Source organism: Variovorax sp. Soil_C_33, assembly GCF_057656935.1.
Genome location: NZ_JBDGJK010000010.1, coordinates 1 through 55,751, shown reverse-complemented (window position 1 = coordinate 55,751; position 55,751 = coordinate 1). Strand labels below are relative to the sequence as shown.

Below are 55,751 nucleotides of genomic sequence, written 5' to 3'. Positions count from 1 at the left end.
GTGCTCAAGCCGCAGGGCAATGCCTATGCCGTCAGCGTGCGCGCGCCGCTGGCCTCGCCGGCGGGCGCCCACGCGCTGTGCAGCCGCTTCGGCGGCGGCGGGCGGGCGCGGGCGGCCGGCATCGACGGGCTCGCGCACGACGAACTGGAGCGCTTCGTCAGCGCCTTCGCGTGCGCTCGCTGGGGTGTGGCACCCGGCGCCTGATGCGCATCGAGCGGCTCGGACAAGCGCGTGCGTCGCGTCTGACGCAAGATGCAGGACGCAATCAGGAGCGAACCATGGAACCTCAGGCCTCGACCCGTTCGATCAGCGCGCCCGCGCTGCCGCTGCAGGCGATCAGCGAGGAAGTGCTGCTCGAGAAGTACGCCAAGGGCAGTGAACGCAGCATCGACGACGTTCGCCGCCGCGTCGCGCGTGCGCTGGCGCAGGCCGAGCCGCCAGAGGCGCGCGCGCAGTGGGAAGCGCGCTTCCTGCAGGCCTTGCAGGACGGCTTCGTGCCCGCGGGGCGCATCAACTCGGCGGCAGGCACGGCGCTGTCTGCCACGCTGATCAACTGCTTCGTGCAGCCGGTCGGCGACTCGATCGCGCGGGAAGAGGAAGGCTATCCGGGCATCTACACCGCGCTCACTGAGGCCGCCGAGACCATGCGCCGCGGCGGCGGCGTCGGCTACGACTTCTCGCGCATCCGGCCGCGCGGCGCCTGGGTCGGCAGCACGCAGTCGAGCGCCTCGGGGCCGGTGTCGTACATGCGGGTGTTCGACCGCTCCTGCGAGACGGTGGAGTCGGCCGGCGCGCGCCGCGGCGCGCAGATGGGCGTGCTGCGCTGCGACCATCCGGACATCGACGAGTTCGTGCATGCCAAGGACCAGGGCGACCTGGCGAACTTCAACATCTCGGTGGGACTGACCGATGCCTTCATGCAGGCCGTGCAGGACGACCGGCCGGTCGATCTGGTGCACCGCGCGGCGCCCGGCCCGCGGCAGAAGGCCGGCGGCGCCTACCAGCGCGATGACGGCCTGTGGGTCTACCGCACGCTGCCGGCGCGCGAACTGTGGGAACAGATCATGCGGTCGACCTACGACCATGCCGAGCCCGGCGTGCTGTTCCTCGACCGCATCAACGCCGACAACAACCTCTCGTACTGCGAAACCATCGCCGCCACCAACCCCTGCGGCGAGCAGCCCTTGCCGCCCTACGGCTGCTGCTGCCTCGGCTCGATCGACCTGACGCGCTTCGTGCATGACCCCTTCGAGCCGGCCGCGCGTTTCGACGAAGAGGCCTTCGCGCGCCTGGCGCGCATGGCGGTGCGCATGCTCGACAACGTGCTCGACATCAGCGTCTGGCCGCTCGAGCGCCAGCGCGAGGAGGCATTCAGCAAGCGCCGCATCGGCCTCGGCTTCACCGGCCTGGGCGATGCGCTGGTGATGCTGAACCTGCGCTACGACAGCGCCGCCGCGCGCGCCGCGGCGCGCCGCATCGCCGAAGTGCTGCGCGATGCGGCCTACGAAGCGTCTGCAGACCTGGCGGCCGAGCGCGGCGCCTTCCCGCTCTTCAACGCCGACCTCTACCTGCGCCGCGGCACCTTCGCCTCGCGCCTGCCGGCGCCGCTGAAGGAGCGCGTCCGCGCGGCAGGCCTGCGCAACTCGCACCTACTGTCCATCGCGCCGACCGGCACCATCAGCCTGGCCTTTGCCGACAACGCGAGCAACGGCGTCGAGCCGGCGTTCTCGTGGACCTACACGCGCCGCAAGCGCAGCGCCGAAGGCACCTTCGAAGAACACGTGGTTGAAGACCATGCCTGGCGGCTGTACCGGCATCTGAAGGGCGAGCAGGCGCCGCTCACCGAGGCCTTCGTCACCGCGCTGCAGATGAGCGCGCAGGCGCACGAGGAGATGGTCGCGGCGGTGGCGCCTTACGTCGATACCGGCATCTCGAAGACCGTCAATGTGCCGGCCGACTATCCGTACGCGGATTTCCAGGACCTGTACCTGCGGGCCTGGAAGTCCGGCCTGAAGGGCCTGGCGACCTACCGGCCCAACGCGGTGCTCGGTGCGGTGCTCAGCGTCGATGCCGTCGCCGCCGCGAAGATGCAGGAAGGGCCGGCAGCGCTCGAGGCCCCGCACCTGAACCAGCGCCTCGCGCTCGAACGCATGCCGCGGCCGGTGCTGGCCTCGCTGCGCTGGCCCGGGCGCCCGGAGCTGCCCGGCGGCAATGCGGCCTGGACCTACATGGTCCGGCTTCCCTTCGGCGAGTTCGCGCTCTTCATCGGCGAGCTGCCCGAGGAGGGCAAGCCCGCGCCCTTCGAGGTGTGGATCAACGGCGCCGAACAGCCGCGCGGGCTCGGCGCGCTGGCCAAGACCGTGTCGATGGACCTGCGCGCCAAGGACGCGGCCTGGGTGCGCCTGAAGCTCGATGCGATGGCCACGGTGCAGGAAGAGCACGCGTTCGAGATGCCCTTTCCGCCGCATGGCGAGATGCGCCGCTTTCCCGGCGTGGTGGCGGCCACCGCCGCGGTGATCCGCTGGCGCTGCGAGCAATTGGGCCTATGGGATCAGGGCGAATCCGCACCGACGCCCGTGATCGACGCGATGTTCAGCCGCGAGGAGCCGCAGACCGGCCCGAACGGCACGCTCGCCTGGTCGGTCGACGTGCACAACCCGGCCAGCGACGAAGCCTTCGCGCTGACGCTCAAGGAGGTGCTGGTGCCGGACGGGCAGGGCGGCACGGTCACCCGGCCCTGCGCGCTGGGGCTTTCGGGCAACTGCCCGCGCGCGATGGACGGGCTCGCGCGCGTGCTCTCGCTCGACATGCGCGTGCTCGACCCGGCATGGATCGGCATGAAGCTGCGCAAGCTCCTGAACTACGCCGAACCGCTGGGCCACTTCATGGCTTTCGTGCCGGGCCTGCCGCACGGCCAGCAGCGGCAGCAGATCTGGCCCTCGACGGTGGCCTACCTGGCGCGGCTGATCATCCACCGCTACGCGATGCTCGGCGTGCTGGACGAAGCGGGCTATCCGCTTCAGGAGATGGGCATCCTGCAGCTGCCGGCGTTCACGCTCACGCAGGCCGAGCCGATGGCCGGCGCGCGCTGCCCGGAGTGCGGCAACGCGACGATGATCCAGAAGGACGGCTGCGACTTCTGTACCGCCTGCGGCCACATCGGCAGCTGCGGTTAGTCCCGCTTGGGAATGCCCAGGCCCCGCGCGACGGCCGGACGCGCCAGGAACATCTCCAGCGCCCGCGTGACCTGCGGGAAGTTCCGGATCTCAACCAGGTCCGCCGCCTCGTAGAAACCGATCAGGTTGCGCACCCAGGGGAAGGTGGCGATGTCGGCGATGGTGTAGGCATCGCCCATGATCCAGCTGCGGCCTGCGAGCCGCCCCTCGAGCACGCCCAGCAGGCGCTTGGCCTCCTCGACGTAGCGGTCGCGCGGGCGCTTGTCTTCGTAGTCCTTGCCGGCGAACTTGTTGAAGAAGCCGAGCTGGCCGAACATCGGGCCGATGCCGCCCATCTGGAACATCAGCCACTGGATGGTTTCCCAGCGGCCGGCCGCGTCCTTCGGCATCAGCTGGCCGGTCTTGTCCGCGAGGTAGAGCAGGATCGCGCCCGATTCGAACAGGGGCAGCGGCTTGCCGCCGGGGCCGTCGGGATCGAGGATGGCCGGGATCTTGTTGTTGGGACTCAGTGAGAGGAACTCGCTCGACATCTGGTCGTTCGCCGAGAAGTTGACCAGATGCGGCTCGTAGGGCAGGCCCGTCTCTTCGAGCATGATCGAGACCTTGACGCCGTTGGGCGTCGGCAGCGAATAGAGCTGCAGTCGGTCGGGATGCCGGGCGGGCCATTTCTTGGTGATCGGAAAAGCCGACAGATCGTTCATGGTGTTGTGTGTCCTCGATGCCGTGGGTGGCTGAAGGCGGGATTCTGCCTTCGGCCGGCGGTTCAGGAGAAGGTCGATGCCCAGCGCTCGGCCATCGCCGGGGAGTTGAAGCAGGTGGTGTCGCGCGTCGTACTGCACACCGCCCGTTCGAGCAGCTGGATGTCGGCCTCGTGCTGGCGCGCGACGTGCGGGTCCTCGAAGAAGATGGCCATCTGGCAGCGGCGGTCGAGCACCAGCTCGGCGATCTGTGCATCGCCGCCCAGCGGGCCGCTGAGATAGCGCTGGACCCAGGGCTGGTCCCGGGGCCAGCCGCGCGACCAGGCCATGTCGTTGAGCCGGCCGCCCGTGGTGCCGGTGCCGACGCGCGCCTTGAACCTGGACAACAGGTCGAAGTGCGCCGCGGCGAATTCGACCATGCGGTCCTTCAAGGCATCGTGCGCAATCAGGGCGACCGTCTGCGCGTCGATCGCCGAGAGCCGTTGTTCTCGATCCGAAGCCAGGCCTGCTTGCGCGAGCTCCACTGCCACCCATTCGGCCGCGCCTGCGACCGTGGAAACGAAGGGCTTGCCGTGGACGACACACTGGCGCTTGAGCGCCAGCGCCTCCGGGTACAGCGATGACGGATCGACGGGATCGATCAGGTAGATCACGCCGTCGAGCTCGCTGGCGGTGGCGAGACCGCCCGCGATGTGCGATACCAGCCGCATCACGCCGCCGTCCCGGCCGTCGGGATAGCGCACCAGGCGCTCGTATCCGGCCAGCAGGCCCTGGCGCATCAGCGCATCGTAGGTGCCGCCGACCGCGTGCAGCTCGAGCTGCAGCGTGCGTATGCCCTCGTCGCTGGCAGCGGCCCAGTGGGCCAGCCCGGCGCTCGCGTCGCGGCGATGCAGTCTGCTGGCGATCAACCCGAAGCGCATGGCGGTCTCTCCTGTATGTTCGACATGGCGCTTCCATGCCCAAGTCATTATCGTGAGCTCTCCTCACCCGCACACCATGCTCTTCTCGACCGACCGCCATGAACCGCTGAGCCTGATCGCCTGGGACGAAGCGCTGGTGCGCGAAACGATCGCGCAGATCGTGAGCGAGACGGAAGCCCGCTTCACTCCCCAACTGCTGTGGCCGACCCATCCCAACGACAGCGCCCGGGCTGCCCCTTCCTACATGCTCTATTGGGGCGCCTGCGGCGTGTTCTGGGCCCTTCGCTACCTGGAGGCGCGCGGCGCATGCCGGCTGCAGGGCGACTACGCGCCCTTCGTTCATCCGCTGTTGGAGCCGAACCGGAAGGCGATGGGGCACCGCGACTCGTCGGCCTTCGGCAGCTACCTGATGGGCGACACGGGCATTCAGCTGCTGCGCTACTGGAACGAGCCGTCCGGTGAGACGGCCGACGAGCTGGCCAGGCTCATCGAGCAGACGATGGACCATCCCGCGCGCGAACTCATGTGGGGTGCGCCGGGCACGCTGCTCGCCGCGCTTTTTCTCCACCAGCGCACTGGCGATGCGCGATGGGCCGGGCTCTACCAGGCAACGGCGCGCAAGCTCTGGTCGCAACTCGAAGGCTCGCCGGCCTTCGGGTGCCGCTACTGGACCCAGGACCTGTACGGCGGAAGACACACCTTCCTCGACGCGGTGCACGGCTTCGTCGCGACCGCGGCGGTGCTCGTCCAGGGGCGGCATCTGCTGGAGGGGGACGAATGGGCCGCGTGGCAGCAGTGCATCGCCGACACCGTGCGGCAGACCGCGGAACGAGACGGCCCGCATGCCAACTGGCGGCCGAAGCTGGACTCCGCGCCGCTCAGGGAGTCGGCCACGAAGCTCGTCCAGTTCTGCCACGGCGCGCCCGGTTTCGCCATCTGTCTCGCGGACTTTCCCGACGCCTCGCTGGACGACCTGCTCCTGGCCGCCGGTGAAACGACCTGGGCCGCCAGTCCGCTGCGCAAGGGCTCCAACCTGTGCCACGGAACGGGCGGCAACGGCTACGCCTTTCTCAAGCTCTACCGCCGCTTCGGCGACGCGCGATGGCTGGAGCGCGCACGTGCATTCGCCATGCACGGCATCCGGCAGACCGACGCCGATCTCGCGAAGTTCGGCCATCTGCGCTACTCGCTCTGGACCGGCGACCTGGGCTTCGCGATCTACCTGTGGGATTGCATCGAAGGCACCGAGCGCTTTCCCACGCTCGACGTGTTCTTCGCGGGCGCGTGAGCGGCCTTGTGGCATCCTGTCATTGCATGAATCCCTCCGTCAAAGCCGGCCGGCGCCCGGCACGCACCGAGCGGGAAGTCCGCGTCGACCTTGCCGCCGCCTATCGCATGGCCGCGCAGAACGGCTGGGACGACACCGTCTACACCCACCTGTCGGCCAGCGTGCCCGGCGAGCCGGGCCACTACCTGCTGAACCCCTTCGGTGCGACCTTCGACGAGATCAGCGCATCGAGCCTGGTCAAGGTGAACGTGCGCGGCGAGGTGGTCGACGGTTCGGGAGCCCGCGTCAACCCGAGCGGCTTCGCGATCCACGGCGCGGTGCACGCGGCGCGGCCCGAGGTCGAATGCGTGATTCACCTGCACACGCCATGGGGCGTGGCCTTGTCGATGCTGCCGAACGGATTGCAGCCGACCTCGCAGTACGCGATGCGGCTGCACCGGCGGCTCGGCCGTCATGCCTATGAAGGGCTGGCGCTGGGCGTCCATGAACAGCGGCGCCTCGTCGCGGATCTTGGTGCGCTCGACGGCCTGATCCTCGACAACCACGGCACGCTGGTCGTGGGCCGCACCGTCGCCGAGGCCTGGATGCTCATGCATCTGCTGGAGCGCGCCGCGCAAGCGCAACTGCGCGCGATGGCGGCCGCGGGCGGCGCCGTGCGCGTGGTCAGCGATGAACTCGCCGCACGCACCCATGGTGAATGGGTCGGCGACGGCAGCGAGTGGGACGGCGACGTGGAGTGGCCGGCCCTGCTGCGACGGCTCGACCGCGCCTCGCCCGGTTATCGTGATTGACTGACTGAACGATTCACTCTGGAGAACAAGCATGCCAACCATTCGCGTCGAACTGTTCGAGGGCCGTACCGTTGAGCAGAAGCGTGCGCTCGCGCAGGCCCTGACCGAAGCCACCGTGCGCACCCTGGGCGGCTCTCCCGACGCCGTCGACATCCTGTTCTATGACATCGCGAAGCACGACTGGGCCACCGGCGGCAGGCTCTGGAGCGAGCCCGCGCCGCCGCCGGCCTAGGGCCGCGCCTGCAGCGGCCGCTCGTCCAGGTGCAGATCGGCCACTTCGCCGCCGCGCCCGATCAGCCACGCGCACAGTGCCGACACCGCACCCGCGAACAGCACGTACATGCAGATCTGCCAGGGCGCGCCGCCGCCCGACTTGAGCAGCGCGGTGGCGACGATCGGCGTGATGCCCGATGCGAAGATGCCGGAGAACTGGTAGACGAAGGAGATGCCGGTGTAGCGCACCTTGGCGTCGAAGAGGTCGCAGAAGAGCGCAGCCTCCGGCCCGTACACCGACGCGTAGAGGATGCCGAAGGGGACGATGATCGCGAGCCAGACCAGGAACACGTTGCCGCCGCTGTGCGTCATGAGCCAGAAGCCCGGGAAGGCGGCGACGGCCGTGATCAGCGAGCCCCACATGTAGACCCTGGGCCGCCCGAGGCGGTCGGACAGGCGGCCGAAGAAGGGGATGGTGAAGATCATCACCACCGCCGCGGCCATCACGCCCACCAGCGCCTCGGTGCGGCTGATCTTGATCGTGCTCGTCAGGTAGTTGATCGAGAACACGCCGAAGATGTTGAAGAACACGCCGTCGATGTAGCGCGCGCCCATGCCCTTCAACACATTGCCCGGATAGCGCCGGATCATGTCCATGAAGGGAATGCGCAGCTCGGCATTGCGCGCCTTCACGGCCGCGAACTCCGGCGTCTCCTGCACGTGCAGGCGGATGTACATGCCCACCGCCACCATCACGCCCGAGATCAGGAAGGCGATGCGCCAGCCCCAGGCAAGGAACTGCTCGTCCGTCAGCAGAAAGGACAGCAGCGCCACCACGCCCGAGGCCATGCACAGCCCGATGGCCAGCCCGATCTGCGGCAGCGAGGCATAGAAGCCGCGCTTGCTCTTCGGCGCGTACTCGTAGGCCATCAGCACCGCGCCGCCCCATTCGCCGCCGAGGCCGATGCCCTGCGCGATGCGCAGCAGCAGCAGCAGGATGGGCGCGGCGATGCCGATCTGCGCATAGGTCGGCACCAGCCCGATCAGGAAGGTGGCCACGCCCATGATCATCAGCGTGATGATCAGCATGCTCTTGCGCCCGATCTTGTCGCCGAAGTGGCCGAAGATCACGCCGCCCAGCGGCCTTGTCACGAAGCCCACCGCGAAGGTGGTGTAGGCCAGCAGGGTCGACACCACCGGATCGCTGCCCGGAAAGTAGAGCTTGTTGAAGACGATGCCGGCCACCACGCCGTAGAGGAAGAAGTCGTACCACTCGATGCTCGCGCCCACCAGCGCCGAAACCACCACCTTTCGAATCGCCTTTTCGTCATTCGTCGCACTCATGTGTTTGTCTCCAATGAGGTGTCGTTGTGGATGCTGCGGAAGAAACTCAGCGGGCGTTGCGGGCGTCCTCGCGTATCAGGTCGACGGCCTTCTCGGCCATCATCACGGCCGGTGCGTTGGTGTTGCCCGAGACCAGCGTGGGCATGGCCGAGCAGTCGACGACGCGCAGGCCGCCGACGCCATGCACGCGCAACCGCGCATCGACCACCGCCAGCGCATCGCTGCCCATGCGGCAGGTGCCGGTGGGGTGGAAGATGGTGGCGCCGTTGTTGCGGCAGAACTCGAGCAGCTCGGCATCGCTCGCCGCATCGGGCCCGGGCTTGACCTCGCGCTTCACGTAGGGCCGCATCGCGGGCGAAGCGGCGATGGCGCGCGCCGACTTCACGCCTGCCACCGCGGTCGCGCGGTCGAGCTCGGTCGCGAGGTAGTTGGGCTGCATCTCGGGCGGCTCGGCCGGGTCGAGCGAGCGGATGCGGATATGGCCGCGCGACTCCGGCCGCAGCTGGCAGATCGAGAGCGTGAAGCCCGAGTACGGATGCACCTTGCCGCCGGCCATGTCGGCCGACAGCGTGGCCACGTGGAACTGGATGTCGGGCGTGCTCGCCACCGGCCGGCCTTGCCGATCGGTGAGCGCGCGCATGAAGCAGCCACCCTGGTTGATGCCGATCGCCAGCGCGCCGGTGCGGTGCAGCAGCCATTCGATGCCGAGCTTGGCTTGGCCGACCCAGGAGTTGAGCTGGTCGTTGGTGGTGATCGGTTTCGTGCATTCGTAGCCGAGGCGGATCTGCAGATGGTCCTGCAGGTTCTCGCCCACGCCCGGCAGCGCCTGCACGACCGGGACGCCGCGCTGTTCGAGCAGCGCGCGCGGGCCGATGCCCGAGAGCTGCAGCAGCTGCGGCGACTGGATGGCGCCGGCGGACAACAGCACCTCGGCGCGGCAGCGCGCGGTCTTCGTCGCGCCGCCTTGAAGGTAGCGCACGCCGGCGGCGCGCCGGCCTTCGAACACCAGGCCCGTGGCCAGCGCGTCGGTTTCGATGCGCAGGTTCGATCTGTTCTTCGCTGGCGCGAGATAGGCCTTGGCCGTGCTGCAGCGCCAGCCCTTGTGCGTGGTGAGCTGGTAGTAGCCGGCGCCTACCTGTTCGGCGCCGTTGAAGTCTTCGGTGCGCTTCACGCTGATCGGGCCGATCTGCTGTGCGCCGTCGATGAAGGCCTCGATCAGCTCATGCTTGGCGCCGATGTCCGACACCTTGAGCGGACCGTCGGCGCCGTGGAAGGCATCGGCGCCGCGCTGGTTGCCTTCGGACTTGATGAAGTAGGGCAGCACGTCCTCGTAGCCCCAGCCTGGGTTGCCGAGCGCGGCCCAGTGGTCGTAGTCCTCGCGCTGGCCGCGGATGTAGATCAGGCCGTTGATCGCGCTCGAACCGCCCAGCGTCTTGCCGCGCGGCCAGTAGATGCGCCGTCCGTTCATGTTCGGATCGGGGTCGGTCTCGAAGCGCCAGTTGTAGGTGGGGCTCCACATCGTCTTGCCATAGCCGATGGGCAGGTGGATCCACAGCGACCTGTCGGGCGGCCCGGCCTCCAGCAGCAGCACGCGCGCCGCCGGGTCTTCGCTCAGCCGCCCGGCCAGCACGCAGCCGGCCGAGCCGGCGCCCACGACGATGTAATCGAACTCTTCTTCAACGGGCATTCGGGCATCCGGGCAGTGGAACAATCGCTTCGGCCGCCCGATGCTAGGCGATCGATTTTCGGAACGCAACGTTCCACTTTAGAGGTTTACCCGTATGACGCGTCCTGCGCGCACTGCTGCTGCCAAGGTTTCGAAGGCTCCCGTGCCTGCTGTGGAAGAGACCGCTTCAGGCTCTTCGGCCGAGCGGAGCCTTCGCCTCTTGGCTTTGTTGGCCAACGAAGGCCGGGCCTTGTCGCTGGCCGATCTGGCCGCGCAGCTGTCGCTGCCCAAGGGCACCGCGCATCGCATCTGCACGCAACTGCTGGCCACCGGTTTTCTGGCGCGCGACGTCGACGAGCGCTCGTTCAGCGTCGGGCCGGCGCTGCGGCAACTGGCCTTCGACACGCTGAACCATGGCGTGGTGCGCGGCCTCAGGCACGAGGTGTTGTCGGAACTGGTGCGGCAAGTGGGCGAGACCTGCAACTTCACGACCCTCGACGGCGCGCAGGTGCTTTATCTCGACCGCGTCGAAGCGCAATGGCCGCTGCGGCTGACGCTCGATGTGGGCTCGCATGTGCCGCTGCATTGCACGGCGAGCGGCAAGTTGTTTCTTGCGCAAATGCCGAAGAAGGAACGCGACGCGCTGATCGACCAGATCACGCTGACGCGCATGACGGCCAACAGCATCACCGACCCCGGCAAGCTTCGCGCCGAGTGCGATGCGATCGCCAAGCGCGGCTATTCGAGCGACCGCGAGGAGTTCATTGCAGGGCTGGTGGCGGTGGCGGTGCCGGTGCTGGATGCAGCAGGCCAGGTGCGCGCGGCGATCGCGGTGCATGCGCCTACGGCGCGGATGACGATGGAGGATGCGGTGAAGAGGATCGGGGCGTTGAAGGAGGCGGCTGCGCGGATGACGGGGTTGCTTTGAGGCACTGGGGCAGGGCACAGCGGCGCGGCACGGCCTCTCGCTAAGATCGCGCCGTACCACGCCGCCACGCCCGACAAGGAACCTCAGTGACCATCAACCTGCAAACGCTCAAGTGCGGCGAATGCGGCAGCGGGGTGCTCGAGCGCTCCGGGCTCAACCAGTACACCTGCGCGCATTGCGGCTCGGTGTCGATCGTCGAAGACAAGGTGTCCGAGCGGCTGGAGCGGGTGCTCGAACAGGTCAAGGACGAGGCCGGGCGCCGGTTGGCGGAGGAACACTCGGCGCGCCAGCGGCACGTGGGCAAGGCGATGGCCGTCGCCGCGGCGTCGATCGCGGCGCTGGTCACGGGCGTGTTCGTGGTCACGGCCTTCATCGTCGACCGCAAGGAGCCGTCCGCAACCGGCAGGCCGGCGGTCGCCTCGACGGCGCCGCGCACGATCCCGATCGACGGGCTCAAGCTCGATGCGCCGCGCCAGGTGCTGGTGGGCGCCGGCAGCTCGGCCCGGCCCAGGCTGCTGGTGACGGTAGGCAACGAAAGCGGTACGGCGCTCGAGCGGCCGAGCGTCAAGGCGGTCTTTTACGACGGCGAAAACCGCATCGGCGAGCACAGCGAATCGGTGCCGATCGGCACGCTGGCGCCGGGCGAAACGGCGCCGCTCCTGATCGACCTGCCGAGCGACAGGAACGTCACGCGCCAGGAGCTCCAGGTGGCCTCGCTGTCCGCGCCGTACCGCAGCGTCGAAGGGCCGCGGCTCGAGTTCGCGCGCGTGCGCCTGGTGCAGCAGGAAGCCGAGGTGCGGCTGGTCGGCCGCATCTTCAATGCGCGCAAGGACACGGCGGCGCTGACCGGCGTCGAAGTGCTGGTCACGCTCTACGACGACGCCGGCGCCGTCATCGGTTTCGGCCGCGGCTTCTCGCAGGCCAGCGAGATCAAGCCGGGCGAGCGCAGCGCGGCGGAGGTGCGCATCGAGCGCTTCGGCAACCGCCAGGCGCCGATCGCGGCATGGGACTACCGCATCGACTACAACCTGAGCGAAGGGGAGCAGCAGGGCCGCAAGCGGGTGCTGAGCAGCAACCGCGTGATCCGCACGGCCGGCGCGCCGGAGGCCTTCCATCCGTCGCTGCGCCTCGGCAGCGAAGACCTGCTGGCCGACGAAGCCGAGCGCTTCGACCTGGCGCAGATCGAGCTGCTGCCGCTGGTGCCCGCGCGCAACATCACGCAGCGGCCGGTGTACCTGGCCGAGGTGGTCAACCACAGCAGCGAGGCCATCGCCCTGGCGCCAGGCGCGGTGATCTCGCGCTACGACGGCAACCGGCTCGACGGCACCACGGCCGTGGCCGGCCCGGCCTACCTCTATCCCGGCGAGCGCTTTCCCGTGCTGCTGGAGCCGCGCGACACCGACCGCATCTCGGCCACGCGCGTGGAATGGAAGCCGATGCGCCGCGCCGCCATGCCGGGGCCTCGCATGCCGCTGCAGGTGCGCGTCGAAGATACCCGCGCGGCGACGAGCAGCGTGCTGGTCAACTTCCGCCGGCGCTACAGCTACAAGTACGTCGACGTCAGCGGCACGGTGACCAACCCGGGCCAGGCCATCGTTCGCAAGGCGCGGCTGTGGGTGAGCCTGCGCGACGCCGAAGGCAGGCTCGCCGGCTTCACGCTGCTCGACAACCTGCCGGCCATCGCGCCCGGCGAGAGCGTGCCCTTCCAGGCCAAGGTCAATCAGTTCGGCCGCGATTTCGCGCGCGTGGACACGCTCTACCAGAGCGAGTAGCCCTCACTGCTCAAACAGCGGCAGCAGCTTGAGCCGCTGCACCTTGCCGGAGGGCCCCCGCGGCAGCTCGTCGACGAAGCGGTAGTGGCCCGGGGTCTTGTAGCGGCCGAGCGTGCGCGCGCAGTACTCGCGCAGCTCGTCCTCGGTGCAGGCGCTGCCTTCGCGCAGCATCACGGCAACGCCGATCTCCTGGCCGTAGTGGCGGTCGGGCACGCCCACGGCGGCGGCGTCGCGCACGGCCGGGTGCTGCAGCAGCGCCTCGTCGATCTCGCGCGGCGCGATGTTCTCGCCGCCCTTGATGATCAGTTCCTTGATGCGGCCGGTGACGAAGAAGAAGCCGTCGGCATCGCGATGCCCCAGGTCGCCGGTGCGCAGCCACCCGTCGGGCGTGAAGCTCGCGCGCGTCGCCTCTTCGTTCTTGTAGTAGCCGAGCATCACGTTGGGGCCGCGGATCACCAGCTCGCCCGTGCTGCCGTCGGGCACTTCGGCCAGCGCCGCATCGAGCACGCGCGCCTCGCAGCCGGAGGCGCGGCCCACCGAGCCCAGCTTGCGCGCGGCCGGGTCCATGGGATTCGAGAACGAGGGCGCCGCGGTTTCGGTGAGCCCCATTGTCTCGACGATGCCGATGCCGAACATCTGCTCGAAGGCGCGATGGTGCTCGGGCGGCAGCGCGGCCGAGGCCGAGCGGCAGAAGCGGATGCGCGCGGTCTGCGCCGCCGGCGGCTTCGCGCCTTCGAGCAGGTAGGAGATCATGGTCGGCACCACGTTGATCCACGTGCACTGCGTCTGCGCCGCCTGTTCCCAGAAGCGGCCCGCGGAGAACCTCGGCGGAAGCGCCAGGCTGCCGCCATGCGCGAGCGGCGCAAGCATGGTCACCGCGAAGGCGTTGATGTGATAGAGCGGCAGCACCGCCAGCACGCGGTCTTCGGGGTCGAGTTCGTGCTCGGCGCTGATGGCCTGGGCGTTGGCCGCGAGGTTGCGCTGGCTCAGCATCACGCCCTTGGGCAGGCCGGTGGTGCCGGAGGTGTACATCAGCAGGGCCACGCTGTCGGGCGCGGGTGCCGGGGCTTCCGCAGTGGCTGTGACATCGGCCTCGCCCGGCAGCGCCGCGGCATCGGGGTCGGCCACCAGCACGCTCACCGGCCGCCCGATGCCATCGAGCATGGCGCGCAGGCGCTCTTCCCATTCGGGCGCGACGCACAGCACGCGGCAGTCCGAATGCGCGAGCACGTAGCGCATCTGATCGGGCTGCGAGAGCAGGTTGACCGGGTTCACGCACAGGCTGCCGTGCATCGCGCCCAAGAGCACGCGCAGCGTCTGCAGGCCGTTGGGCATGACCAGCGACACGGTGTCGCCCGGCCGGGCGCCGTGCTTCCGCAGCACCGCAGCGACCGTGCGGCAGCCGCGCGCCAGGCCGGCATAGGTGAGAGGTGCATTGTCCTGCGTCGAGAGCGCGTACACCGCCTGCGGTTGGCGCGCGGCCTGCTCTTCGATCAGCGCATGGACAGTGGAAGCCTCAGCGCTCACGCCGCACCGTGCCTGGCGAAGAAGTCGCCGAAGATCTCTTGCTCGCTCGGTACCCGTTCGGGAATCGGCCGCGACACGCGCGTGATGTTCAGGTAGTGGCGGTAGTTCATGTTGTCGGAAAAATTGTTCTTGCCCCAGGTGCCGCAACCCATCGAGAGCGAGAAGGGCAGCCCGTTGTCGAAGCTGCCGCCGGTGGCGATGCAGTGCGCCTGGTCGACGATCACCCGCGAGACCGGCAGCGAGAGCCCGAGCTGCAACGCGCGCTCCGGCCTGGCGCTGTGCAGCCCGACCGAGTGGCCCGCGCCTTCGTAGGCGTAGATGCGCTCGACGATGCCCGCGGCTTCATCGAAGTCGCGCGCCGCATAGATCGCGAGCACGGGGCTCAGCTTCTCGCCGGAGTAGGGGTGCTCATGGCCCACGCCGTCCTCGGCCACCATCAGGATGCGAGGATTGCTTTCCGCGATCGCGAGCCAGGCCTTGCGGCCGCCGGCGTCCTGCTCGGCCGCACGCTCGGCGATCTCGCGTGCCGACTTGCCGATCACCGCGGGCGAGAGCTTGCCCTCGGGCCACATCAGCGAGCGCAGTGCCGCCTTCTGGGCCGCGCCGAGCATGACGGCGCCCCGATCCTTGAGCGCCGCGAGCATGGCCGCGCGCATCGCATCGACGATCACCAGGCTGTTCTCTGACGAGCAGCTGGTCGCGTTGTCGAAGGTCTTCGACAGCACGATGCGCTCGGCGGCCAGCGCCGCATCGGCCGTCTCGTCGACGATGCCGGCCACGTTGCCCGCGCCGACGCCGAAGGCCGGCGTGCCGCTGGCATAGGCCGCGCGCACGTTGGCCTGGGAGCCGGTCGCCACCACCAGGTCGCACAGGCGCATCAGCTCGGCCGTGGCCTGCTTGTTGACCGGCGCCGGCAGGAGCTGCACCAGGTCGCGCGGCGCGCCGATGCGATCGAACTGCGCGTGGATGAATTCGACGAGCCGCGCCGCGGTCGACCAGCCCTTGGGCGAGGGCGCCACGATCACCGCGTTGCGACCCTTGAGCGCATTGATGATCTTGTTGGCCGGCGTCGCGCCGGGGTTGGTCGACGGCGTGATCGCGCACACCACGCCCACCGGCCGCGCAATCTCGACGATGCCGCGCGCGGGATCTTCGGCAATCACGCCGACCGAGCGCGCGCCGCGCAGGTCGCGCAGCAGGCCGAAGGTCTTGCGGTAGTTCTTGCGCACCTTGTCCTCGACGTTGCCGACGCCGGTGTCGGCCACGGCCAGCTCGGCGAGCTCGCGGTTGCGTTTCGGTTCGATGATGGCCCAGCCGGCGGCGAGGACCGCCGTGTCCACCTCTTCCTGCGACCAGCTTTCGTAGATGCGCTGCGCCGCGCGGGCGCGCGTCACCAGTTCGGCGATCGGGCTCATGGCCGGCGATGAAGATGCGGAATGTTCCATGTCAATCTACTTTGATGCTGGCTTCCTTCGCCAGCTTGTTCCAGCGCACCAGTTCGGTGGTCACTACCTTGCCCAGCTGCTCCGGCGTGCCGCCGACGCCTTCGCTGCCCTGCGCCAGCAGCTTGTCGCGGATCTCGGGTTCGCGCACCACGGTGTTGATCACGCGGTTGAGCTTGTCGATGACGGGACGCGGCGTCTTGGTCGGCACGAAGGCCGCGTACCAGGAGTCGACCTCGAAGTCGGGAATGCCCGCTTCCTGCATCGTCGGCACGTCGGGGAAAGCGGCGCTGCGCTTCAGCGTCGACACCGCCAGCGCCTTCAGCTTGCCGGCCTTCACGAATTGCGCGGCCGCGGGAATCGATACCCACAGGAGCGGCACCTGCCCGCCCATCACATCGGTCACGGCCGGGCCGCCGCCGCGGTAGGGGATGTGCGTCATCTGCGTGCCGGTGCGCAGCTTGAGCAGCTCGCCCGCCAGGTGCCCCGGCGAGCCGTTGCCCACCGTGGCGAAGGAGAGGCTGCCGGGCTTGGCTTTGGCCAGCGCCACCAGCTCGGCCACCGTGTTGGCCGGGAAGCTGGTGTTCGCCACCAGGATCTGCGGCAGCGAAGCGACCATGCCGACGGGTTCGAAATCCTTCTGCGTGTCGAAGGACAGCTTCGGATAGATGGCCGGGTTGATGGTGTGCGAGGAGAGCGTGAAGAGCACGGTATAGCCGTCGGGCGCCGACTTGGCCGCGATCTCGGTGCCGATCGAGCCGGCCGCGCCGCCGCGGTTGTCGATCAGCACCGGCTGGCCCAGCAGCGCAGAGAAGCGCTCCTGCACGATGCGCGCGATCACGTCCGTGCCGCCGCCGGGCGGGTACGGAACGATCAGCTTGATCGGCTTCGTCGGGTAGTCGGTGCCGTTCTGCGCCTGCGCCGCGAAGGGCGCCGCGAGCGTTGCGGCGGCGAGGAGGGCAGTGCGCAGCCAGGGGGCGAAACTCGTCATTCCAGTCTCCTTCTCTTGGGGGTGAATGCCGGCTCCGGGCTGACCCGGTAGCCCAACGTGGCGCTGGCATCGCGCGCACAGGCCATGACCTGTTCGGCGAGTCCGCGTGCCTGGGTGCGCGCGAAGCGGATCGAGGGCACGCTCATGCCCAGTGCGGCGACCGCTTCGCCCCGCGCGTTGAAGACCGGCGCGCCGAGGCCGCAGACGCCGAGGCGCCACTCCTCGCGGTTCTCGGCATAGCCGCGTGCGCGTGTGCGCTCGAGCTCGGCATGGAGCGCGTCGAAGTCGGTGATGCTGTTCGGCGTGTGGGCCGCCAGGTTGCCGAGGCGCTGCTTCAGCGCAGGCACGTCCAGCCGCGCCGCCGCGAGCAGCGCCTTGCCCGAGGCCACGCAACACGCCGCCGCGCGCCCGCCGACGCGCGAGTAGGCGGCCACCGGCAGCGGGCTGTCGAACTTGTCGAGGTAGACGATTTCGGCTCCGTCGAGCGTGGCGAGGTGGATGGTCTCGCCGGTGGCTTGCGCCAGCGCGGCGAGATGCGGGCGCAGCAGGGCGCCGACATCCGCCACCTCGGCCACCATCGCGCCCAGCTCGAAGAGCCGCAGGCTCGGGCGGTAGGCGCTGGTCGCCGGGTCCTGCACCGCCCAGCCGCAGTCCACCAGCGTCTGCAGCGTGCGGTGCGCATTGCTGCGCGCCATGCCGAAGGCCTGGGCCAGGTCGGTCACGCGGCAGTCGCGCTGCTGGCGCACCATCCATTCGATCGCGGCGAGGCCCTTGGCCAGGGTGGAGTCCATGGGATCCTGGAATGTGTTGTTCTAAATACTGGAACAACGTTCAGATATATGGAACAACTCTAGGTGCCATGCGCCGCACTGTCAACCGGGGACGGCCCAGGCCCGGTGCAGAACCCCAGCGTGCAAAGCTTCTCGAAATGCCCGGCTTTGTAGGTAGAAAGACCCCGGACTTCGACCAAAGTCGTAGTCGCTTCGCCCGAGCACTCGGCACACTCGCGCCCTTGTCTGCGGACAGCCACCCCAAATCGACAGAGGGAACGCGATGGAACCGATGCACTGGCAATACATAGGCGCCCTGGGCGGCGTGATCGGCATCGGCTGGCTGGTGGTGGTGCCGATGTACCGCGGCTGGAAACCGTTGAACAAGAGGATGAGCGACCAGCTCAAGCAAAGCACGACGCTGCTGGCGGCGCTGGAGTGCGATCACGCGGGCCGTTCCGCGCGCCGCTCGCCGCCGTACTCGACGAGCATTCGCTGAGCGGGCGTTCCGCCCGGGCGACGCCCCCCACCCTCTCCGACAAGCTCGCAACTCGCCGACCGCGGCCTCTCTGATCGAACGGCCGCCGGTCGGCGCAGTCACGCCTGGGCGCCTGCTGGCCGTCTCAACAATGAGTACTTTGGTAGGCGTTTTGTCATGCCGAGTGCCCCATCAAAAGAGGCGATCTGTCCCGCCCAAACAAGGGCGCAGCGCTCATGTATACGTTTGTTTGCATCTCTACATTAGATCCAAGCCAAACGTTTGACCGGGTGATTCCGATCAAGTCTTCCAACGATAAAGCAACGCGGAGAAATGCATGCGATTTGCGAGGCATCTGTCGCATACGTTCGCCGATCTATTGAAGGAAGAGGCGGGCGCTTCGCTCCTGGAATATGCACTCGTCGGTTCGCTGATTCTGGTCGTTTGCATGCTCTTGTTGCTCGCCTGGCACAAACAGAACTGAAGGAAATTGAACATGCAGGAATTTCACGCGCTGCTCGAGCTCTTGGCCATGCTGGCGACCGATCCGCGCATTGTGGTGCTGTTTGTGCTGCTCGTCGTCGCCTCCGTCAGCGATTACCGGACCTACAGAATTCCCAATTGGCTGACATTCGGCGGCGCCGCATTTGCGCTGGTTTACAAGACCGTGATTGCCGTGTCGCCGCCATCGGCTTTCCTGCTGGCGTTCGGGGGCCTCTTCCTCGGCTTTCTCATCATGCTGCCGGCCTATGCGCTGGGTGTCATGGGGGCAGGCGACGTGAAGCTGATGGCGATGGTCGGTGCGTTCCTGGGCGTTCACGAAACGCTCCAGGCCGTACTTTTTGCCTTCATCGTCGGCGGAATAGCCGCGCTCGGATTTGCGTTGTTCAAGGGCAAGCTGGGCCGCATGCTGAGCAATGCAAAAAACGCGGCTTACGGCATGGTGGCGTCGTCCCTGGTCGGCGTTCGGCCGGATGCGCGTATAGAAAAAGATCAATCGGTCGGAAAACTCCCATATGGCATCTGCATCAGCATCGGGACGATCGGTTATGTGCTGGGTCGGCAATTGGGTTATGCATAGATAGGCTCGGCGCAAGAATTACTGGCATCAATTATTGGGGCAGAAAATGAGAAACATCAAGGCAATGGGTCTTTTGATTCTGGCGCTGCTGACCGGCTTGGCCGCCGCCGTCTATGCGACGGGCTGGGTTTCCCGGCAAGGGAGTGTTCCCTCGAACAAGGTAGTCGTGGCGGTCGTGGATATCGAACTCGGCAGCAAGATCAATTCGCAGATGCTGTCGACCGTCGATTGGCCGAGCGGCTCCGTGCCGGCCGGCGCTTTCAATGAGATCAAGGACGTGCAGGACCGCGTCGCCAAGGTCGGGCTGCTGCGCGGCGAGGCGATCCTCGAAGGAAAGCTGGCGCCGATGGGAACGCAAGGCGGGCTTTCTGCGGTCATCGCCGCCGGGAAGCGGGCCATGACCGTACGGGTCAACGACGTAGTCGGGGTCGCCGGCTTCGCGCTGCCCGGCAACTACGTCGACGTCATGGTGAACGCTCAGCAAGACAAGGACAGGGGCGGAGAAGGAACGCAGATCAGCAAGACCGTGCTGGAGCATGTGCTGGTGCTGGCCGTCGCCCAGGAAGCGGGCCGTGACGACACCAAGCCCAAGGTGGTGAGCGCCGTGACGCTCGAGCTGTCGCTCGAGGACTCCGAAAAGCTCGATCTCGCCCGCAGTGTCGGAACGCTGTCCCTGGTGCTGCGCAACCAGGTGGACAAGGCGAAGGTCGCCACCGCCGGCATCACCAAGAACCAACTCTTCGGCGCGAAGGAAATCCTGCCCGTGTCGGTGGTCGCGGCCCCGGCTGCGGCCAAGCCGCGGGCGCCGACCGCAAGGCCCGCCCCAGCGCCGTCCCTGGAGTGCGTCGAAGTCATCCAGAACTCGACCCGCGCGCTCACCTGCTTCTAGACCGAGAAACCGAGGAGAACTTCAAGTGCACGCCAAGAACAAACTCGCCCTTTTGCTCGCGGCGCTCGCGTGGGCCGGCCCCTCTTTCGGGGCAGACAACCCGCCGGTCGCCCAGGCGCCCAGCACGGCCTCCGGGACGAAGCGCTGCACCTCGGTCGTCCCCGACGACCGGCCGACCTACGTGACCCTCGGCAAATCCACCGTCATTCCGCTGAAGGTCCGGGTGGCCCGCATCCTGGTGAGCGGCCAGCCCGGCGGCGGCAGGGCGGCTGCGCCCGCGCCGGCAAGCGCGCCGGCCACCGCGCCACCGGTCGCTGCAGCGCCGGCAGCGCCGCCACCCCAGGCCGGCGCGCAGGACGGCGTGGCTGATCTGGAGGTCATGCTGCTCAGCCCCACCGACCTGTTCTTCAGGGGCAAGACCGCCGGATCCATGAACGTGATCCTGCAGAACGCGGAAGGCACCTGCTTCATCAAGGACGTGATCGTCACGGTCGACTCGGGCGCGCTGCAGACGACGCTGGGCGAGCTGATGCCTGAAGAAACCGGCGTCAAGGTGCGCGGCGCGGAGCGCGCCATCGTGCTCACCGGCGAAGTCAGCAATGCCATCAAGCTCGACCAGGTGCTGAGCCTGGCGACCTCCTACGGCGACGGCAAGAGGGTGGTCAACATGCTGCGCGTCGCCTCGCCGCAGCAGGTGATGCTCGAAGTCAAGATCGCCGAAGTCAGCAAGACGCTCCTGGACAACTTCGGGCTGGACTTCGCCAGGCTGAGCACCTCGGCGGATGGGCTCAGCTCGCGCGTGGTCTCCGGCATCCTCGGCGGCGACGCTGCCGCGCTCGGACGCTTCGGCCCGAACGCGGGCGCCGTGCACAACATCATCGCTGATGCCGTGGGTGTGGTGAATGGCGCCACGGCAGGCGCGGCAGGCACTTTCGATCGGGAGCTCTTCAGGACGCGGCGCGCTTCGCTGCTCGGCATCGACGCCCAGAAGAAGGACGGCCTGATCCGCATCCTGGCCGAGCCCAACATCATGGCCATCAGCGGGCAGCAGGCCAGCTTCCTTTCGGGCGGCAAGATCTTCATCCCGGTGTCCCAGACCAACAACAACGGCACACCGACCATCACGCTCGAGGAAAAGGAATTCGGCATCGGCGTGAAGTTCACGCCCACCGTCCTGGACGGCAGCCGGGTGAACCTGAAGATGGTCTCCGAAGTGTCGGACCTGTCGCAGACCGGATCGCCCTTCACCTCGATCAACGGCGTCACCGCGGTGTTGCCTTCACTCACGGTGCGCCGGGCCGACACGACGGTGCAACTGAGCGATGGCCAGAGCTTCGTCGTCGCGGGCCTGATCAAGAACAACCTCACTGAAACGATCAAGCGCTTCCCTGGACTCGGCGAGGTCCCGGTCGTGGGCGCCCTGGCCCGCAGCAATGAATTCCAGACCGACCAGACGGAACTGATCTTCGTGATCACGCCGCGTCTGGTCAGACCGCTGGGCGCCCCACCGCGGCTTCCGACCGACAACCACGTCGTACCCACCCGGGCCGAGATTTTCCTGAACGGCGCACTTGAAAGCGCCACCCCGCCGGCCGACGCGCCCCCGCCTCAACCCAAATAAAGAAAGCTGCACATGAAAAACGTCATCTTTGCCCTTTTGCTTGGCTTGTTGGGCGGTTGCGCCGCCACCACGACGCCGATTTACGACACCCGGTTCGGGGATGCCGTGCGCGAGAGCAAACGGAATATGACCGTCAATCCGGATGCCGGAAGAAATCCGGACCCGGCTGCAGGCATCGACGGCAAGGCGGCACGCGAATCGATGATTCTTTATCAGGACACCTACAAGGCCCCGCCGCCGGTCGTCAATGTCATCAATATCGGCGGAAACATCGGCAACGGCAAATAGCTTTGTCCGAAATCATTTGAAAGAAAGGAGTCGAAACCGAATCGAGCAACTCAATTCCATCAAATCCAATTTTTGAATCAATTTTTAAACTCAATAGGTAGTCAAATGAACAAACTCATGAATGCAATCCGTCAGTTCTCTAATGACGAAGAAGGCGCCCAAGTCGTGGAATACGCGCTGATCATCGCCGTGGTCTCGATCGCCCTGGTGATCGCACTGCAGGCGCTGACGCAGGCAGGCGGCGGCTTCGCCACTTTCATCACCCGCGTCACCACCTGCCTGACCACTGCGGTCTGCGTCTGACAGCCATCGCGTTCGAAGCCGGCAGTGGCCAAGCCATCCAAATTGGATGCGGGCCACTTGCCAGGCTCCAAAACGCATTCAGCCGGCTTTGGAAATCATGAAGGAATGATCATGCTCACCGAATTTCTCAAGGACGAAGAGGGCGCTCAGGTGGTGGAGTACGCATTGATTATTGCGGTGGTATCGATTGCACTGGTCTTGGCGCTCCAGCCGCTGACGCTGGGTGCCAGCTTCGGTGCTTTTATCGCGCGCATCTCGAATTGCCTGACAACTGCAGTTTGCGTTTGAATTGACAGGAGGTTAATCCCATGAGCAGCGTTATCACTCGTCGTCGCCAAGGTGGGGCAGTGATCATCACAGCGGCGCTTCTTTTGCTGTTTCTGCTCGGCTTCATGGGAATTGCCTTGGATTTCGGCCACCTGTTCATCGTGAAAACGGAGCTGCAGACCGCGATGGACAGTTGCGCCTTGGCAGCCGCAGGGGAACTCGACGGCCAAAGCAACGCACGGGCGCGGGCCACCAGTGCCGGCATCACGGCGGGAAACTTGAATCGCGTCAACATGCAATCGGCAAGTTGGAGCGGCCAAGGTCAGATCACCGCGGCGAACATCACATTCAGGGACGCCGCCTACGTTCCGACCGCCTTGGATGCGGCCGCCAAATATGCGCAATGCCAGCACACGCAGCCGAACGTGAACATGCTGCTGATGCAGGCCATGGGCGGCTTCTCCGGTGACACGGCTGGCAATCCCAATACCCGCAGCGTGATGGCCATGGCGGTGGCGGTGCGCGCCAGCGCGCAGACCACTTGCCCCGTTCCGGTGGGACTCAAACCCAAGCCAGGCGGCACCGCACCGAACTACGGTTTTGCTGTGGGCGAATGGGTCACCCTGATCAACGAGCAGGGCGCAGCAGCAGGCGGCGAGATCGGCTGGGCCAATCTGGACGGCTCCAACAATGCAGCCGAAACGGAAGCCGAGCTCAACGGTTTTTGCGGGACGGAGGTCGGCGACACCTTGGGAACTCCCGGTGTGCAGGCTTCCGTTGCCGATGCCTGGAACTATCGCTTTGGGATCTACAAGAACAGCGCCGATCCGGCCGCGACCGTGAGCAATCCTGATTTCACCGGTTACGCCTACACCGCGACCAATTGGCCGGCCCAGCAGAGTGCCTACGACGGTCCAGCGCCTGGCGCCGTCGCGCCGACCGCGGAGAATTTCCTGACCAAGCGCCAGGCATTCGCCTCCTGCGCCGACACCGGGACCAAGGTCAAGGGCGCCAACAGCTGCGAGTCGATCTCGGCCCCCTATTTGTCGTTGAACGGCTTCCAGAAGCTGGCTGCGCCGGGCAACGCGACGGGCGGGCACATGCAATATGGACGCAATAGACGCATCGTCACGGTGCCGGTGATCAATGGCGCCAGCCAAGTCGTCGACTATGCATGCATGCTCATGCTGCAGCCCCTGTCGATCCCGATGACGAACGTGCAACTGGAGTTCAGGGGCAATGCCGCGGCCACCGACAGCCCCTGCACGACCAGCGGACTGCCCGGTGGCTCCGCAGGGCCGCTTGTTCCAACCTTGGTTCGGTAGCAGCGATCATGAAAACCAAACAAGACGGGGTGGCACTGGTGGAATTGACTTTGATCATTCCGTTCCTGCTGCTGCTGACTTTCATCACAACCGAGTTCGGCCGCGCGATGTTCGAATACAACGCCGTCGCCAAGTCGACGCGCGATGCCGTGCGTTATCTGTCCTTCCAGACGCCTGGTACGCACGTCGCAGAAGCGCAGAACCTCATCGTGTACGGCAACCTTGCCGGGACGGGGGCGCCCCTGGCTCGTGGCCTCAGCCTCGCCAATGTGCCGGCGGCGAGCTGCTGCACCTGGCAGACGGCAGGCACCAATCCGGTGATCAATACGGTGACCGTCCGGGTCAGCAACTACGCATTCCGTTCCCTGTTTCCCAGTGTCCTGGGCCTCGCTTTCGGGGACGCCAACGGCGACATCACTTTCGGCGACATCACCGCCACCATGAGAGGCGCGACATGAAGACAAGACAAGCCGGCGCCACGACCGTCGAGTTCGCCTTCGCATTGATCGTCTTTCTCACCTTCCTGCTGGGCATCACGGACTTCAGCCGCATGCTTTTCACCTGGAGCGCGGCCACCGAGGCGACCAGGGCAGGCGCCCGCTATGCGGTCGTGTGCGACGACACCACCAACCAGGCGCTGGTCCTCGCCAAGATGCAGGCGCTGCTGCCGCAGATCAGCACCATCAATCTGGCCTGGATTCCCGCGGGCTGTACGACCGCGACCTGCGAAGGCGTCACGGTGACGATCACCGGTCTCAACTACCAATGGATCTCGCCCATCGCCGGACTCGCGGCGCTGGCGCCCATCCCCATGCCAACCTTTTCCACCTTCCTGCCCAGGGAAATCATGCGGCAGGACCCGAACAGCGCCGCGATTTGCTCGTAGCCACAACACCCACGGATCACCCAATGAAGATCGCCATCATTTCGCCCAACAAGAATCACCTCCAGGAAATGGGCAAGGTGCTCGAGGCCCATTCGCACGCCGTCATCCTGGTCGACGGCGGAAAAAGCAGGATGCGCCAGATCGCCGAGCAGGAGCAGCCGGAGCTCATGCTGGTCGACGGCATGTGCTGCGATCCCAACGAGCTCGCGCTGGTCGAGTACGTCACCACCCACCATCCGAAGATCGCGGTCATCCTGCTCTGCGCCACGCAGACGCCGGAGTTCCTGATCAATTCGATGCGCGCCGGCGTGCGCGAGGTGCTTCCCTCGCCGGTGACGCCGCAGGCGCTGGAGGCCGCGGTGAGCCGCATCGCGGCCAAGCTCGTCGGGCAGCAGGGCCACGCTGCGGGCAAGGTGCTGGCATTCATGTCCTGCAAGGGCGGCAGCGGGGCCACCTTCCTGTCGACCAATCTGGGCTGGCAGCTGGCCGAATCCAGCTCCGTGCTGCTGATCGATCTGGACCTGCAGTTCGGCGATGCGCTGTCGTACGTGAACGATGGCCGCCCGAACTCGACAATCGCGGACGTCGCCCATGACATCAGCAGGCTGGATGCATCGTTCCTGGTCGCCAGCGCCGTCAAGGTCACTCCGAGCTTCAGCATCCTGGCCGCACCGGAAGACCTGTCGAAGGCGATGGAGGTCAAGGCGGAGCACATCGATGCCATCCTCGGCGTGGCGGCGGCGCACTACGACTTCGTCCTGCTCGACGTCGGGCGCCTCATGAACACCCTCGTCATCCGGGCGCTCGATCGCGCGCACCGCATCTATCCGGTGCTGCAGGCCGGGCTGCCCTACATCCGCAATGCAAACAAGCTGATGGCGGTCTTCAAATCGCTCGGCTATCCGGCGAACAAGATCGAACTGATCGTCAATCGATTCGAGAAGAACGGAGAGATCGGCCTCGGCGACATGCGGCGCGCGCTAGGGCCCGTGACCCTGCTCACCGTCCCCGACGCCTACAAGGAAGTCAACACCTCCATCAATCGCGGCATCCCGCTGGTGGAACTCGCGCGCTCGAATCCGGTGAGCCGGAACCTGGCCGATCTCGCGCTGTCGCTGAACCCCAGGCAGGAAGAAAGCCCCAGTCTTCTCGGCCGCCTTTTCAGCCGCAGAGCGTAGCCGGGCATCTTTCGTCAACCAGCAAGGCCAATACCATGTCATTCCGAGAAATACTGGACGCCGCCGCGATAGAGCCGATCTTGCGGCCGCAAGCGCAGCCCGCGCTCGACGTGTACAAGAACCCGACCGCGACCGACTCCTACAAGTCGCTGAAGGGCAGGATGCACCTGAAGCTGCTCGAGAAGTTCGACCTCGCTGCGCTGGAGACCCTCGCGCCCGAGTCGCTGCGGCAGGAGATCTCGTCCATGGTCGCGCGCCTGCTGCAGGAAGAGCAGACGGCCATCAACGACATCGAACGCCGCACGCTGATCCGGGACATCCAGCATGAGATGCTGGGCTTCGGTCCGATCGAGCTGCTGATGGCCGACCCGACGGTGTCCGACATCCTGGTCAACTCCTTCGAGCAAATCTACGTCGAACGCAAGGGCCGGCTGGAGCTCACCAACGTCAGCTTCACCGACGAGAAGCATCTGCTGCGGATCATCGACAAGATCGTGTCGCTGGTCGGCCGCCATATCGACGAGTCGAGCCCGATGGTGGATGCGCGGCTGCCCGACGGCTCGCGGGTCAATGCCGTGATACCGCCTGTCGCTCTCGACGGTCCGATGATGTCCATTCGGCGTTTTGCCCACATCCCGCTCAAGATGGAGAACCTGGTCGAAGACCTCAAGAGCCTGACGCCGCAGATGGCCTTCATGCTCGAAGGCCTGGGTAAGGCCAAGGTCAACATCCTCATCTCCGGCGGGACCGGCGCCGGTAAGACCACACTGCTGAACATCCTCTCCGGCTACATCCCCGAATCCGAGCGGATCGTGACCATCGAGGACGCGGCCGAGCTCCAGATGCAGCAGCCCCACGTGATTCGCCTGGAAACGCGGCCGGCGAACATCGAGGGCAAGGGGGAGATCACGCAGCGCGCACTGGTGCGCAACGCCTTGCGGATGCGGCCCGACCGGATCGTGATCGGCGAAGTGCGCGGGGCGGAAGCCTTCGACATGCTGCAGGCGATGAACACCGGCCACGAAGGCTCGCTCACCACCATCCATGCGAACACGCCTCGGGATGCGCTGTCCAGGCTCGAGAACATGATCGGCATGGCCAATCTCAACCTTCCCCACAAGGCCGCACGATCGCAGATTGCGTCGGCCATCACGGTGGTGATCCAGGGCCTGAGACTGATCGACGGCAGGCGAAAGATCACCAGCATCCAGGAGATCACCGGCATGGAGGGCGACGTCATCACCATGCAGGAGATCTTCGCCTTCAAGCAGACCGGCATCGGCGCCGACGGCCAGGTTCAAGGCTACTTCCACGCGACCGGCGTGCGGCCGAAGTTCGCCGAGCGGCTGCGCGCCTTCGGCTTCGTGCTGCCGGATGCGATGTTCGATCCGTCCAAGCGCTACGAATAGGAGACCTTGCCATGCTGCAAGACATCGGAGGCAACGTCTTCCTGATCATCTCGGTACTGGTGTTCGTCGCCGTGCTGCTGCTGCTGGAGGGGCTCTACCTGATCTGGCGTTCGTACAAGGGGCCCGAGGCCAAAGAGATCGAGAAGAGGCTGCGCGCGTTGTCGGCCTCGATCGACACGACGGCCCAGGCGCAGTTGCTCAAGCAACGCATGCTCAGCGAGGTGCCGGCGCTCGAACGGTTACTGCTGAATCTTCCGCGGGCGCATCGCCTCGACCGCTTCATCCTGCAGGCCGGGCTGGATTGGACCGTGTCCAGGCTGCTGCTGTCCTGTGCCGCGTTCGGAATCGCCGGATTCGTCCTGGCGACCTGGGTGCTCCACCAACTGTTTTTGCTGGGCCTTGCCCTGGGCGTCCTGCTGGCGGCCCTGCCGCTGCTTTACGTACAACGCCAGCGCAGCCGTCGACTGGCGAAGATGGAGCAGCAACTGCCCGAGGCGCTCGACCTGGTGACCCGGGCGCTGCGCTCCGGGCATTCGTTCTCGGCGGGCTTGCAGATGATCGGCGAGGAAATGGCCGAGCCCATCGCCAATGAATTCCGGATCGTGAGCGACGAGGTCAACTTCGGCGTGTCGCTGCAGCAGGCGCTGACCAATATGAGCGAAAGAATCCCACTCACCGACCTGCGCTATTTCGTCGTGGCCGTGCTGATCCAGCGCGACTCCGGCGGCAACCTGACCGAGGTGCTGGGCAACCTGAGCCGCCTGATTCGCGAGCGGCTGAAGCTGATGTCCAAGGTCAGGGTGCTGTCCGCGGAAGGGCGGCTGTCGGCCTGGATCCTGGGCCTCATGCCCTTCGCGCTGGCTTTCGTCATGAACCTGCTGAATCCTGCCTTCATGTCCCCGCTGTGGAAGGACCCGATCGGTATCGCGATCCTCAAGTACATGCTCGTGCTGATGGCGTTCGGCGTGCTGATCCTGCGGAAGATCATCCGGATTCGGGTTTAAAGGAGAACAACATGCTGCTGTTTCCCGCGCTCGTGTTTGTTGCTGTCACTCTGGGGCTGGCAGGCTTGTTCGTGTGGCTCGCGCCCAGCAGGACAGAGCAGCGGCTGCAGGCGCTGTCCGATACGCCGAAGTCGTCCCAGTGGGCGGAAACCGTGGTGAAAATCGTCGGTCCCTTCGCCCAACTGTCCTCGCCCACGGGCGACGGCGAAGCCTCGCCGCTTCGGCTCAAGTTCCTCAATGCCGGCATCCGGCACGAGGACGCCCGGCTGATCTACTTCGGCGTCAAGACGCTGCTGCCCCTGGTCTTTGCGGGGGGCGCGGCGCTGGCGCTGCGGGCGACGGGCTCTCCCGCCGACTTGACGCTGGTGCTGTACCTGATCGTGGCTGCCCTGATCGGCTGCTACCTGCCCAACTTCCTTCTCTATTGGAGGATCCGCGGTCGCAAGCGCGAAATCTTCGAGAACTTTCCCGATGCGGCCGACCTGATGCTGGTCTGCATCGAGGCTGGGCTGGGCTTGGACGCCGGGCTCGTCAAGGTCACGGATGAAATCAAGATGAAGAGCGTGGCCCTGGCGCAAGAGCTGCACTGGACCAATCTCGAAATGCGGGCCGGGGGAACGCGCGAGAAATCGCTGCGCAACCTGGCACTGCGCACCGGGGTCGAGGAGATCGGCACCTTCGCCACCATGCTGACCCAGGCGGACAAGTTCGGCACGAGCATCGGCGAGTCGCTTCGGGTGTTCTCGGACGACCTGCGTCACAAGCGGCAGGTGCGCGCGGAGGAACTCGCCGCCAAGGTGCCGACGAAGATGCTGCTGCCGCTGGTCGTCTGCGTGTTTCCGTCCATCATCATGGTCATCTTGGGGCCGGCGGCGATCCAGATCATCCGGACCATCCTGCCGATGCTGAATGGGCGGGGCTGAGGGGCTCGTTCGGCGCTGCCCTCAGGACGGCAGCTTATCCAACTGGTGCTTCACCGCATACACATACAGCTCCAGCCGATTGCTCACCCCCAGCTTCTGGTAGATCGACGTCAGGTGGTTGCGCAGGGTGTGCTCGGTGATGAAGAGCCGTTCGGCCAGCGCCTTGTTCGATGCCCCGTTGCCGTCGACCACGGTGTGGATGATCTTGCGTTCCTTGCAGGTCAGGGCCGCCTGCTTCTCCGCCTCGGGGTCGACCTTGTGCACCCGCTTCGAGTCGACGAACTCCGCGAAGACGCGGCCCATCGTCTCGTTGTCCACGCACAGTTCGCCCTTGTGCATTCTTTCGATCGCCTGCAGCACCTGGTCCGCGGCTGCGTCCTTGCGCAACACGCCCCGGGCGCCGCCGAGGACCGCCATGTCGAGGGTTTTCTGCTGGCGCTCGCCGGTCAGGATCAAGACACGGGAGACCGAGTTGGACAGCAGGCCGGGGAGGATGTCCAGCGCGCATTTGCCGCCCAGATCGAGATCCAGCAGGATGACGTCGGGAATCACCTGGTCGACCTGCTCGAGCGCTTCCGCGCAGTTTCTGGCCGTTCCGACCACCTGCATTCGCGGTTTCTCGCCGTCGATCAACCTGGACAATCCCCACAGCATCGTCTGGTGATCGTCGACAAGCATCACGCCGATGGGTTTTTCAACTGGCTGCATGTTCCACCTCCTAGATGGGTATCTCGACGTGCACGGAAGTGCCGCCGCTCGTTCCCCGCACCACTTGCGCGTTGCCGCCGAGTGCGGCCGCGCGTTCCGTGATCGACCTCGGCTGGAATGCGACCGACTGTGTTCCGTCGCATTCGTTCTCGATCTGGATCCTGAGCACGCCGTCCGCGCATTCCAGCCTGATGGCGCCATGGTGCGCGAAGGTGTGCTTGCAGATGTTGCTCAAGCCCTCGCGCACGATCTGCAATATCTCCGCGGTCAGGCGGTCGCTCACGTTGAGCTCCCCTTGCACGCAGATGGCGATGTCGATCCCGTAGAAATCCCGCGCCTGCGCAGCCTGCTGGCGCAGGACCATGAGGAAGACCTGTTCCGTCTTGTCCAGGCCGTTCCTGACCGTGCCGGCGTAGCGGCGCAGATCGCCGATGACCTTGGCGGCCATGTCCGTCAGCTTGTCGAGATCCTCGATCAGCGGGTTGTCGGCAGCGGCCTTGTTGCGCAGGGCGCTGAGGCCCATCTTCAATCCGATGTAGGGCTGGATGGCCGTGTCATGAAGGTCCAGCGCTATCTTCTGACGCTCCTGCGACGCGGCGTCCGAGGCCATCCGGTCCAGCAGCTCGATGTTCTCGATCACGGGGAAGGCCTGGGCCGCGATATGGCTCAGGAAGAGCGCGTCGGTCTTTCTGAACGCGGCTTCGCGCGAGAACAGGTAGATGCGGCCTTCGCTCTTTCTGAGTGACACCGGCGCGCTGATGAACGAGCGGGCATCCAGAAGCTCGGCCAGGCCGCGGCAGGCCGCTTCCTCATGCCTGTTCCATCTTCCCTTGGCGCTGTCGTACGCCGCGGCACCGGTGAACGAGAACAGGGCCGGCCAGAGCGGGCGGTTGTAGGCCACGATGCGATCCTGCGGGAGCGCCACCAGAGGCGCCGCCGCTTCCGCGCCGATCCGTTCGGCATTGATCGAACGCTTCGCGTCGCCCGCCTTGACCGTGCGCAGGAAGTAGGCGCCCGACTCCTTGTCCCGGACGACCAGCAGGCAGCAGCTTCCCTTGAAGAAAGCCTGCGTCTTCTCCAGGACGCTGGTGACGGTGTGGTCGACGCCGAAGCGCGGGTTCGATACGCGGCTGACGTCGCGCAGCAAAGCGAGCCGCTGTTTCAGCTCGACCTTCGAGCCGCCCCAATGGATGCTCATGTAGCCGAATGCCAGCAGGAAGGTGGCGCGCAGCAGCAGGCGGGGGAGGTCCTGTTCGGTCGTCGATCCCACCCCGCAGGCGGCGAACAAGGCCACCGAAACGAGGGTGACGCGTGCGCCCTCGTCGAAGCCCCAGCGGAAGGAAGAGGTGAGGATGGCGAAGAAGAAGAACAGGAAGAAAAAGCTGTGGATTCCGTCCGTGAAGAGAACGATCAACGCATACCAGAAGACATCCAGCCAGTGAACCAGCTTGCTCTGCGAAAACGGGGCATCGAACTGCGTATAGAGATAGACGGCGAAACTGTGCAGGATGTAGCCGAAAAACAGCAGCCAGGTGAAGCTGCCGATGCCCCTCAAGCCCGCAGGATCGATAAAAATCGCCAGCAGGGCGGAGACGGACAGCACGAGCCGCATCCTGGCCACCATCCGCGCATCGGCGGCGTCGGCAGCAAGACTCGTATCCATCTCGTTTTTCCTGTCCAGCCTGTGCACCAGCATCGGGCGTTTCTCCTCCCACGGACGGTGATCGGTGGGGTTCAGTCGATATCCGCGCCAGAGAGCGCAGATGTGAAGATGTCACATATTACTACTTAGGTAAACAAGTGAATACGTGGGAAACGATTTGTCAGTCTTTCTGCGCAGGAAATCACGCGCCGGCGTGACTCAGCAGGAGCGGCGCCCCGCCAGCAACGCAATCACTTCCCGGAAGACCGCATGGCCCCTAGACGCCGCAAAGTCGAGCACGTGGCTGCGGCTGTAGAAGGGGCTCAAGTCCAGCCCGACCCCGATGCCCGCGATCCCGATGCGGCCGGCCTGCTCGTGCCGGGCCACCACGTCCTTCAGGTGGTGGTCGAGGTAGTGGGCATCGTTCGCGAGGTTCGTGGCGCTGTCCATCGGCGAGCCGTCGGAGAACACCAGCAGCCGCTTGCGCTCTTCGGCGCGCGCGGCCAGCCGGGCGCAGGCCCAGTCCACCGCCTCGCCGTCGAAGCCCTCGCGGAACAGCTCGCCCTTCAACAGCGCCGCGATGGCGGGGCGCGCGGGGCGCCAGGGCGTGTCTGCGTTCTTGAAGACCAAGTGGCAGCGTTCGTTGAGCCGGCCGGGGTGCGCGGGCTTGCCGGCGCGCAGCCAGTCGCGCTGCGCGCGGCCGCCGTTCCAGGCCCCGGTCGTGAAACCCAGGATTTCGCTCGCGACGCCGGCCTGCTCGAGCGCGCGCGCCAGCACGTCGACCAGCATCGCGACCGATTCGGCCTGCTCCTTCATCGAGCCCGAGCAGTCGATCAGGAAGCTCACGACGCAGTCGGCCACCGGCTCCAGACGCTCGGTGCGGAACAGGCGCCGCTCGGCGGGCGAGGCGACGAGTTGCGCGAGCCGGCGGCCGTCGACATGGCCTTCTTCCTGGCCGCCGTCCCAGCCGTCGCGCGCGGGCTCGGCCAGCAGCGCGCGCAGCTCGCGCGCCAGGCATGCGATGTTGACGCCCTGCGCCGCGATGCGGCGATCCAGCTTAGCGCGCAAGTCGGCCAGCAGCTCCTTGCGCGCCAGCGATGCGGCCTCGTGCTCGCGGTCGTAGGCGGTGCTGAAGATGCGGTAGGCGCCTGCAGCCTCGTCGAGCAGCGCGCTGCGGCCCGCCACCGCGGTGGTGAAGCGCTCGACGATCTCCTGGTCCATGTCGGCGACCAGGCTGAAGACGCTGCGCTTGTCGTCGATCTCGGCATTGCGCGGGTCCGCGTCGGCCTCGTCGGCCGAATGCAGCATCGCGGCCACGGTGCGCGCGATAGCGCGCGCATGCACGGCATACGCGGCCTGGTCGGCGCGGTCGCGGCGCAGGCCGGCGAGCGCATGGCCGATCAGCGGCGAGAGCGCGAAGCGCGTGGCTTCCAGCATGTCTTCGGTTTCCTCCACCACCTGCTGGCCCGCGACGCGCGCGCGGCAGATCTGGGCCACCGCATAGAGCAGCAGGCCGCGCGCGGTGTCGGTCAGGCCGGAATGATGGAAGGAGAGCGACCATTGCTCGTGGCGATGCCGCAGGTTGCGCCGCATGCCGGGCATGGCCTCGGGCGCCAGCGCTTCGACGCGGAACTGCTCCAGCATCTCGAACACCATGCGCTCGACCGGCTCCTCGGGGCGCAGGCTTTCGTGCAGCGCGGCGTCGGAGGCGGTGAGCCGCAGCGCGAGCCCGTCGGCCGTGCCGCGGAAGGAGGCGAAGTCGTCGCTGTCGGGCGAGGGGTGCAGGTGCGGCGCGAACCACGGCAGCGGCTGCCGGCCGCGGTGCAGGCGCCGGCCGCGAAAGTGCAGGTCGGCCTCGCCGCTGTAGGCGCGCACCATCGCCGCACACAACTCAGCGACTTGCTGTTCGTGTCTGGCGCGGCGCTGCGCGTCGGTCATCCCCGCTGGTCCGACAACTGGTGCGACTCCTTCAGCTCCAGGTCGAAGCAGCGCTGGAAGTATTCGGCGACCAGCGGCCTCTCGGCCTCGTCGCACTTGTTGACGAAGGACAAGCGGAAGGCGAGCGCGGGGTCACGGAAGATCTCGAGGTTCTCGGCCCAGGTGATCACGGTGCGCGGCGACATCAGCGTCGACAGGTCGCCGGCCGCGAAGCCCTTGCGCGTGAGATCGGCCACCGCGACCATCGAGCGCACCACCGCGCGGCCCGCCTCGTTCGCGAGCGAAGGCACGCGCGCCTGCACGATCGCGATCTCTTCCTCGGCCGGCAGGTAGTCGAGCGAAGCGACGATGTTCCAGCGGTCGATCTGGGCATGGTTGAGCCGCTGCGCGCCGTGATAGAGGCCGTTGAGGTTGCCCAGGCCCACCGTGTTGGCGGTCGCGAACAGGCGGAAGTGCGGATGCGGGCGCAGCACCCGGTTCTGGTCCATCAGCGTGAACTTGCCGCCCTGTTCGAGGATGCGCTGGATCACGAACATCACGTCCGGCCGGCCTGCGTCGTACTCGTCGAACACCAGCGCCACCGGCCGCTGCAGCGACCAGGGCACGATGCCTTCCTGGAACTCGGTGACCTGCTGGCCTTCGCGCAGGACCACCGCGTCTTTTCCGACCAGGTCGAGCCGGCTGATATGGCCGTCGAGGTTGAGCCGTACGCAGGGCCAGTTCAGGCGCGCCGCCACCTGCTCGATGTGGGTCGACTTGCCGGTGCCGTGCAGTCCCTGCACCATGACGCGGCGGTCGCGCGTGAAGCCGGCCAGGATGGCGAGCGTCACGTCGGGGTTGAAGCGGTAGACCGCGTCGATCTCGGGCACGTGGTCGTCGCGCTCGCTGAAGGCGGGCGCCATCAGGTCCGTGTCGATGCCGAAGACATCGCGCACGCTCAGCATGCGGTCGGGTTGCAGGGCGGCGGTGTCGGTCATGCGTTCCTTCGTTCGAGTGTGCGCTCGGCGTCCGCATCGGCATCGATGCGCGCGAGCGCCTGCGCGGCACGCTGCAGCGCAGGCAGAAACTGCTTCGCCTTCTCGACATCGAGCCGCATGACCGGCGCCTGCACCGCGACGCACAGGTTCGAAGGTCCGTTCTCGCTGGGCACCAGCGCCGCGATGCACAGCAGGCCGGGCAGGAATTCCTCGTCGTCGAGCGCAAAGCCGTCCTTGCGCACGCGCTGCACCTCGCGCTCGATCTGTTCGAGCTCGGTCAGGGTTTTGGGCGTGTAGGCCTCGAGCGGCACGTTGGCCAGCAGGCGCCGCCGCTGCGCCGGCGCCATCTGCGCCAGGAAGATCTTGCCGCTGGCCGAGCAGTGCACCGGCACCCGCGAGCCCGGGTGCAGGTAGAAGCGCAGCGGCGCCGCGGTCTCGACGCGGTCCAGGTACACCACCTCGCTGCCCGAGAGCGCAGTGAGGTTGCAGCTCTCGCCGATCTCCTCGACCAGGTGACGCAGCACCGCGTGGCGCGCGCCGTGGTGGCTGTCATTCAACAGCAGGTTCTCGGCCAGGCGCCGCAGCCGCGTGCCGATGCCATAGAGCCGGCTGTCGCCCTCGCGCCGCAGCAGGCCCGCGCTTTCCAGCTGCTGCAGCATGCGGTGCAGAGTCGGCTTGGGCAGGCCGGTCTCTTCCACCAGGTCCTGCAGCGCATAGCGCTGGTCCTTGGCGGCGATGACCTCGAGCAGAGCGAACAGCCGCATGGTGGGCGTGTCGCCGTTGAGCTCCAAACCCTCGGACTTCAGATCGGTGTTGACGACTTTCATGGGCGCTGATCATATTCTTTTTACAAAAAATAGGACAAAACGTCCCGATTTTCGGAATTTCGTTTGACGCGAGCCGGGCGCAGTCCTATATTTCGCCGATACGAATTCCGGAACCGCCTGTTCCAACTTTCGAGAACCGCGCCAGCATCCACGACCTTAGGAGACCTCTTCCATGACCCAGCAACCCCCCGCCACGCCCGCCCGCGCCGCCGTCGCCGGCGTGCAGAAGATGACGCCCTCCGAGGCCTTCGTCGAGACCCTGGTCGCCAACGGCGTGACCGACATGTTCGGCATCATGGGCTCGGCCTTCATGGATGCGATGGACATCTTCGCGCCGGCCGGCATCCGCCTGATCCCGGTGGTGCACGAGCAGGGCGCCGGCCACATGGCCGACGGCTATGCGCGCGTTTCCGGCCGCCACGGCGTGGTGATCGGCCAGAACGGCCCCGGCATCAGCAACTGCGTGACCGCCATCGCAGCGGCCTACTGGGCCCACAGCCCGGTGGTGATCGTCACGCCCGAGACCGGCACCATGGGCATGGGCCTGGGCGGCTTCCAGGAAGCCAACCAGCTGCCGATGTTCCAGGAGTTCACCAGGTACCAGGGCCACGTGAACAACCCCAAGCGCATGGCCGAGTACACGGCACGCTGCTTCGACCGCGCGATCTCCGAGATGGGCCCGACGCAGCTCAACATCCCGCGCGACCACTTCTACGGCGAGATCCAGTGCGAGATCCCGAAGCCGATGCGCGTGGAGCGCGGCGCCGGCGGCGAGAACAGCCTCGCCGCCGCGGTCGAGTTGCTGGCCACGGCCAAGTTCCCGGTCATCCTCTCGGGCGGCGGCGTGGTGATGGGCGATGCGGTGGAGGAATGCAAGGCGCTGGCCGAGCGCCTGGGCGCGCCGGTGGCCAACGGCTACCTGCGCAACGACTCCTTCCCGGCCAGCCATCCGCTGTGGGCCGGCCCGCTGGGCTACCAGGGGAGCAAGGCCGCGATGAAGCTGATCGCGCAGGCCGACGTGGTGCTCGCGCTGGGCTCGCGCATGGGGCCCTTCGGCACGCTGCCGCAGCACGGCATGGACTACTGGCCCAAGGACGCCAAGATCATCCAGGTCGAGGCCGACCACACCAACCTGGGCCTGGTGAAGAAGATCACCGTGGGCATCCATGGCGACGCCAAGGCGGTAGCCAAGGCGCTGCTCGCGCGCCTGGCGCAGCGCACGCTCGCCAGCGACGCCACCAAGTCCGAGCGCGCCGCGAAGATCAAGGAAGAGAAAGCCGCATGGGAGAAGGAGCTCGACGGCTGGACGCACGAGCGCGACCCCTACAGCCTGGACATGATCCAGGAGGCCGAGCAGGAAGGCGGCAAGTGGCTGCACCCGCGCCAGGTGCTGCGCGAGCTGGAGAAGGCCATGCCGCCGCGCGCGATGGTGTCGACCGACATCGGCAACATCAATGCCGTCGCCAACAGCTACCTGCGCTTCGAGGAGCCGCGCAGCTTCTTCGCGCCGATGAGCTTCGGCAACTGCGGCTACTCGCTGCCCACGATGATCGGCGCCAAGCTGGCCGCTCCCGACCGCCCGGCCATCGCCTACGCGGGCGACGGCGCCTGGGGCATGAGCATGGTCGAGATCATGACCTGCGTGCGCCACGACATCCCGGTGACGGCGGTGGTGTTCCACAACCGCCAGTGGGGCGCGGAGAAGAAGAACCAGGTCGACTTCTACAACCGCCGCTTCGTCGCGGGCGAGCTCGACAACCAGAGCTTCGCCGGCATCGCCAAGGCGATGGGCGCCGAGGGCATCGTGGTCGACAGGCTCGAGGACGTGGGCGCCGCGCTCAAGAAGGCGGTCGACATGCAGATGAACCAGGGCAAGACCACGGTGATCGAGGTCATGTGCACGCGCGAACTAGGCGACCCGTTCCGCCGCGATGCGCTGGCCAAGCCGGTGCGCTTCCTCGACAAGTACAAGGACTACGTCTGAACGGCGCGCTGAAACGTCGACATGACTTCAGCGCTCGCCCTCGCCCAGACCGGCGCCGTGCCGGCGCATCCCTGGCTCGAGGCCCTGGTGGCACGGGCGCGGGAGCGCGCGAAGGCCGCGCAGGTGCGCATCGGGCTGGTCCATCCCTGTGATGCGGCGGCGCTCGATGCGGCCGCGCGCATCGCCGATGAAACGCTCGCGCAGCCGGTCCTGATCGGCCCGCGCGAGGCCATCGTGCGCGCGGCCGGGGCGGCCGGCATCGATGCCGGAGACTTCGAGATCATCGATTGCAGCAACACGGCCGAGGAGAGCGCGCGGCGCGCCGTCGCGATGGCGCGCCAGGGCGTGGTCGGCGCGCTCATGAAGGGATCGCTGCACACCGACGAGCTGATGTCGGCCGTGGTCGACAAGCACATCGGCCTGCGCAGCGAGACGCGCATCAGCCACATCTTCCTGTTCGACCTGCCGCGCTATCCCAAGCTGCTCGGCCTGGCGGACTGCGTGGTCAACATCGCGCCCTCGCTCGATGCCAAGCGCGACATCCTCGGCAACGCCATCGGCCTGCTGCGCAAGCTGGGCACGGCCAAGCCCAAGGTCGGCATCGTGGCCGCGGTGGAAACGGTGAACCCCGCCATCCCGGCCACCATCGATGCACAGGCGCTGGTGGCGCTGGCGCGCGCGGGCGCCTGGCCCGGCGCGCTGGTCGAAGGGCCCTTCGGCTTCGACAACGTGATCTCGGCCGAAGCCGCGCGCATCAAGAAGATGGCCTCCGGCGTCAGCGGCGACGCCGACCTGCTGCTGGTGCCGGACCTCAACGCCGGCAACATGCTGTACAAGAGTTTCACCTACATCGGCGGCGGCGAGTGCGCGGGGCTGGTGCTCGGCGCCCGGGTGCCGATCGTGCTGACCTCGCGCGCGGATTCGCTGCCTTCGCGCATCGCCTCCGTCGCGCTGGCGGTGCTCGCTGCCGATCAGGATTGACCAAGGACCTACGTGTTCAACTTTCTTTCGCGCGAGCCGCTCCACGATCCGCTGGCCTCGCCCACGCCGACGGCCGAATGCGAGGTCAAAACCACCACCTGCTACATGTGCGCCTGCCGCTGCGGCATCCGCGTGCATCTGCGCGATGGGGAAGTGCGCTACATCGACGGCAACCCGAACCATCCGCTGAACCAGGGCGTGATCTGCGCCAAGGGCTCGTCGGGCATCATGAAGCAGGTGTCGCCCGCGCGGCTCACGCAGCCGCTGCTGCGCAAGGCCGGCAGCGAGCGCGGGGCAGGCGAGTTCGAGCCCATCAGCTGGGAGCGCGCCTTCGACATCCTGACCGAGCGGCTCGCGAAGATCCGTGCCACCGACCCGAAGAAGTTCGCACTGTTCACCGGCCGCGACCAGATGCAGGCGCTCACGGGCCTCTTTGCGCGCCAGTTCGGCACGCCCAACTACGCGGCGCACGGCGGCTTCTGCTCGGTCAACATGGCCGCAGGAATGATCTACACCGTGGGCGGCAGCTTCTGGGAGTTCGGCGGGCCGGACCTCGAGCGCGCCAAGCTGTTCGTGATGATCGGCACCGCCGAGGACCACCACAGCAATCCGATGAAGATCGCGATCGGAAAATTCAAGCGCGCGGGCGGGCGCTTCATCTCGATCAATCCGGTGCGCACCGGCTACTCGGCCATCGCCGACGAATGGATTCCGATCAAGCCGGGCACCGACGGCGCGCTCTTCATGGCGCTGCTGCACGAGCTGATCGCGAGCGACCTGGTGGACCATGCGTTCCTGAAGCGCTTCACCAATGCGCCGCAGCTGGTGGTGCTCGACGACTGCGAGCGGCAGGGCCTGTTCGCTTTCGATCCCGAGCGCGGCCCGCCGGGCGATGGCCGCAACCCGCACAACAAGCTGGTGTGGGACAAGGCAAGCGGGAGCGTGAAGCCCGCGTACCCGGAAGGCATCGCCGAGGGCTGCGAGCCGGCGCTCGAAGGCCACTACCAGCTCGCCGACGGCACGCGCGTTGCGCCTTCGTTCCAGCTGCTGCGCGAGCGCGTCGCGAGCTGCACGCCCGAATGGGCCGAGGCCATCACCGGCATCGGTGCCGAACGCATCCGCAAGCTCGCGCGCGAGATGGGCGAGACGGCGCTCCAGCAGGCCTTCGAGCTCCCCATCCCGTGGACCGACGCCTGGGGCAAGAAGCATCCGACCACGCAGGCGCGGCCGGTCGCTTTCCACGCGATGCGCGGCCTCGCCGCCCATTCCAACGGCTTCCAGACCGTGCGTGCGCTCGCGGTGCTGATGAGCGTGCTCGGCACCATCGATGCGCCCGGCGGCTTCAGGCACAAGGCGCCGTACCCGCGCCACATCGTGCCGAACTACCGCGCCTTCAATGCGCCCGAGATGATCCAGCCGAACACGCCGCTCAATGCCGCGCCGCTGGGCTTTCCGGCCAACCCGGAAGAGCTGGCGATCAACCCCGACGGCTCGCCGATCCGCATCGACCATGCCTTCTCGTGGGAGCATCCGCTGTCGGCCCACGGCCTCATGCACAACGTGATCACCAATGCGGTGAAGGGCGACCCCTACCGCATCGACACCTTGCTGATCTTCATGGCCAACATGGCCTGGAACTCGAGCATGAACACGATGGCGGTGCGCGAGATGCTCAACCGCAAGGACGAGCAGGGCGAGTACATGATCCCCTTCCTCGCGGTCTGCGACGCCTTCCAGAGCGAGACCGTGGCCTTCGCCGACCTGGTGCTGCCCGACACCACCTACCTCGAGCGCCACGACGTGATGAGCATGCTCGACCGGCCGATCTCGGAATTCGACGGCCCGGTGGATTCGGTGCGCGTGCCGGTCTTGCCGCCCACCGGCCAGTGCAAGCCCTTCCAGGAGGTGCTGATCGAACTCGCCTCGCGCATGAAGTTTCCGGCCTTCACCACGCCCGAGGGCGGGCGCAAGTTCGCGGACTATCCCGACTTCATCGTCAACTTCCAGCCTCAGCCGGGCATCGGCTTCTTGATGGGCTGGCGCGGCAAGGACGGCGCCGATCACTTGCGCGGCGAGCCCAATCCGAAGCAGTGGGAGGCCTACGCAGAGAACAACTGCGTGTTCCAGTACCACATGCCCGAGACCACGCACTACATGCGCAACTGGAACCGGGAGTACCTGGACTTCGCCAAGGACAAGGGCTGGCGCCAGAAGAACGACGTGGTGCAGCTCGCTCTGTACTCCGACACCTTGCAAAGCTTTCGCCTCGCGGCACAGGGCAAGAGCGCCGGCCGCCAGCCGCCCGACGCGCTGCGCGAGCGCATCGAAACCTACTTCGATCCGCTGCCCTTCTGGTATCCCCCGCTCGAGGAGGCGGCGACCGATCTCAAGGCCTACCCGCTCAACGCGATCACGCAGCGGCCGATGGCGATGTACCACTCGTGGGATTCGCAGAACGCGTGGCTGCGCCAGATCCACAGCCACAACTACCTGCACGTGAACCCGCTCACCGCCAAGGCCGCCGGCATCGCCGACGGCGGCTGGTGCTGGGTCGAGAGCCAGTGGGGCAGGGTGCGCTGCATGCTGCGCTACAGCGAAGCCGTGGAACCCGGCACCGTGTGGACCTGGAACGCGATCGGCAAGGCCGACGGCGCCTGGCAGCTCGCGCCCGGCGCCGACGAGGCGCGCAAGGGCTTCCTGCTCAACCACCTGATCTCGGAAGAGCTGCCCTTCGATGGCAAGACCATCAGCAACTCCGACCCCGTGACCGGCCAGGCCGGCTGGTACGACGTGCGCGTGCGCATCCGGCCTGCCGCGCCGGAGGAACCGGAAGAGACCTTCCCGCAGATCGCCAGCATGCCGGCCTCGCCGGGCGTGCTGGGCAAGGCGGCGAGCGTGCTGACCTACTTCGCGGGGCGCAGGAAATGATCCAGTGGCTGAAGGATTTGATGGCTTCGCTCCCCGGAGAGCGCGAGGGTGAGAGCAGCGGCGGTGCGTCGGGTGCGGCGGTGATGAAGGCCGGCGTGCCCTCACCCCAACCCTCTCCCGCAAGCGGGAGAGGGAGCCGGACGGTGAGGGCGGAGAAAGGCGAGACCCTCGCCAAGCAGCTTGCCCTCGTCATCGACCTCAACGTCTGCGTCGGCTGCCATGCCTGCGTGACCTCCTGCAAGCAATGGAACACCTCCGGCAGCGCCGGCCCGCTGGCCGACGAGAAGCCCTACGGCGCCGACCCGACCGGCACCTTCTTCAACCGCGTGCAGACCTACGAGGCCGGCGCCTTCCCCGCCACCGACACCATCCACTTCCCCAAGAGCTGCCTGCACTGCGAGGACCCGCCGTGCGTGCCCGTGTGCCCCACCGGCGCCAGCTACAAGCGCAAGGAAGACGGCATCGTGCTGGTCGACTACGACAAGTGCATCGGCTGCAAGTACTGCGCCTGGGCCTGTCCCTACGGCGCGCGCGAGCTCGACGAAGAGCGCCAGGTCATGACCAAGTGCACGCTGTGCGTGGACCGCATCTACGACGAGAAGCTTCCCAAGGAAGACCGCAAGCCGGCCTGCGTGAAAGCCTGCCCGACCGGCGCGCGCCTGTTCGGCGACGTGAAGGACCCGGACTCCGAAGTCTCGAAGGCGATCCGCGAGCGCGGCGGCTATGCGCTGATGCCCGAGTGGGAGACCAACCCCGCCAACCGGTACCTGCCGCGGCGCATCACCGACGTGGCGGGAGGCGCGCGATGAACCCGGCCTTCTCGGTTGTCATCTTCACCACCATCGCCGGCGCCGCGCAGGGCCTGGTCGTCACGCTGGCCCTGGCCATGCTGGCCGGCCTGCCGCTTTCGCCCGGCTTCGCGAGCACGGCGCTGATCGCGGCCGAAGCCATGCTGCTCGTCGGCCTCGGTGCCTCCTTCGGCCACCTCGGCCGGCCCGAGCGCGCCTGGCGCGCGGTGCTGATGTGGCGCACGTCGTGGCTCTCGCGCGAGGTGATCGTGCTGCCGGCCTTCATCGCCGTGGTGGCGCTGTGGTGGCTGGCCCTGCGAGCCGGCATCGACACGCCGCTCCTGCCCCTGGCGGCGATCGGGGTCGCAGCGCTGCTCTGGTACTGCACCGCGATGATCTACGCCTGCCTGCGCTTCATCCAGGAATGGGCGCAGCCGCTGACCCTCGTCAACTTCACGCTGATCGGGCTCTCGTCGGGCCTGGTGCTCGCGAGCGCCCTGGCCGCGCTGATGAGCGAGCAGCGCCTGCTGCAGGTCAGCGGGCCCTGCGCGCTCGCGATCACGCTCGCGGCCTGGGCCACGCGCACGCTGGCGCTGCGCCGCAACGCCGCGCTGAAGCCACGCTCGACGCTGCAGTCGGCCACCGGCATCCAGGCGCCGAACCTGGTGCAGAAGTCGATGGGCATGTCGGCCGGCTCCTTCAACACGCGCGAGTTCTTCCACGGCGCGAGCCGCGCCGCGCTGAAGCAGGTCAAGCTGGCCTTCATCGTGCTGGCGTTCGCGCTGCCTTCGCTGCTGCTGGTTTGCGCAGTCGGCGCGCATTCGACGCTCGCCTTTGTGTTCGCGTTTGCGGTGCAGGTGCCCGGCCTGCTAGCCGAGCGCTGGTTCTTCTTCGCGCAGGCGAGGCATCCGCAGAACCTGTATTACCAGGTGGTGTCCTGATACGGACTGGCATTCAAGAGTATTGGCTTCGTCTCTCGACGAAGCTGCGCGGGCATGGCGTGTCGTAGACCTGCGCGCCGCCGAAGGCGGTCTGCGGCCCGGGCTCCTGCTGGGGCGGTCGGCGCGTTGCGCCGACTCCGCTGCGGTGCTCGCCTGGGGGCGGCGCCGCGGAACTCGCTACGCGCCCCTGCAGTGCGCTGCGCTCAGACAGCCGCGGCGAGTCAGATCACGAAGCGCGCGTGTCTTCGCACGCGCGCCCGCCCCCAGGCTGCGCTCCTCGCCGCCCCAGAAGTCGCCCGGGCCGCAGACCATTCCGCGGGAGAGGCGTTGGGGTGTTTGGGAAGCGGGATACCAGCACAACGCTTCCCCGCAAAGGCGCCCGCGGCGCGTCCCGGCGGCCGTCCGGGTCTACATCTACGGCGGACTCGTCCACTGGCTTACCCCAGCGCCAGCCGCGTCCCCGAAGCGCCCGCCGCCTTGCGGATCCCGTCCGGCCCGTAGAAGGGCTGCTGGCTCGCCTGCAGATAGTCGAGCGCGTTCTGGGTGAAATCGAGATGGCCGTAGACCATCGATCCGATGCGGCGGTTGCCGGCCTTGGCACGGTCTGCGAGTTCCAGCAGCGCCGTCCAGGCGGCTTGCGATGCTTCGCCGGCGGCGGCCGCCGCTTCGTCGGCACCGGCACGTCCAGGCTCGAAGCCCAGCGCCACCTGCGCCGATTCGCGCGCCTGGTCGAGCGCGGCCATGCGGTCGAGCAGGGCGGCCTTCTGTTCAGTGAGCGCACCGAGGTCGGCGAAAAGATTGTTCTTCATGGCCTGCGCCTCCAGCTCCAGAACCGCAAGGAATTCTTCGACGCAGGACTTTTCGGCCAGCAGATGGGGCAGCAGCATCACGTTCACAGGTCCTTCTTGGCGCCGAGCAGGTCGCGCACGCTGGCCAGCAGGCCCTCGGCGATCCGCTCAGGATGGATCTCGTAGCGGCCGGCGCGGATGTCCTCGCGGATCGAGGCGACGCGCGCGGCATCGAAGTCGGTGCTGGGCGAGTTGGGCAGCGAATGGACCTGGCCGGTGGAAACCTGTACCGATTCCTTGGCGCCTTCGGCAGCATCGGCGCCGGTGGCCGGCAGGGCCTTGCCGCCCTTGGCGGAGCGGGAGAGCGGGGTGGCCGAAGGGGCGGATGGATCGATTTTCAAGATGGTTCCTCGGGGGGCTGACCCGTTTATCGGCAGTTTAGGGCGGAACTTTAGGGCAGCCTATTGCGAGAGGAGGATCTGGCCGCCTTCATCCGCCACGCCGCTGACCAGGCGGCCGTCCCGCGTCTTGGCCTGCACGGTCGCGCCGACCTCGGCGCGGGTCATGGCGCGGGCCTCCGTGCTGACCGTGAAGCCCGGCCCTTGCGCGACCACCTGCACCGTCTGGCCCTGCTGGATCACGACCACGCCGCGCACCGCTTCGCGCCTCACGGGCGCGCCGGCGGCGATGCGGTTGACGGCCACCACGCCCTGGAGCTCGGCGGCATCGGTCACCACCGAGCGCGGCAAGGCGCCGAGATCGCCCGTGCGCTCGGCCAGGTCGCCGGCGCCCAGGGCCTGGCCGGCCTCGATGGCGCGCGCGGCCACGAGGTAGCGGCCCTCGATCGCGACGCGCGCCTGCACGTAGCGCATCCAGGGCTTCTCGCCGGCGCAGCGCAGTCCCACCGAGACCCGACCCGAGGGCGCTGCGCCCCTGGGCAGAAAAGGCTGCAGCGATTCGCAGGGAGGCAGCGCGGCCGGCATGTTCACCTCGATGCGCGCCTTGCCCGGCAGGCCGGCGGTCTGGGCCTGCAGAAACTGCTCGACGACGGCGCGCGCATCCGCCGGCGCAGCCGCGGCCGGCGCTGCGGCCAGCGCCGCGAGCAGCAGCAGGAGAAGACGGCGAAAGGAGCGGGTTGTTTCCATCATCGGTCCGGCGATTCTAGGAATGCATGGCTGCGCCTGAAGGTGCGAAGTGCACCCCAAATGCCCCTTTGTTCGGCCCATTGCAAACACGACCCGTGCATAGACTCGCTTTCCATCAGTCGCCATGCCCGCTCGGGACGCGACACCTCCAACTGATGGAAACACATGATCGACAAGCTGGATGCGGCGCTTCGCTTCAACCGCGAAGCACTCAATCTCCGGGTGCAGCGCCAGGAGGTGCTGGCGGCCAACATCGCCCATGCCGATACGCCCAACTACAAGGCGCGTGACTTCGATTTCGCAAGCCGGCTCTCGCAGGCCGTGGAGCAGGGCCGCGCCGCGCAGTCGGTAAGCCTTTCCACCACCTCCGCGCGTCACCTGCAGGCCGAGGGCTCGGGCGTGCCCGATGCCGACCTGCTCTATCGCGTGCCCAGCCAGTCCAGCATCGACGGCAACACCGTCGAGATGGATGCCGAGCGCATCAACTTCGCCGACAACGCGCTGCGCTACGAGGCCAACCTCACGGTGCTCAGCGCCAAGATCAAGTCGCTGCTGTCGGCAGTGCAGTAGGAACAGAGCCATGCCCTTGCCCAGCGCTTCCATGAACATCTTCAACCTGGCGGGCTCCGCCATGGCCGCGCAGTCGCAGCGCATGAACGTGACCGCGAGCAACCTGGCCAATGCCGAGAGCGTGGCCGGTCCGGACGGCCAGCCCTACCGCGCCAAGCAGGTCGTCTTCGAGGTCGCGGCCTCGGGGCAGCAGGACATCGGCGGCGTCCAGGTCGCGCGCGTGGTGGAAGACCCCTCGCCGATGAAGATGGTCTACGACCCGAAGAACCCCCATGCCGACGCCGCGGGCTACGTGACCATGCCCAACGTCAACGTGGTCGAGGAAATGACCAACATGATCTCCGCCTCGCGCAGCTACCAGGCCAACGTCGAGGTGCTCAACACCGCCAAGACGCTGATGGTCAAGACGCTGACGATCGGCCAGTAAATCCCAATCAGAAGAAGCAACCCCATGGCCATCGACGACTCCCTCGCCATCAACGGCACGAACAACAGCAACTCGGCGCTCGGCAACAACAGCACGAGCAGCGTCGACAGCGAGCAGCGCTTTCTCAAGCTGCTGGTGACGCAGCTCAACAACCAGGATCCGCTCAACCCGATGCAGAACGCCGAGCTCACCTCGCAGCTTGCGCAGATGAGCACCGTGAGCGGCATCGAGAAACTCAACAGCACGCTCTCCGGCCTGGTGAACCAGACCGGCGCCAACCAGGTGCTGCAGGCGGCATCGCTGATCGGCTACAACGTGCTGTCGCCCGGCAACGAGATCGCCACCAAGGCGCCGGAAGCAGGCAAGGACCCGGCGGTCGTGCCCTTCGCGGTGCAGCTGCCGGGCTCGGCCGGCGACGTCGAGGTGAAGATCGTCGACGCCACGGGCAAGACGGTGCGCACGCTCGACCTCGGCTCGCTGCCCGAAGGCGTCAACGCCGTCACCTGGGACGGCAAGGCCGACGACGGCAGCGTCGCACCGGCCGGCAGCTACACCTTCACGGTGGCCGCCGACAACGGCGGCAGCACGGTGCAGGCGACCGCGCTCACCTTCTCGCAGGTGGCCGCCGTCAAGCAGGGCACGAGCGGCGTCACGCTCGAGCTGGCCTCGGGCCGCAGCATCGGCCTGGCCGACGTCCGCATGTTCCTTTGAGTCTTCAGCCTGTCTTCTCCCTCGGCGGAGGCCGTCGTGCTGCAAGCCGTTTCTTCATCGCCTCTCAATAAGGATCGATCATGAGTTTCTCCCAGGGCATCAGCGGCCTGTCCGTGGCCGCCGCCAACCTCGACGTCATCGGCAACAACATCGCCAACTCGGGCACCGTGGGCTTCAAGTCGGCCGCAGCGACCTTCCAGGACGTGTATGCCGGCTCGCGCATCGGCCTCGGCGCCTCGGTGGCCGGCGTGGTGCAGAACTTCACGCAGGGCGTGACCCAGACCAGCAGCCGTCCGCTCGACGTGGCCATCCTCAACGGCGACGGCTTCTTCCGCCTCTCGAGCCCGAGCGGCGAGGTGATGTACTCGCGCAATGGCCAGTTCACCAAGGACGAGAGCGGCTACATCGTCAACGGCGCCGGCCTGCGGCTGACCGGCTTCGGCGTCTCGGCCACCGGCGCTATCGAAGGCGGAACGCCCTCGGCGATCCGCATCCCGACCACCGCCATGGACCCGAAGGCCACCACTGGCGTGCAGGCCGAGTTCAACCTCGACGCGCGCAACGCGCCGCCCACCAAGACGCCGTTCAACGTCACCGACTCGGACACCTTCAACTATTCCAACGCGCTCGGGCCGGTCTACGACTCGCTGGGCAATCCGCACGAGCTGGGCGCCTACTTCGTGAAGACCGGCGCCAATACCTGGAGCGTCTACGGCGCCGCCGACGGTGCCGCGCTCAACGCCGGCGCGCCGCTCGCTACCATGACCTTCGACTCCAACGGCAAGCTGCTGACGCCTGCCGGCGGCACCATCACGCTGCCGGCGATGACCTTCCCCAACGGTTCGGCGGCGATGAACGTCACGGTCGACCTCTCGGGCACGACGCAGTTCGGCAAACCCAACGAGATCAACAAGCTCGTTCAGGACGGCTACACCGCCGGCTCGCTGACCGCCTACTCGATCAACCCCGACGGCACCATCACCGGCAAGTTCTCCAACGAGAAGACCCAGCTGCTGGGCCAGGTGGTGCTGTCGAGCTTCGCCAACCCGAACGGCCTGGAGCCCAAGGGCAACAACGTCTGGGCCGAAACCCAGGCCTCGGGCCAGGCGCTCACCGGCACGCCGGGCGCGGGCACCAAGCAGGGCTCGCTCGCCTCGGGCAAGCTGGAAGCCTCCAACGTCGACCTCACCTCCGAGCTCGTCAACCTGATCGTGGCCCAGCGCAGCTACCAGGCCAACGCGCAGACGGTGAAGACGCAGGATCAGGTCGTGCAGACGCTGATCAACATCCGCTGATCGGCAGGAGCACCCAGTGGACCGCATGCTGTATGTCGCCATGAGCGGCGCCAAGCAGGCCATGGAGCAGCAGGCCTCGGTCGCCAACAACATGGCGAACGTCTCGACGCCGGGCTTTCGCGCGCAGGTCAACAGCTTTCGCGCGGTGCCGGTGGTCGGCGAAGAAGCGGCAACGCGCGCCTTCGTCGCTGCCACCACGCCGGGCGCCGACTTCAGCCAGGGTCCGCTGACGGAGACCGGCCGCGCGCTCGACGTCGCGGTGCGCGGCGACGGCTGGCTCGTGGTGCAGACGCCCGACGGCGGCGAGGCCTACACGCGCGTGGGCAACCTGCAGGTCGGCGCCGATGGCCAGCTGCTGACCATGGGCGCGCGCCCGGTGGTCGGCGAGGGCGGTGCGCTGGTGGTGCCGCCGGGCTCGACGGTGCAGATCGCGGCCAACGGCGCCATCACCGCCCGCGGCGCCGGCGATCCGCTGGTCGGCGTGGCCGAAGTGGGGCGCCTCAAGCTGGTCAATCCGCCGAGCGCCGACCTGGTGCGCGGCGACGACGGGCTCTTTCGCATGCGCGAAGGCCTGCCGCCCGCGGAAGCCGATGCGGCCGTGACGGTGGCCAGCGGCGCGATCGAGGGCAGCAACGTCAACGCGGTCGAAGCCATGGTTTCGATGATCGCCCAGGCCCGCAGCTTCGAGATGCAGATGAAGTCGATGCAAACCGCGGACACCAACGCGCAGTCGGCCAACAAATTACTTGCCTACGGCTAATCCCTCTTCAAAGGAACCATCCCCATGATGCGCTCGCTCTACGTCGCCAAGACCGGCCTCGAAGCCCAGCAGACCCAGCTCGACGTGGTGTCGAACAACCTGGCCAACGTCGGCACCACCGGCTTCAAGCGCAGCCGCGCCGTGTTCGAGGACCTGATGTACCAGAACCTGCGCCAAGTCGGCGGCCAGACCTCGGACCAGACGCGCCTGCCTTCGGGCCTGCAGGTCGGCACCGGCGTGCACGTGGTCGCCACCGAGCGCATCCATGCGCAGGGCAACATGACCAAGACCGACAACCCGAAGGATGTCGCGATCAACGGCGCAGGCTTCTTCCAGGTGCTGATGCCCGACGGCACCACCTCGTACACGCGCGACGGCTCCTTCCAGACCGACCGCGACGGCCAGCTCGTCACCGCCAGCGGCTTCCTGATCCAGCCGGCGATCACGATTCCGCAGAACGCCACCAGCCTCACCGTCGGCCGCGACGGGATGGTCTCGGTGACGCAGGCCGGCAGCACCGCCACCGTGCAGGTCGGCCAGCTGCAGCTCGCCACCTTCCTGAACCCCGCCGGCCTGCAGAGCATGGGCGAGAACCTCTATGCGGAGACCGATTCCTCCGGCGCGCCGAACCAGCTGAACCCGGGCCTCGAGGGCGCCGGCACGCTGAGCCAGGGCTACGTCGAGGCATCGAACGTCAACGTGGTGGAAGAGCTGGTCAACATGATCGCGACGCAGCGTGCGTACGAGATCAACAGCAAGGCGGTGCAAACCTCCGACCAGATGCTGCAAAGACTGGCCCAGCTGTGATGGTCCGCGCACGCCTTCATCGATTGGGCGCGGGCGCGCTCGTTGCCTTGCTGGCCGCCGGCTGCGCGCAGATCCCGCGTGAGCCGCTGGTGCACCAGCCGATGACCGCGCGCGCCAACACCTATGCGGCCTTGCCGGCGCCGCGCGCCAACGGCGCGATCTTCCGCGACGGGCCGGGCGCCAATGCGCTGTTCGAGGACCGCCGGCCGCGCAATGTCGGCGACATCCTGACCATCGTGATCAGCGAGAAGGTCAACGCCAGCAAGAACTCGGGCGCCAACGCCAGCCGCAGCGGCAGCCTGACGGCCGCCTTCCCGACCATTCCGAAATTGCTGGGCGGCCTGCTGGACGAGCAGGACGCGAAGCTCTCTGGCAACAACGTGCTCAACGCCAAAGGCGGCGCCAACGCCAACAACACCTTCAACGGCGTGATCACCGTGACCGTGGTCGACGTGATGCCCAACGGCAACCTGCTGGTGTCCGGCGAGAAGCAGATGGGCATCAACCAGGGCACCGAATACATCCGCTTCTCGGGCGTGGTGAACCCGCGCACCGTCTCCGGCAGCAACACCGTGCCCTCGACCCTGGTGGCCGACGCGCGCATCGAATACACGGCCAAGGGCTACATCGACGAGGCCCAGCACATGGGCTGGATGCAGCGCTTCTTCCTGAACGTCATGCCCTTCTGACCATGAACCTCCACTCTCTCCGGCGCTGCATCTTCTCGGCCTTGTGCGCCGCCGCGTTGGCGTCGCCCGCGCAGGCCGAGCGGCTCAAGGAACTGGCCAGCATCCAGGGCGTGCGCGACAACCCGCTGATCGGCTACGGCCTGATGGTGGGTCTCGACGGCACCGGCGACCAGACCATGCAGACGCCGTTCACCACGCAGAGCCTCAACAACATGCTGCAGCAGCTCGGCATCACGATCCCGACGGGCGTGAACATGCAGCTCAAGAACGTGGCGGCCGTGATGGTCACGGCCACGCTGCCTTCCTTCGCGCGGCCCGGGCAGAACATCGACGTGACGGTGTCCTCTATGGGCAATGCCAAGAGCCTGCGCGGCGGCACCTTGCTGATGACGCCGCTCAAGGGCGTGGACGGCGCGACCTACGCCATCGCGCAGGGCAACATGGTGGTGGGCGGCGCGGGCGCCTCGGCCAGCGGCAGCAAGGTGCAGATCAACCAGCTCAGCTCGGGCCGCATTCCCGGCGGCGCGCTGGTCGAGCGCAGCGTCGAGGCGCCGGTCGGCGGCGAAGGCATGCTCACGCTGGAGCTCAACCGCTCCGACTTCGGCACCGCGCAGCGTGCGGTCGAAGCCATCAACCGCCAGTTCGGCCCCGGCACCGCCGACGCGATGGACGCCCGCGTGATCCGCGTGCGCGCGCCCGAGCCGCAGGAGCGCGTCGGCTTCCTCGCGCGGCTCGAAGGGCTCGAAGTCACGCCGACCCAGGCGGTGGCGCGCGTGGTGATCAATGCGCGCACCGGCTCGGTGGTCATGAACCAGGCGGTGCGCGTCAACGACTGCGCGGTGGCGCACGGCAATCTCTCGGTGGTCATCAACACTGAGCCGGTGATCAGCCAGCCCGGTCCCTTCTCGGGCGGCAGCACGGTGGCCACGCAGACCTCGCAGATCTCGATCGCGCAGGGCGGCGGCGCGCTGCAGATGGTGCGCGGCGGCGCTTCGCTCGCCGACGTGATCAAGGGGCTCAACAGCCTGGGCGCCAATCCGCAGGACCTGGTCTCGATCCTGCAGGCCATGAAGACCGCCGGCGCGCTGCGCGCTGAGCTGGAAGTGATCTGAGATGGTCCTCGACAACCGAAGCGGCGCACTCGACCAGCGCTTTGCACTCGACGTGCAGGGCGTCGACGCGCTGCGGCGCACCGTGCGCAACTCGCCCGAAGAGGGCCTGAAGCAGGTGTCGCGGCAGTTCGAGGCCCTGTTCATGAACATGGTGCTGAAGAGCATGCGCGAGGCCACGCCTTCCAGCGGCCTGCTCGAAAGCCGCAACGAGAAGGTCTACATGTCCATGCTCGACCAGCAGCTCTCGCAGAACCTCTCGGGGCGCGGCGTGGGGCTGGCCGAGGCGATGTTCGCGCAGCTGAGCCGCAACGCGGCCTCGGGCGCGGCCGACGGCGAAGCCGGGAGCATGTCGCTCGACGGGCCCTCGGGCTTCCCGTTGAAGCCGCACGCCGGCATTCCGCTCGGCTCCTCGCCGCCGCCGGGCGCACCGGCCCATCGGCGTTCGGCGCCGGTGGACCTGAGCGTCTACCAGAACAACGGCGAGCGTCCTTCGCCTGCCGCGGTGGCCTCGCTGCAGGGCCATGTCGACAGCTTCGTGAAGAGCATGGGCGGCTCCGCCCAGGCCGCGAGCGAGGCCAGCGGCGTGCCCGCACCCTTGATCCTGGCGCAGGCCGCGCTCGAATCCGGCTGGGGCAAGCGCGAGATCCGCGCCGACGACGGCACGCAGAGCTTCAACCTGTTCGGCATCAAGGCCGACCGCGGCTGGAAAGGCCCGGTGGTGGAGACCACCACCACCGAATACGTCGACGGCGAGCCGCAGAAAGTGCGCGCCAGGTTCAGGGCCTACGGCTCCTACGACGAGGCCTTCACCGACTACGCGAAGTTCATCACCCGCAACCCGCGCTACGCCAACGTGCTGGCTACCGACGACCCGGCCGAGGCTGCACACGGCCTGCAGAAGGCGGGCTACGCGACCGATCCGCAGTACGGGCAGAAGCTGGTTCGGATCATGCAGAAATTCACATAGGACCCACGACCATGGCAGAGATCACCAGCCTTCATCAGCACGCGAGCCCCCCGGTTCTCGCCAGCGCCAACCGCCTCGAGGTGGTCACCTTCACGCTGGGCGAGGAGGAGTACGGCATCGACATCCAGAAGGTGCAGGAGCTGCGCGGCTACGACGCGGTGACGCGGATTGCGAACGCGCCGGAGTACATCAAGGGTGTGGTGAACCTGCGCGGGATCATCGTGCCGATCATCGACATGCGCATCAAGTTCAAGCTGGGAGTGCCGAGCTACGACCAGTTCACGGTGGTGATCGTGCTGAACATCGGCGGGCGGGTGGTGGGGATGGTGGTGGACAGCGTGTCGGACGTGATCACGCTCGCGGCCGAGCAGATCAAGCCTGCGCCGGAGATGGGCTCGGTGCTGGACACGGACTACCTGATCGGGCTGGGGACGCTGGAGCGGATGCTGATCCTGGTGGACATCGACCGGCTGATGTCGACCGAGGAGATGGGCCTCATCGAAAAGATGGCGGCCTGACATGAAGAACTGGAAGATCGGCACCCGACTCGGCATCGGCTTCGCGCTCGTGCTCTCGCTCATGGCCGGTATCGCCGGCATCGGCGTGCTGCGCCTGCAGAACGTGGGCCATGCCACGGAAGACATGGTCCAGCGTTCGCTCGTCAAGGAACGCCTGGCCGCGACATGGCTGCTGAACACCAGCAACAACAGCGTGCGCACCTTCGCGCTGGTCAAGAGCAACGATGCGGAAGTGCAGGACTATCTGCAGAAGAACATGACCAGGACCAGCGCCGAGATCTCGGAGACGCAGAAGAAGCTGGAAGCGATGCTGGACTCGCCCGAGGAGCAGGCGATCAGCGCCGACATCAAGGAGAAGCGCAGCCAGTACATCGCACTGCGCAACAGCATCCTCAAGCTCAAGGCCGAAGGCAAGCAGGAGGAAGCCGCGCAGATCACCAACGGCAAGCTGGTGCCGATGCTCGAGGTCTATGACGCCAGCATCCGCAGCATGCTGACGCACCAGGCCGCCCGGATCGACAAGGCGGCCGGCTCCATCGACGAGCTCTACCGCTCGGGCCGCAGCAACGTCATCGTGCTGGCCCTTCTCGCATTGGCACTCGGCGCCGTGCTGGCGTGGCTCTTGACGCGCAGCATCACGGGCCCCCTGAACGAGGCGGTCCAGGTGGCGCAGACGGTGGCCTCAGGCGACCTGAGCAGCCAGGTGGTGGTGACGACCCGCGACGAAACCGGCCTGCTGATGCAGGCGCTGAAAGGTATGAACGCCAACCTGGCCCGCGTGGTCGGCGACGTGCGCGCCGGCACCGACACGATTGCCGCGGCCTCCAGCCAGATCGCGACGGGCAACCAGAACCTGTCGACGCGTACCGAAGAGCAGGCCAGCTCGCTCGAGGAAACCGCGGCCTCGATGGAGGAGCTGACCTCCACCGTCAAGCAGAACGCAGACAACGCCAGGCAGGCGAATCAACTGGCCCGCGCGGCTTCGGAAGTGGCGGTGAAGGGCGGCGACGTGGTCAGCCAGGTGGTCGACACCATGGCCTCGATCAATGCCTCGTCGAAGAAGATCGTCGACATCATCGGCGTGATCGACGGCATCGCCTTCCAGACCAACATCCTGGCCTTGAACGCAGCGGTCGAAGCCGCCCGTGCCGGCGAGCAGGGCAGGGGCTTCGCGGTGGTGGCATCGGAGGTGCGCAGCCTGGCGCAGCGCTCGGCCGCGGCGGCCAAGGAAATCAAGGGCCTGATCGACGACTCGGTGGGCAAGGTGGATGCCGGCAGTGCGCTGGTCGGCGAAGCCGGCAAGACGATGGAAGAGATCGTGGGCAGCGTGAAGCGCGTGACCGACATCATCGGCGAGATCACGGCGGCGAGCCACGAGCAGACGCAGGGCATCGAGCAGATCAACCAGGCGATCACGCAGATGGACCAGGTGACGCAGCAGAACGCGGCGCTGGTGGAAGAGGCGGCGGCCGCGGCGCAGTCGATGCAGGAACAGGCCGGCAGCCTCGTCGAGGCGGTCAGCGTGTTCCGGCTCGAGGCCGGCGCGCAGGCCATCCGCGTTGCGCCTGCGCTGATGTCGGATGCACGCGCCCAATCGCTGGCGAGCCCGCGCAAGACGTCGGCCATCGCTTCCATTGCACCCAAGGCCCTCGCGCGCGGCAACGCGGGCCAATGGGCCGAGTTCTGAACCTCGGGAGATCTTGATGAAAGCAACGAACCCACCTTCCTTCGTTTCGCTGGCGCGCACCCTGACCATTCGGGCCGGCGTGGCCATGCTGGCCCTCACGGCGCTCATCCTGGCGGTCTTCTACGCGCTGGCTTCTTCGCAGCAGCAGCGCAGCGCCGCGCAATACGCCCATGCCAAGGCCGAAGCCATCGCCCGCTCGCTGGACATCTTCGACCAGACCATGCAGCTGAATGCCGAGAACGCCTACGGCGTGTTCCGGCGCCAGTTCGCGGCCACCTTCGTCCTCGAGGATGCCGCGCAGGGCAGGTTGACCAACCACGGCGTTGCGCTCGACGGCAGCGCCACCGCCGAAGTGGATGCCTTCGCGCGCGACTTTCCCGGCGCCAACGCCACCGTGTTCGTGGTGCAGGGCGAGGACTTCCGCCGCATCACCACCTCGGTCAAGAAGGAGAACGGCGAACGGGCCGTCGGGACCCTGCTCGACCGCAAGAGCGGCGCCTATCCGGTGCTGCGCGCCGGCAAGAAGTTCGTCGGCCGCGTGACCCTGTTCGGCCGTCCCTACATGACGGTCTACGAGCCGGTGCGCGATGCCGCCGGCCAGGTCGTCGCCGTGCTCTATATCGGCCTGGACATTTCGCGGCAGCAGGCCTCCTTCGGCGAGGCAGTGGACAAGACCCGGATCTTCGACAGCGGCGGGCTCTACGTCGTCAACCCGAACGGCGGCGCCGCGGCGGCGACGCTGGTCTTCCATCCGACGGCTGCCGGCAAGAAGTTGGCCGAAGCGCTTCCTCAAGGCGCGGACGCAGCGGACTGGCTCGCGCGCCTGGCCGGTGCGGACAACGAATGGATCGACAACGCGCCGGCCGTGCTGGGACAGGCGCTCGAAGGGCGGCGCTATGCCTCCGTGGCCAAGAGCGAGGCGAACGGCTGGCTGGCCGTGGCCGAGGTTCCCGCCTCTGAAGTCATGGCCGAGCTCTACCGCCAGATGGCCTGGCTCGCCGGCGCCATTGGCCTGGCTGCGGTGCTTCTGGGCATCGCCCTGGTCGTGTTCATCCGCCGCACCGTGCGGCCCCTCCGCCTCTTGAGCGAACATGTGCAGGCCATCGGCGCAGGCGACCTGTCGCGCCGGCTGGCGTCGGATCGCCGCGACGAGATGGGCGTCATCACCCGCTCCGTCGAATCCATGCGCGACGGCCTGGCACGCGTGGTGGGCGAAGTGCGTGCCGGCACTGACACCATCGCGACGGCCTCCGGCCAGATCTCTGCCGGCAACCAGAATCTCTCGTCGCGCACCGAGGAGCAGGCCAGCTCGCTGGAGCAGACCGCGGCCTCGATGGAAGAACTCACCAGCACCGTGAAGCAGAACGCCGACAACGCGCGCCA

General features: G+C 67.2%; 54 protein-coding genes (1 of these 54 running past the window's edge). 38 read left to right on the top strand and 16 right to left on the bottom strand.

The window, feature by feature from the left end; all coding sequences use genetic code 11:
• Positions 1-204 carry the 3' portion of a DHHA1 domain-containing protein gene (locus AC3A6B_RS16645; protein WP_487837789.1) on the top strand. 771 nt of this gene lie to the left of the window's left edge, so 204 of the gene's 975 nt are visible here — the last part of the coding sequence; the start codon falls outside the window, past its left edge; its stop codon occupies positions 202-204.
• 74 nt (positions 205-278) lie between these two features.
• Positions 279-3,176 carry an adenosylcobalamin-dependent ribonucleoside-diphosphate reductase gene (locus AC3A6B_RS16640; RefSeq protein WP_487837788.1) on the top strand — a complete coding sequence of 966 codons (2,898 nt, stop codon included), beginning with the start codon at positions 279-281 and terminating at the stop codon, positions 3,174-3,176.
• Here the strand turns inward: AC3A6B_RS16640 and AC3A6B_RS16635 are convergent.
• Positions 3,173-3,877, bottom strand: coding sequence for a glutathione S-transferase N-terminal domain-containing protein (locus tag AC3A6B_RS16635; RefSeq protein WP_487837787.1), 705 nt, complete (start codon positions 3,875-3,877; stop codon positions 3,173-3,175). The two genes, AC3A6B_RS16640 and AC3A6B_RS16635, sit on opposite strands and share 4 nt — an antisense overlap.
• Positions 3,878-3,939: 62 nt before the next feature.
• The gene (locus AC3A6B_RS16630) at positions 3,940-4,794 is read right to left on the bottom strand and encodes a methylglyoxal synthase (RefSeq protein ID WP_487837786.1); all 855 of its coding nucleotides are present in this window, start codon (positions 4,792-4,794) and stop codon (positions 3,940-3,942) included.
• A gap of 52 nt (positions 4,795-4,846) precedes the next feature.
• On the opposite strand from AC3A6B_RS16630, the gene AC3A6B_RS16625 reads away from it, so the two are divergent.
• Genes AC3A6B_RS16625 through AC3A6B_RS16615 form a run of 3 tightly spaced genes read left to right on the top strand, consistent with a single transcriptional unit; the run spans position 4,847 to position 7,105 of the window.
• Entirely contained in the window at positions 4,847-6,082 is a 1,236-nt protein-coding gene (locus AC3A6B_RS16625; RefSeq protein ID WP_487837785.1) for a lanthionine synthetase C family protein, read from the top strand.
• Between the two features lie 26 nt (positions 6,083-6,108).
• Complete coding sequence (locus tag AC3A6B_RS16620; RefSeq protein WP_487837784.1) at positions 6,109-6,873, top strand: class II aldolase/adducin family protein; 765 nt, start codon at positions 6,109-6,111, stop codon at positions 6,871-6,873.
• A gap of 31 nt (positions 6,874-6,904) precedes the next feature.
• Complete coding sequence (locus tag AC3A6B_RS16615) at positions 6,905-7,105, top strand: 4-oxalocrotonate tautomerase (protein ID WP_487837783.1); 201 nt, start codon at positions 6,905-6,907, stop codon at positions 7,103-7,105.
• On the opposite strand, the gene AC3A6B_RS16610 is transcribed toward AC3A6B_RS16615, so the two are convergent.
• Together AC3A6B_RS16610 and AC3A6B_RS16605 are read right to left on the bottom strand one after the other, a co-directional pair.
• Positions 7,102-8,430 (bottom strand): MFS transporter, encoded by a 1,329-nt coding sequence (locus tag AC3A6B_RS16610; protein ID WP_487837782.1) that lies wholly within the window; start codon positions 8,428-8,430, stop codon positions 7,102-7,104. The genes AC3A6B_RS16615 and AC3A6B_RS16610 overlap by 4 nt on opposite strands.
• 46 nt (positions 8,431-8,476) lie before the next feature.
• Positions 8,477-10,117: a GMC family oxidoreductase gene (locus AC3A6B_RS16605; protein ID WP_487837781.1), complete on the bottom strand. Its 1,641-nt coding sequence runs from the start codon at positions 10,115-10,117 to the stop codon at positions 8,477-8,479.
• A 94-nt stretch (positions 10,118-10,211) separates the two neighbouring features.
• Here AC3A6B_RS16605 and AC3A6B_RS16600 point away from each other — a divergent pair, with 94 nt between their 5' ends.
• Entirely contained in the window at positions 10,212-11,024 is an 813-nt protein-coding gene (locus AC3A6B_RS16600; RefSeq protein ID WP_487837780.1) for an IclR family transcriptional regulator, read from the top strand.
• Positions 11,025-11,110: 86 nt separating this feature from the next.
• Positions 11,111-12,796, top strand: coding sequence for an FxLYD domain-containing protein (locus AC3A6B_RS16595; RefSeq protein ID WP_487837779.1), 1,686 nt, complete (start codon positions 11,111-11,113; stop codon positions 12,794-12,796).
• Between the two features lie 3 nt (positions 12,797-12,799).
• Here the strand turns inward: AC3A6B_RS16595 and AC3A6B_RS16590 are convergent, their stop codons facing one another.
• The 4 genes from AC3A6B_RS16590 to AC3A6B_RS16575 are packed head-to-tail and all read right to left on the bottom strand — an operon-like array spanning position 12,800 to position 17,547.
• On the bottom strand, positions 12,800-14,323 hold the full coding sequence (locus AC3A6B_RS16590; protein WP_487837778.1) for an AMP-binding protein: 1,524 nt from the start codon (positions 14,321-14,323) through the stop codon (positions 12,800-12,802).
• Positions 14,320-15,768, bottom strand: coding sequence for an acylating sulfoacetaldehyde dehydrogenase (sauS, locus tag AC3A6B_RS16585; RefSeq protein ID WP_487837777.1), 1,449 nt, complete (start codon positions 15,766-15,768; stop codon positions 14,320-14,322). Before sauS ends, AC3A6B_RS16590 begins: the two co-directional genes overlap by 4 nt.
• 1 nt (position 15,769) lies before the next feature.
• Positions 15,770-16,756, bottom strand: coding sequence for a tripartite tricarboxylate transporter substrate binding protein (locus tag AC3A6B_RS16580; RefSeq protein ID WP_487837776.1), 987 nt, complete (start codon positions 16,754-16,756; stop codon positions 15,770-15,772).
• Positions 16,753-17,547, bottom strand: coding sequence for an IclR family transcriptional regulator (locus AC3A6B_RS16575; RefSeq protein WP_487837775.1), 795 nt, complete (start codon positions 17,545-17,547; stop codon positions 16,753-16,755). The genes AC3A6B_RS16580 and AC3A6B_RS16575 overlap by 4 nt, the downstream gene beginning before the upstream one ends.
• A gap of 262 nt (positions 17,548-17,809) precedes the next feature.
• Between AC3A6B_RS16575 and AC3A6B_RS16570 the strand changes: the two genes are divergently transcribed.
• The 14 genes from AC3A6B_RS16570 (at position 17,810) to AC3A6B_RS16505 (ending at position 29,178) form a co-directional block, all read left to right on the top strand.
• Entirely contained in the window at positions 17,810-18,025 is a 216-nt protein-coding gene (locus AC3A6B_RS16570) for a hypothetical protein (RefSeq protein ID WP_487837774.1), read from the top strand.
• Between the two features lie 475 nt (positions 18,026-18,500).
• Entirely contained in the window at positions 18,501-19,085 is a 585-nt protein-coding gene (locus tag AC3A6B_RS16565) for an A24 family peptidase (protein WP_487837773.1), read from the top strand.
• Positions 19,086-19,131: 46 nt separating this feature from the next.
• Complete coding sequence (cpaB, locus tag AC3A6B_RS16560) at positions 19,132-19,974, top strand: Flp pilus assembly protein CpaB (RefSeq protein WP_487837772.1); 843 nt, start codon at positions 19,132-19,134, stop codon at positions 19,972-19,974.
• A 25-nt stretch (positions 19,975-19,999) separates the two neighbouring features.
• Positions 20,000-21,595, top strand: a complete 1,596-nt coding sequence (locus tag AC3A6B_RS16555; protein ID WP_487837771.1) for a type II and III secretion system protein family protein — start codon at positions 20,000-20,002, stop codon at positions 21,593-21,595.
• Positions 21,596-21,607: 12 nt separating this feature from the next.
• Positions 21,608-21,883, top strand: coding sequence for a hypothetical protein (locus AC3A6B_RS16550; RefSeq protein WP_487837770.1), 276 nt, complete (start codon positions 21,608-21,610; stop codon positions 21,881-21,883).
• Positions 21,884-21,988: 105 nt separating this feature from the next.
• Positions 21,989-22,186, top strand: a complete 198-nt coding sequence (locus AC3A6B_RS16545; RefSeq protein WP_487837769.1) for a Flp family type IVb pilin — start codon at positions 21,989-21,991, stop codon at positions 22,184-22,186.
• A gap of 111 nt (positions 22,187-22,297) precedes the next feature.
• A complete protein-coding gene (locus AC3A6B_RS16540; RefSeq protein WP_487837768.1) occupies positions 22,298-22,474 on the top strand; it encodes a Flp family type IVb pilin in 177 nt (58 codons plus the stop codon).
• A gap of 20 nt (positions 22,475-22,494) precedes the next feature.
• Entirely contained in the window at positions 22,495-23,778 is a 1,284-nt protein-coding gene (locus AC3A6B_RS16535) for a pilus assembly protein TadG-related protein (protein ID WP_487837767.1), read from the top strand.
• A gap of 8 nt (positions 23,779-23,786) precedes the next feature.
• Complete coding sequence (locus AC3A6B_RS16530; protein ID WP_487837766.1) at positions 23,787-24,236, top strand: TadE/TadG family type IV pilus assembly protein; 450 nt, start codon at positions 23,787-23,789, stop codon at positions 24,234-24,236.
• Positions 24,233-24,664: a TadE/TadG family type IV pilus assembly protein gene (locus AC3A6B_RS16525; protein WP_487837765.1), complete on the top strand. Its 432-nt coding sequence runs from the start codon at positions 24,233-24,235 to the stop codon at positions 24,662-24,664. The genes AC3A6B_RS16530 and AC3A6B_RS16525 overlap by 4 nt, the downstream gene beginning before the upstream one ends.
• Positions 24,665-24,687: 23 nt before the next feature.
• Positions 24,688-25,842 carry a CpaE/TadZ family protein gene (locus AC3A6B_RS16520; RefSeq protein WP_487837764.1) on the top strand — a complete coding sequence of 385 codons (1,155 nt, stop codon included), beginning with the start codon at positions 24,688-24,690 and terminating at the stop codon, positions 25,840-25,842.
• A 35-nt stretch (positions 25,843-25,877) separates the two neighbouring features.
• Positions 25,878-27,251, top strand: a complete 1,374-nt coding sequence (locus AC3A6B_RS16515) for a TadA family conjugal transfer-associated ATPase (protein WP_487837763.1) — start codon at positions 25,878-25,880, stop codon at positions 27,249-27,251.
• 11 nt (positions 27,252-27,262) lie between these two features.
• Positions 27,263-28,255 (top strand): type II secretion system F family protein, encoded by a 993-nt coding sequence (locus tag AC3A6B_RS16510; RefSeq protein WP_487837762.1) that lies wholly within the window; start codon positions 27,263-27,265, stop codon positions 28,253-28,255.
• Positions 28,256-28,266: 11 nt separating this feature from the next.
• Positions 28,267-29,178, top strand: coding sequence for a type II secretion system F family protein (locus AC3A6B_RS16505; protein ID WP_487837761.1), 912 nt, complete (start codon positions 28,267-28,269; stop codon positions 29,176-29,178).
• Positions 29,179-29,199: 21 nt separating this feature from the next.
• On the opposite strand, the gene AC3A6B_RS16500 is transcribed toward AC3A6B_RS16505, so the two are convergent.
• The 5 genes from AC3A6B_RS16500 to AC3A6B_RS16480 form a co-directional block, all read right to left on the bottom strand.
• Entirely contained in the window at positions 29,200-29,856 is a 657-nt protein-coding gene (locus tag AC3A6B_RS16500; RefSeq protein ID WP_487837760.1) for a response regulator, read from the bottom strand.
• Between the two features lie 40 nt (positions 29,857-29,896).
• Positions 29,897-31,549, bottom strand: a complete 1,653-nt coding sequence (locus tag AC3A6B_RS16495; RefSeq protein ID WP_487837759.1) for a sensor histidine kinase — start codon at positions 31,547-31,549, stop codon at positions 29,897-29,899.
• Positions 31,550-31,747: 198 nt separating this feature from the next.
• Positions 31,748-33,466 (bottom strand): cobaltochelatase CobT-related protein, encoded by a 1,719-nt coding sequence (locus tag AC3A6B_RS16490; protein ID WP_487837758.1) that lies wholly within the window; start codon positions 33,464-33,466, stop codon positions 31,748-31,750.
• On the bottom strand, positions 33,463-34,443 hold the full coding sequence (locus AC3A6B_RS16485) for an AAA family ATPase (protein ID WP_487837757.1): 981 nt from the start codon (positions 34,441-34,443) through the stop codon (positions 33,463-33,465). The genes AC3A6B_RS16490 and AC3A6B_RS16485 overlap by 4 nt, the downstream gene beginning before the upstream one ends.
• Positions 34,440-35,270, bottom strand: a complete 831-nt coding sequence (locus AC3A6B_RS16480) for an IclR family transcriptional regulator (protein WP_487837756.1) — start codon at positions 35,268-35,270, stop codon at positions 34,440-34,442. The genes AC3A6B_RS16485 and AC3A6B_RS16480 overlap by 4 nt, the downstream gene beginning before the upstream one ends.
• A gap of 172 nt (positions 35,271-35,442) precedes the next feature.
• Between AC3A6B_RS16480 and xsc the strand changes: the two genes are divergently transcribed.
• The 5 genes from xsc (at position 35,443) to AC3A6B_RS16455 (ending at position 42,892) form a co-directional block, all read left to right on the top strand.
• The gene (gene xsc, locus AC3A6B_RS16475) at positions 35,443-37,254 is read left to right on the top strand and encodes a sulfoacetaldehyde acetyltransferase (protein WP_487837755.1); all 1,812 of its coding nucleotides are present in this window, start codon (positions 35,443-35,445) and stop codon (positions 37,252-37,254) included.
• Positions 37,255-37,275: 21 nt separating this feature from the next.
• Entirely contained in the window at positions 37,276-38,235 is a 960-nt protein-coding gene (locus AC3A6B_RS16470) for a bifunctional enoyl-CoA hydratase/phosphate acetyltransferase (protein ID WP_487837754.1), read from the top strand.
• Between the two features lie 12 nt (positions 38,236-38,247).
• Entirely contained in the window at positions 38,248-41,163 is a 2,916-nt protein-coding gene (locus AC3A6B_RS16465) for a molybdopterin oxidoreductase family protein (protein ID WP_487837753.1), read from the top strand.
• Positions 41,164-41,246: 83 nt separating this feature from the next.
• Positions 41,247-41,972, top strand: a complete 726-nt coding sequence (locus AC3A6B_RS16460; RefSeq protein WP_487837949.1) for a 4Fe-4S dicluster domain-containing protein — start codon at positions 41,247-41,249, stop codon at positions 41,970-41,972.
• Positions 41,969-42,892, top strand: coding sequence for a dimethyl sulfoxide reductase anchor subunit family protein (locus tag AC3A6B_RS16455; protein ID WP_487837752.1), 924 nt, complete (start codon positions 41,969-41,971; stop codon positions 42,890-42,892). Before AC3A6B_RS16460 ends, AC3A6B_RS16455 begins: the two co-directional genes overlap by 4 nt.
• A gap of 437 nt (positions 42,893-43,329) precedes the next feature.
• On the opposite strand, the gene AC3A6B_RS16450 is transcribed toward AC3A6B_RS16455, so the two are convergent.
• The 3 genes from AC3A6B_RS16450 to flgA are packed head-to-tail and all read right to left on the bottom strand — an operon-like array spanning position 43,330 to position 44,825.
• Positions 43,330-43,779, bottom strand: a complete 450-nt coding sequence (locus AC3A6B_RS16450) for a flagella synthesis protein FlgN (RefSeq protein WP_487837948.1) — start codon at positions 43,777-43,779, stop codon at positions 43,330-43,332.
• 5 nt (positions 43,780-43,784) lie between these two features.
• Positions 43,785-44,081 (bottom strand): flagellar biosynthesis anti-sigma factor FlgM, encoded by a 297-nt coding sequence (flgM, locus tag AC3A6B_RS16445; protein WP_487837751.1) that lies wholly within the window; start codon positions 44,079-44,081, stop codon positions 43,785-43,787.
• A gap of 60 nt (positions 44,082-44,141) precedes the next feature.
• Positions 44,142-44,825: a flagellar basal body P-ring formation chaperone FlgA gene (gene flgA / locus AC3A6B_RS16440; RefSeq protein WP_487837750.1), complete on the bottom strand. Its 684-nt coding sequence runs from the start codon at positions 44,823-44,825 to the stop codon at positions 44,142-44,144.
• 165 nt (positions 44,826-44,990) lie between these two features.
• On the opposite strand from flgA, the gene flgB reads away from it, so the two are divergent.
• The 12 genes from flgB to AC3A6B_RS16380 all read left to right on the top strand — a co-directional run.
• Entirely contained in the window at positions 44,991-45,395 is a 405-nt protein-coding gene (gene flgB / locus AC3A6B_RS16435) for a flagellar basal body rod protein FlgB (protein ID WP_487837749.1), read from the top strand.
• A 10-nt stretch (positions 45,396-45,405) separates the two neighbouring features.
• Entirely contained in the window at positions 45,406-45,822 is a 417-nt protein-coding gene (flgC, locus tag AC3A6B_RS16430; RefSeq protein ID WP_487837748.1) for a flagellar basal body rod protein FlgC, read from the top strand.
• Positions 45,823-45,846: 24 nt separating this feature from the next.
• Positions 45,847-46,533: a flagellar hook assembly protein FlgD gene (locus AC3A6B_RS16425; protein WP_487837747.1), complete on the top strand. Its 687-nt coding sequence runs from the start codon at positions 45,847-45,849 to the stop codon at positions 46,531-46,533.
• Positions 46,534-46,613: 80 nt separating this feature from the next.
• Positions 46,614-47,828 carry a flagellar hook protein FlgE gene (gene flgE, locus AC3A6B_RS16420; protein ID WP_487837746.1) on the top strand — a complete coding sequence of 405 codons (1,215 nt, stop codon included), beginning with the start codon at positions 46,614-46,616 and terminating at the stop codon, positions 47,826-47,828.
• Between the two features lie 16 nt (positions 47,829-47,844).
• Entirely contained in the window at positions 47,845-48,588 is a 744-nt protein-coding gene (gene flgF / locus AC3A6B_RS16415; protein WP_487837745.1) for a flagellar basal-body rod protein FlgF, read from the top strand.
• A gap of 24 nt (positions 48,589-48,612) precedes the next feature.
• Positions 48,613-49,395, top strand: coding sequence for a flagellar basal-body rod protein FlgG (gene flgG / locus AC3A6B_RS16410; RefSeq protein WP_214698099.1), 783 nt, complete (start codon positions 48,613-48,615; stop codon positions 49,393-49,395).
• Entirely contained in the window at positions 49,395-50,084 is a 690-nt protein-coding gene (locus AC3A6B_RS16405; protein ID WP_487837744.1) for a flagellar basal body L-ring protein FlgH, read from the top strand. The genes flgG and AC3A6B_RS16405 overlap by 1 nt, the downstream gene beginning before the upstream one ends.
• A gap of 2 nt (positions 50,085-50,086) precedes the next feature.
• A complete protein-coding gene (locus AC3A6B_RS16400) occupies positions 50,087-51,196 on the top strand; it encodes a flagellar basal body P-ring protein FlgI (protein WP_487837743.1) in 1,110 nt (369 codons plus the stop codon).
• 1 nt (position 51,197) lies between these two features.
• A complete protein-coding gene (gene flgJ, locus AC3A6B_RS16395) occupies positions 51,198-52,163 on the top strand; it encodes a flagellar assembly peptidoglycan hydrolase FlgJ (RefSeq protein ID WP_487837742.1) in 966 nt (321 codons plus the stop codon).
• 11 nt (positions 52,164-52,174) lie between these two features.
• Positions 52,175-52,681: a chemotaxis protein CheW gene (locus AC3A6B_RS16390; protein ID WP_487837741.1), complete on the top strand. Its 507-nt coding sequence runs from the start codon at positions 52,175-52,177 to the stop codon at positions 52,679-52,681.
• Between the two features lies 1 nt (position 52,682).
• Positions 52,683-54,368 (top strand): methyl-accepting chemotaxis protein, encoded by a 1,686-nt coding sequence (locus AC3A6B_RS16385; RefSeq protein ID WP_487837740.1) that lies wholly within the window; start codon positions 52,683-52,685, stop codon positions 54,366-54,368.
• Between the two features lie 16 nt (positions 54,369-54,384).
• Positions 54,385-55,751: Cache 3/Cache 2 fusion domain-containing protein (locus AC3A6B_RS16380; RefSeq protein ID WP_487837739.1), on the top strand; the 1,367-nt coding region annotated here is incomplete at its 3' end.

What these genes read in the sequence shown, in the direction of transcription:
- AC3A6B_RS16640 (WP_487837788.1), top strand. Translation starts at nt 279, where the DNA reads ATGGAACCTCAGGCCTCGACCCGTTCGATCAGCGCGCCCGCGCTGCCG.
- AC3A6B_RS16635 (WP_487837787.1), bottom strand. Translation starts at nt 3,877, where the DNA reads ATGAACGATCTGTCGGCTTTTCCGATCACCAAGAAATGGCCCGCCCGG.
- AC3A6B_RS16630 (WP_487837786.1), bottom strand. Translation starts at nt 4,794, where the DNA reads ATGCGCTTCGGGTTGATCGCCAGCAGACTGCATCGCCGCGACGCGAGC.
- AC3A6B_RS16620 (WP_487837784.1), top strand. Translation starts at nt 6,109, where the DNA reads ATGAATCCCTCCGTCAAAGCCGGCCGGCGCCCGGCACGCACCGAGCGG.
- AC3A6B_RS16615 (WP_487837783.1), top strand. Translation starts at nt 6,905, where the DNA reads ATGCCAACCATTCGCGTCGAACTGTTCGAGGGCCGTACCGTTGAGCAG.
- AC3A6B_RS16610 (WP_487837782.1), bottom strand. Translation starts at nt 8,430, where the DNA reads ATGAGTGCGACGAATGACGAAAAGGCGATTCGAAAGGTGGTGGTTTCG.
- AC3A6B_RS16605 (WP_487837781.1), bottom strand. Translation starts at nt 10,117, where the DNA reads ATGCCCGTTGAAGAAGAGTTCGATTACATCGTCGTGGGCGCCGGCTCG.
- AC3A6B_RS16600 (WP_487837780.1), top strand. Translation starts at nt 10,212, where the DNA reads ATGACGCGTCCTGCGCGCACTGCTGCTGCCAAGGTTTCGAAGGCTCCC.
- sauS (WP_487837777.1), bottom strand. Translation starts at nt 15,768, where the DNA reads ATGGAACATTCCGCATCTTCATCGCCGGCCATGAGCCCGATCGCCGAA.
- AC3A6B_RS16580 (WP_487837776.1), bottom strand. Translation starts at nt 16,756, where the DNA reads ATGACGAGTTTCGCCCCCTGGCTGCGCACTGCCCTCCTCGCCGCCGCA.
- AC3A6B_RS16575 (WP_487837775.1), bottom strand. Translation starts at nt 17,547, where the DNA reads ATGGACTCCACCCTGGCCAAGGGCCTCGCCGCGATCGAATGGATGGTG.
- AC3A6B_RS16570 (WP_487837774.1), top strand. Translation starts at nt 17,810, where the DNA reads ATGGAACCGATGCACTGGCAATACATAGGCGCCCTGGGCGGCGTGATC.
- AC3A6B_RS16565 (WP_487837773.1), top strand. Translation starts at nt 18,501, where the DNA reads ATGCAGGAATTTCACGCGCTGCTCGAGCTCTTGGCCATGCTGGCGACC.
- cpaB (WP_487837772.1), top strand. Translation starts at nt 19,132, where the DNA reads ATGAGAAACATCAAGGCAATGGGTCTTTTGATTCTGGCGCTGCTGACC.
- AC3A6B_RS16550 (WP_487837770.1), top strand. Translation starts at nt 21,608, where the DNA reads ATGAAAAACGTCATCTTTGCCCTTTTGCTTGGCTTGTTGGGCGGTTGC.
- AC3A6B_RS16545 (WP_487837769.1), top strand. Translation starts at nt 21,989, where the DNA reads ATGAACAAACTCATGAATGCAATCCGTCAGTTCTCTAATGACGAAGAA.
- AC3A6B_RS16540 (WP_487837768.1), top strand. Translation starts at nt 22,298, where the DNA reads ATGCTCACCGAATTTCTCAAGGACGAAGAGGGCGCTCAGGTGGTGGAG.
- AC3A6B_RS16535 (WP_487837767.1), top strand. Translation starts at nt 22,495, where the DNA reads ATGAGCAGCGTTATCACTCGTCGTCGCCAAGGTGGGGCAGTGATCATC.
- AC3A6B_RS16530 (WP_487837766.1), top strand. Translation starts at nt 23,787, where the DNA reads ATGAAAACCAAACAAGACGGGGTGGCACTGGTGGAATTGACTTTGATC.
- AC3A6B_RS16525 (WP_487837765.1), top strand. Translation starts at nt 24,233, where the DNA reads ATGAAGACAAGACAAGCCGGCGCCACGACCGTCGAGTTCGCCTTCGCA.
- AC3A6B_RS16520 (WP_487837764.1), top strand. Translation starts at nt 24,688, where the DNA reads ATGAAGATCGCCATCATTTCGCCCAACAAGAATCACCTCCAGGAAATG.
- AC3A6B_RS16515 (WP_487837763.1), top strand. Translation starts at nt 25,878, where the DNA reads ATGTCATTCCGAGAAATACTGGACGCCGCCGCGATAGAGCCGATCTTG.
- AC3A6B_RS16510 (WP_487837762.1), top strand. Translation starts at nt 27,263, where the DNA reads ATGCTGCAAGACATCGGAGGCAACGTCTTCCTGATCATCTCGGTACTG.
- AC3A6B_RS16505 (WP_487837761.1), top strand. Translation starts at nt 28,267, where the DNA reads ATGCTGCTGTTTCCCGCGCTCGTGTTTGTTGCTGTCACTCTGGGGCTG.
- AC3A6B_RS16500 (WP_487837760.1), bottom strand. Translation starts at nt 29,856, where the DNA reads ATGCTTGTCGACGATCACCAGACGATGCTGTGGGGATTGTCCAGGTTG.
- AC3A6B_RS16495 (WP_487837759.1), bottom strand. Translation starts at nt 31,549, where the DNA reads ATGGATACGAGTCTTGCTGCCGACGCCGCCGATGCGCGGATGGTGGCC.
- AC3A6B_RS16490 (WP_487837758.1), bottom strand. Translation starts at nt 33,466, where the DNA reads ATGACCGACGCGCAGCGCCGCGCCAGACACGAACAGCAAGTCGCTGAG.
- AC3A6B_RS16485 (WP_487837757.1), bottom strand. Translation starts at nt 34,443, where the DNA reads ATGACCGACACCGCCGCCCTGCAACCCGACCGCATGCTGAGCGTGCGC.
- AC3A6B_RS16480 (WP_487837756.1), bottom strand. Translation starts at nt 35,270, where the DNA reads ATGAAAGTCGTCAACACCGATCTGAAGTCCGAGGGTTTGGAGCTCAAC.
- xsc (WP_487837755.1), top strand. Translation starts at nt 35,443, where the DNA reads ATGACCCAGCAACCCCCCGCCACGCCCGCCCGCGCCGCCGTCGCCGGC.
- AC3A6B_RS16470 (WP_487837754.1), top strand. Translation starts at nt 37,276, where the DNA reads ATGACTTCAGCGCTCGCCCTCGCCCAGACCGGCGCCGTGCCGGCGCAT.
- AC3A6B_RS16460 (WP_487837949.1), top strand. Translation starts at nt 41,247, where the DNA reads ATGAAGGCCGGCGTGCCCTCACCCCAACCCTCTCCCGCAAGCGGGAGA.
- AC3A6B_RS16455 (WP_487837752.1), top strand. Translation starts at nt 41,969, where the DNA reads ATGAACCCGGCCTTCTCGGTTGTCATCTTCACCACCATCGCCGGCGCC.
- AC3A6B_RS16450 (WP_487837948.1), bottom strand. Translation starts at nt 43,779, where the DNA reads ATGCTGCTGCCCCATCTGCTGGCCGAAAAGTCCTGCGTCGAAGAATTC.
- flgA (WP_487837750.1), bottom strand. Translation starts at nt 44,825, where the DNA reads ATGGAAACAACCCGCTCCTTTCGCCGTCTTCTCCTGCTGCTGCTCGCG.
- flgB (WP_487837749.1), top strand. Translation starts at nt 44,991, where the DNA reads ATGATCGACAAGCTGGATGCGGCGCTTCGCTTCAACCGCGAAGCACTC.
- flgC (WP_487837748.1), top strand. Translation starts at nt 45,406, where the DNA reads ATGCCCTTGCCCAGCGCTTCCATGAACATCTTCAACCTGGCGGGCTCC.
- AC3A6B_RS16425 (WP_487837747.1), top strand. Translation starts at nt 45,847, where the DNA reads ATGGCCATCGACGACTCCCTCGCCATCAACGGCACGAACAACAGCAAC.
- flgE (WP_487837746.1), top strand. Translation starts at nt 46,614, where the DNA reads ATGAGTTTCTCCCAGGGCATCAGCGGCCTGTCCGTGGCCGCCGCCAAC.
- flgG (WP_214698099.1), top strand. Translation starts at nt 48,613, where the DNA reads ATGATGCGCTCGCTCTACGTCGCCAAGACCGGCCTCGAAGCCCAGCAG.
- AC3A6B_RS16405 (WP_487837744.1), top strand. Translation starts at nt 49,395, where the DNA reads ATGGTCCGCGCACGCCTTCATCGATTGGGCGCGGGCGCGCTCGTTGCC.
- AC3A6B_RS16400 (WP_487837743.1), top strand. Translation starts at nt 50,087, where the DNA reads ATGAACCTCCACTCTCTCCGGCGCTGCATCTTCTCGGCCTTGTGCGCC.
- flgJ (WP_487837742.1), top strand. Translation starts at nt 51,198, where the DNA reads ATGGTCCTCGACAACCGAAGCGGCGCACTCGACCAGCGCTTTGCACTC.
- AC3A6B_RS16390 (WP_487837741.1), top strand. Translation starts at nt 52,175, where the DNA reads ATGGCAGAGATCACCAGCCTTCATCAGCACGCGAGCCCCCCGGTTCTC.
- AC3A6B_RS16385 (WP_487837740.1), top strand. Translation starts at nt 52,683, where the DNA reads ATGAAGAACTGGAAGATCGGCACCCGACTCGGCATCGGCTTCGCGCTC.